The following is a 57,671-nucleotide window of genomic DNA, read 5'->3' on the forward strand; positions in this document are numbered from 1 at the left end:
CTCCATCACCTAATGTAACAGAACCCGCCAGACCACTGCTACCTGCCATGATACAAAAACGTCCCAGTATACAATTGTGTCCGATCTGCACTAAATTATCAATCTTACAACCATCCCCTAATACTGTGGAACTAAACTTCCCACGGTCTACACAAGAATTAGCACCTATTTCAACTCCATTACCAATAATAACATTTCCGATATGAGGGATTTTTATAAGTCCCCGACCATCTTCACTAGGTATATATCCAAAACCATCTGCCCCGATACTTACATTATTATGGAAAATACAATCGGTACCAATTTCAGTACGCTCTCTAATTACCGTTCCAGACCAAATAACTGTACCAGCACCTATTATCGAATCATCAAAAACTGTTACATTGGGATAAAGCACGACACCATCTCCTAAAACAGCATTTTTACCAATATAACAACCAGCACCTATCTTACTCCCCGCACCCATAACTGCAGATTCATGAATCACTGCTGTCGGATGAACATCAACATCGAAAACTGGATCTTTAAGACGAAAAATGTCTAATAATTTAGACATTGCTATATCCGCATTCTTTACCATTATAAATGCACGATCAGGACCCGGTTCAATATCTAAGTTATCATTCACAATAGCAACACAAGCATTAGACATCTCCCATAAACGTGCATACTTTACGCTTCTAACAAAGGTAATTTGGTCACTTTTTGCGTTCTTTAATTCATCTAATCCAGTTATTATTTGGTTGATATTCCCTTTTAATTCCCCTTGTAGAATAGTATTAATTTCTTCTATTGTAAATGATATCATTATTTTTTTATTAATTGATTATTACATTTTATGATCTATCATTTTTGAAAAATTCACAAAGTCGTTATAAACAATAATGTTATAAAAAATAATGAAGTATTAAAAAACAATACGAAAAAGTCAATTTAGTTAATTTATTAACAACTCAGGTTTTAAAACCTAAAAAAAACTTTAATCAATCACTCTTTAGAAAAGAGAGTAACCATATAATATTTAATTATTTCGTTTTTATATCGAACAAAAAAAACCTCAATTCAAAAGAAATGAGGTTTTAATATATTGGTTATACAAAGCGTCTTATATTACATTTCCAGCGCTTTCTTTATATTATTATCCATTAATAATTCTTCAGGATTTTCTAATGCTTCCTTAACAGCTACCAAAAATCCAACAGATTCTTTACCATCAATAATTCTATGATCGTAAGACAATGCCACATACATAATCGGCGCTACAACTATTTGTCCATCTCTTACAATTGGTCTTTCTACAATATTATGCATTCCTAAAATAGCACTCTGCGGTGGATTTATAATTGGAGTAGATAACATACTTCCAAAAACTCCTCCATTAGTAATTGTAAAAGTTCCTCCTGTCATCTCATCTACCGTTATCTGACCTTCACGAGCTCTAATCGCCAATCTTTTAACCTCAGACTCAACTCCTCTAAAACTTAAATTTTCAGCATTTCTAATTACTGGAACCATCAATCCTTTTGGCCCAGAAACAGCAATACTGATATCTTGGAAATCATAAGAAATCATTTCTTTACCTTCGATCATCGAATTAACCGCTGGGTACATTTTTAGTGCTCTTACACAAGCTAACGTAAAAAATGACATGAATCCAAGACCAACTCCATGCTTACCTTTAAATGTTTCTTTATATTGTTTTCTTAAATCAAATATCGGTTGCATATCTACTTCGTTAAAAGTAGTCAACATAGCAGTTTCATTCTTTACAGAAACTAATCTCTCCGCTACCTTACGACGTAGCATTGATAATTTTTTACGCGATTCTCCTCTACTTCCTGGTCCAGGAGTTCCCATTGATGGTTTTGCATCAACTGCGTCCGCTTTGGTAATACGCCCATCACGTCCTGTTCCTTTTACTTGAGAAGCGTCAATTCCTTTCTCCGCTAATACCTTTTTAGCAGCTGGCGAAGCAGTTCCGGTAGCATATGTTTCTGTTTTAGCTGGAGCTTCTTTTTTTGCAGGCGCTGGTGACTCTTCCTTTTTTTCCTCCGTTTTTGAAGTTTCTTTAGGTGCAGAAGAACCTCCTTCTGGTTTAGCCGCATCTGTATCAATAAGACATACAACTTCACCAACAGCTACAGCGTCTCCTTCTTCTGCTTTTAGTGTAATAATACCACTAGCTTCTGCAGGAAGCTCTAATGTTGCTTTATCGCTATCTACCTCTGCTATTGCTTGATCTTTTTCTACATAATCACCATCTTCTACAAGCCATTGAGCTATTTCTACTTCTGTAATGGATTCTCCCGGAGAAGGGACTTTCATTTCTAAAGCCATAATTCTAAGTTTATACTTTATATCGCTTTCGCGAAAATATTTCGATTTATAGTTACTTTACTATTTTCTTTTTCTTCTTTGATTGTTCTTTGTTTTATCAAAAACAAAATCAATTACTTCTTGATGTCTTCTTTTAGATCTCGTGGCACTACCTGCTGCAGGTGCTCCATAAGGCCTTCTACTTGCAAATCTAAATGAAGCTGCATCATCATAATGCATTAAAATATGACTTAACGCACCCATATTACGCGGTTCTTCTTGAGCCCAAACAATATCTGTAGCCTTATATTTTTTAATTAGTGTGTCCATTTCCTTTGCTGGAAGTGGAAATAACTGTTCTAGTCTCACCAAAGCAACATCATTTCTACCCAATTTTTCTTTTTCTTCTAATAAGTCATAATAAAACTTACCAGTACAGAAAACCAATGTTTTAGTATCTTTTGCCTTAGCTACTGGGTCATCAATTACAGTCTGGAAACTTCCATTAGCAAACTCTTCTACTGAAGAAACTACTTTAGGATGACGTAATAAACTTTTTGGAGTAAAAATAATTAAAGGTTTTCGATATGTAGCTTTCATTTGTCTTCTTAACAAATGAAACATATTAGCTGGTGTAGTAACATCAGCTACAAACATATTATCTTTAGCACATAATTGAAGGTAACGTTCCATTCTCGCAGAAGAATGTTCTGCTCCTTGACCTTCATATCCATGTGGCAATAACATTACTAATCCATTCTGAAGCTTCCATTTATCCTCTGCAGAAGAAATGTACTGATCAATCATAATCTGAGCTCCATTACTAAAATCTCCAAATTGAGCCTCCCAAATTGCTAAAGTTTTTGGACTAGCCATAGCGTATCCGTAATCAAACCCAACAACTCCATATTCTGAAAGTAAAGAATTATAGATATAAAAGTCTCCTTGTTCTCCTTTTAGGTTATTCAATAGCAATACTTCCTCTTCACTATCCTCAACCTTTACAACAGCATGTCTGTGAGAAAAAGTTCCTCTCTCGACATCTTGTCCACTCATTCTAACATCATATCCTTCTTTAAGTAGTGATCCATATGCTAGTAATTCTCCCATAGCCCAATCCAACTGATCTTTCTCAAAAAACATTTTATGTCGTTGATCAATTAAACGCTCTATTTTACGAAGGAATTTCTTATCCGACGGTAATTTAGTAATAACCTCAGCAATCTCAGTTAGTGCTTCTTTAGAATATGTGGTATCCACAACTTCCATCATCTCATCTTCTTGAACTCTCGTAAATCCAGCCCACTCGTCTTGCATAAAAGGAGTGATTACTGTCTTTTCTTGTTTTCGAGAATCTTCTAACTCTTCTTCCAGAGATGCTTTATATTCTTTTTCAAGACCTGAAACATGATCCTGACTTATAATTCCTTCAGAAATTAATTTCGCTGCATAAATATCTCTAGGATTTTTATGTTTAGCTATTGCTTTATACAACTTAGGTTGCGTAAAACGTGGCTCATCACCTTCGTTATGACCGTATTTTCTATACCCTAGTAAATCTATAAATACATCACGCCCAAAATTCATTCTAAAATCAAGTGCAAAGTTTGTTGCGTGCACAACAGCTTCTGCATCATCAGCATTTACATGAAGTACAGGAGACAAGGTTACTTTACCAACATCTGTACAATAAGTAGATGAACGAGCATCTAAATAATTCGTAGTAAAACCTATTTGGTTGTTTACTACAATATGAATAGTTCCACCTGTCTTATATCCATCTAATTGTGCCATTTGGACAATTTCATACACCAAACCTTGTCCAGCTATAGCGGCATCTCCATGAACAACAATTGGTAAAACCTGTGATATATTATCTTTATAATACTTGTCCTGTTTAGCTCTAGTAATTCCCTCTACTACCGCTCCCACAGTTTCTAGGTGAGATGGATTAGGAGCAATATTCATATTAATAGCCTTTCCAGAATCTGTTTTTCGTTTAGAAGTCCATCCTAAATGGTACTTCACATCACCATCAAATACAGCTTCTTCATAATCTTTACCATCAAACTCACTAAATATATCTTTTGGACTTTTTCCAAAAATATTGGTTAGTGTGCTAAGACGACCACGATGTGCCATACCCATAACAAACTCCTTTACTCCCATATCTGCTGCTTTTTCTACTAAAGCATCTAATGCTGGGATTAAAGATTCTCCTCCTTCTAGGGAAAAACGTTTTTGTCCTACGTATTTGGTATGTAAAAAGCTTTCAAATGATACTGCTTGATTCAGTTTCTTAAGAATGTGCTTTTTCTGATCGGTAGAAAATTTAGTCCTATTGGTATTAAAATTTACACGATCCTGTATCCATTGTCTTTCTTCAGGATTTCGAATATACATATATTCGATACCTATGGCATCACAATATATTTGTTCTAAATGAACAATTATATTACTTAGTGTATTAGGTCCAACTCCAATAATCTCTCCAGCATTGAAAACCGTATTTAAATCGCCTTGACTTAAACCAAAATTCTCTAGAGCAAGAGAAGGGTGATACTTTCGTCGTTCTCTTACCGGATTTGTTTTGGTAAACAAATGACCTCTAGTTCTGTATGCATCTATAAGACGCACAACCTGAAATTCTTTTTGAAGATTTTCGGGAACAGCTACAGTAGTATCTCCCGATTCTTTTTCTATGTAAATTGTTTCCCCAGAGTCATCTGCACTTTCTAGTCCAAAATCAAATCCTTGAAAAAATGCTCTCCAACTAGGTTCTACACTATCTGGGTTTTGCAAATATTGATCGTATAAATCTGCAAAAAATGCGGTATTAGCCGCATTCAAAAATGAATATTTATCCATATGTAAGTATTCAACCGTCTTTTTATTATAAAACATCACAAAAATACAATAATTACAGTATATTGAGTATCGAATTATATATATTTATTGTAACATTTTTTTACCATTTTAACAATGAAAGTGTTTCTTATTCATAAAATCAAAATCATACTCTTAGTATCCTCAATGTTATTTTCCTTACAACAATGTTATTCTCAGGAAGACAATTTTTGGTCTAGAGTAAGAATTGGGGGTAATATAGGAATTGGATTTACAAACGACACTTTTAATGGAATCTTAGCTCCTTCTGCTATTTATGACTTTAACAATCAGTTTAGTATGGGATTTGGACTTAATTTTGGATACACCGATTCACGTAATTTTACAGCTACAAATTATGGTGCTAGTCTTATTACTCTTTATAACCCTTTTCCTTCATTACAGTTATCTGCAGAGTTCGAACAAATGGGAGTAAGTAGAAGTTTTGAAATCGAAGGTCAAGATATCAATGATGATTATTGGTATCCTGCTTTATTTATTGGAGCTGGTTATAGAATAGGTTTTGTTAGTGTCGGTTTACGATATGATGTATTATATGACGATAATAAAAGTATTTATGCTAGTGCTTATGCTCCTTTCGTGAGAGTATTTTTCTAAGAATCACAATACTACAGAGAAAAACACGTTTTTTATCTAGAAAAAAATGCCGGTTATCTAATATATAGCGGAAGCTCTATAGTTTTCCTGTATTTTTTCTACTTTTAATATCAATTACGATTAAAACCCCAAAATAAAATGAAAAACTATTTATTAATGCTATCCATTGCGATAGCAGTATCCTCGTGTTCTAGCAACAAAAAAACAGTAACTACAAAATTTGACCCCAACAATAATCCTTATTATGTAAAAAAAGAAAAAAAGGGATTAAGTGAGGTAAACGACCCTGAAATCCAAGGAAAAATCAATACGATTATCGAGGAACATCTTGGGATTTCGATATCTTCTATTGCTATTTCACCCATAACTCTAACTAATTCTGGATATCACTGGAAATTTATGAATGTAAGAAACGGTAAAAGTTTTATAGGATCTACTGACCTTAAATTTGAGTCTGTTAAAATAACAAAGAACAAGAAGAAACCGAATACTCAAGTATCTGATTTTTAAAAGATATTATTGTATTCTACCAGATATAAAAAATACATCGACGTTTTCTATTAGAATAGTTTTCTAGTTTCTTTTCTGCTTTTCTAAGAATCCTGTATTTGTATCGAACATCTTCTATGTCTTCTATGCAGGCACTTTTTTCAAGTGGAAGAGCATCAAAATATTTCTGATCCCAGTCAGCAAGTATTTTGCCATGCTTTCTTTCGAAACATTCTGCATTTTCTTTATTTTCGAAATACATTCTTTGTTCTGTAACTTCAATTACTTTTTCTGCACTTGCAGAAGAAACACCTTGACTACTTTCTTTATAAACAGTATTCATATATATTATTTCCGAAATCGAAGTCTTCAACTTTAATTTATCTCTATCTAGAAAATAATTCTCTAAAAAAACATCATTACCAAAACCTTGTTTATAAATATGAGTCATTAACCTTAATTTATCATTCAAATAATAAAGCTCGATTCTTCCTGATAAATCCTCTGAACATTCATAATATTTTGTTCTATTCTTTATTAAAGTATCCTTTGCAATAATTCTTTTTAAAAAAATTTCATAAGAATCATTAACCTCATTAAAACTCTCCTGTCCATATGAAGTACTCAGAAAAAACAATAACAATACAGGTATAAATATTTTCATAACAATAACTACTTATTTACAATTACACTAGATATTCATTATTTTTTTCTTAATAATTGTTTTTAATCGAAAAAATCAACAAATCATCCAATATTACACTTTAGTTTAATGTTTAAAGCATAATTTTATTATGTTAAACCAGTAATTTTAAATTATTAAACAAACTCATTATGAAAACAAAATTACTCATTGCTCTTTTAGGGTTTTCTATTATTAGTTGCTCTAGTTCTAAAGAAACATTAAAAGAAACAGATGCTATAACATCCACTCCAGAAAAAGTTCTTAAAAACGAAGCTAGCATAAATTCTGCGTCCAAAGAAATTAACCGTAAAATTAATAGTATAATTCAGAATTATCTAGGCGTACCTATTTCTTCTATAGCAAGATCCGATGTAAAAGAAACCGAACAAGGATATCAATGGAAATTTATGAATGTAAAAACGGGAGAAAACTTTATCGCTAATACCGATTTTAATTTTAACTCAATAAAAATCACAAAAAACAAAAGAAGTTAATATCGTAGTAACCTACAACTACTCTATTAATATTAATACGCAATTTTTTTGTCTCAACTAAGCGGAACCTGATTTAATTGTAAATCAGGTTTTTTTTATACATTTCTGTTCATTAATTGTTCTCCAAAAATTTGTAAAATTTTCTTTTTATCCTGTGAAATCGATAAATTATTTAAGACCTCAAAAGCTTTTTCTGTATATCTCTCAATTTCTATTCTTGTTTTTTCTTTTGCTCCAGTAGTTTCAAAAATACTTTTCACAGTTTGTATTTTCTCCGATGGATCTTCTGGGTTTAAAGAAAAAAGTCCTTCTAACTGCTTTTTTACACTATTATCTGCATTCTCCATTGCTTTAAGATACAAAAACGTCTTTTTGTTTTCGATAATATCCCCACCAACTTGTTTTCCAAAGGTAGCAGGATCACCAAAAGCGTCTAAGTAATCATCTTGTAATTGAAAAGCCAAACCAAGCAATCTCCCAAAATCATAAATCGCAGATTTACAAGTACTAGAAGCATCCGCTATAATTGCGCCCATTTGCATAGCTGCCGCAACCAGTACAGCAGTTTTATACTCAATCATTTTTAGATATTCTGGAATTGTAACGTCATCTCTTGTTTCAAAATCAATGTCGTACTGCTGCCCTTCGCATACCTCAATTGCAGTTTTAGTAAACAATTGTGCTAACTGCTTAAAAGTATCTCCTTCATAATTTTCAAAAAGCTGGTAAGCATTAATCAACATAGCATCTCCAGAAAGAATCCCCGTATTAATATCCCATTTTTCATGGACAGTTTCTTTTCCTCTTCTTAAAGGTGCATCATCCATAATATCATCATGAACCAAAGAAAAATTATGGAAAACCTCAATAGCCAAAGCTGCATCAAGAGCTTTTTCGTAGGACCCACCAAAAATTTCGGAAGTCATCAGCACCAAAACTGGTCTTAATCTTTTTCCTCCAAGCGTAAGAATATATGAAATAGGCTCATAAAGGTTTTTGGGTTCCTTTTGTATAGTATTCTCTGATAAATAATCTAAAAAATATCTTTGATAATCTGAAATGCTGTTCACTACTATTTTTTGCGCTAAGGTAAAATAAAAATTAAAAATCTGTTTAGTTAAAAACCTTATCTCTTCCCTAAATAAATATGCCCTATTTTCTTGAAACTAAAAGTCTTCAGATATCGATAAATCCCTGATAGTAATACTATAAAATTAACACAAGACAATATGAATGATAAAAAAAACACTTTTAAAACCTTTGCCCACCTCTTAATAATAACAATATTCAATACTTATGAAAGCACAAAATCTAATAACAACTTTAGAGCATATATAAGATCACCTAAAAACTATATAACAAACATCATTTTGTATCATATTGAATCTGAAGTAATATTCCACAATTAATAAGAAAAGTTGTCCTAATTGGATAACCTTTTTCGTCATAGATTACGCAAACGTATTAAACAACTCAACTCCTATAAATGACGGTTCAAGTTATTTCATTGTTAAAAAATTGTGAAACTTAGGAAACTTTTAATGTTTTTAAAGTTTCCTCATGTACATTTGCACAAAATAATTTAAACCCCAGATGAAGGAAAAAATAATTGAGAAAGCAAATGACATGTTCTTGAGCTTTGGTTTTAAGAGCGTTACTATGGACGACTTAGCTTCAGAATTAGGGATTTCTAAGAAGACGATCTATGCGCATTTTCAAAATAAAACAAAATTAGTTGAGGCAACTACCGATCATTTATTTTGTACAATTAGTGATGGTATAGATTCAATTTTAGAAGAAAACAAAGAACCGATAGAAGAATTATATGCAATTAAGGCTTTTGTCATGTATCATTTGAAAGATGAAAAAACCTCTCCTCAATACCAACTTCAGAAATACTATCCCAGAATTCATAGTAGTCTCAAAGTAAGACAATTCGAAACTATGCAAGAATGCGTGATCGAAAACCTAGAACGAGGTATAATAACAGGAGTTTTTAGAGAAAACATAGATATAGAAATTATTTCAAGATTATATTTTATGGGAATGACAGGAATAAAGGACCAAGAAATGTTTCCTCTCCAACAATTTCCAGTATCAAAATTAATGACAGATTATTTAGAATATCACGTACGTGGTATCGCCACAGAAAAAGGATTAAAAATTTTAGACAACCTATTAAAACAACCATAAATTATGAGAAACAACCTTTGGTCGATATGTTTCTTTAGCTTATTTACGACATTTTCTTTTGCGCAGGAAACTCCTGTTTCTTCCCAATATTCATTTACATTAGATGAAGCAATTGAATTTGCATTAGAAAATAGTTATCAGTCTATCAATGCTAGACGAGATGTAGCTAAAGCTTTAAAGCAAAAATGGGAAACCACAGCAACCGGTTTACCACAAATTAATGCTGCGATTGATTATCAAAATCAATTAAAGCAACCTGTTTCTTTACTGCCAGCATCAGCTTTTGACAGTAGAGAAAGTACTATTAATACTGTTGAAGAATTCTTTGACTTAACCGCTAATGGTTCTCCTGACCCACTTGATGGTTTTATACCAGTAGTTTTTGGAACTAAACAACAATTAGCAGCAAGTGCTACATTATCGCAATTACTTTTTGACGGATCTTATCTTGTTGGTTTAGAAGCTGCTAAAAGTTTTTTGCAGTTTACTAATGATTCTCAAGAAAAAACTCAACTTAATGTTCGAGAGAGTGTTATTAATGCCTATGGTAGTGTTTTAGTATCTCAGGAAAGTGTTAAAATACTTCAGAATAACAAAGCTGCATTAGAAAAAAACTATGAAGAAAGAAAAAAGATTTTCGAAAATGGGTTAGCAGAGGAAGAGGACGTAGAGCAGTTACAAATCACACTACTGCAAATTACCAATCAATTAAATAATGCAGAACGATTATCAAAAATTGCTTTACAAATGTTTAATCTGACCATTGGGATAGATGTAGATTCTAACACTGTTTTATCTGAAAATCTTGATAATTTAACTATTAAAAATACCGATACATCTGTTGGACTAAAACCTTTTATGATTGAAAATAATGTTGACTACAGACTAGGATATTTATTAACTGAACAAAGAAGACTGGAATTGAAATTAGAAAAAAGTAGAGCTTTACCAACATTATCAGCTTTTGTCAACTATGGTACCCAAGCCAATAGTGATTCTTTCACGTTTCTAGAAAATGATCAACGATGGTTTCAGTCTTCTATTCTAGGAGTAAGCTTAAATATTCCAATCTTTAGTTCTTTAGGACGAAGTGCTAAAACACAAAGAGCAAGAATTGCTTTTGAACAAGCAAACACATCTTTTATTGAACAGCAACAACAAATCCAACTTCAGTACAATTCGACGGTAAGTGATTATCAACTATCGTTGGAAACTTATGAAACCTCTAAACAAAACCTTTCGTTAGCAGAAAGAATAGAAAACAAAAACCAAATAAAATATACAGAAGGATTGGCTTCAAGTTTTGAATTAAGGCAAGCACAACTACAATTATACAGCGTACAACAAGAACTATTGCAAGCTATGCTCACCATTATAAACAACAAGGCCAAACTAGAAACAATACTTAATACACCAAATAACTAAACATACTCATGAAAAAATTAGTATTCATATTCTCCATGTTACTTATTCTTGCTTCTTGCGGACAAAAAGATGGCAAGTCTATTGAAAAAGTTATAGAAAAAGGAGATCTAACCGCGATCAGAGCAAAACGAAGTGAAATCGTAGCAGAACAACAAGCTATAGCTGATAAGCTAAAGCAATTGGATGAAGCTATTTCGTCTCTTGACAGTATCAAAAAACTTCCTTTGGTAACGACAATTACAGCTAAAGACACATTATTTAATCACTATTTAGAGCTTCAAGGAAGTGTCGAAACCAAAAAGAATATCGTTTTATATCCCGAAGCTGCTGGAACACTTGTTCGAGTTATGGTAAAAGAAGGACAACGAGTTTCCAAAGGTCAGATTTTAGCTAGGATAGATGATGGAGGGCTAAGCCAACAAGTTGCTCAAATGGAAGTTCAAGCAGAATTAGCTAAAACAACTTATGAGCGTCAGAAAAAACTATGGGAACAAAAAATTGGTTCTGAAATTCAGTTCCTGCAAGCTAAAACAAATTACGAGTCTTCAAAAAATGGTGTAGACCAAATGAAACGTCAATTAGCAAAAGCAACGGTGACAGCTCCATTCTCAGGGATAGTAGATGATGTTATGGCGGAGCAAGGAAGTGTTGTTGCTCCAGGACAGACGGAATTGATACGTATTGTAAATCTAAATGATATGTATATAGAGGTAGAAGTTCCTGAAAGTTATATTTCGAGTATTGTAAAAGGGAAAGAAACTAAAGTCTATTTTCCAGTTTTAGGAAAAACAATCGATACTAAAATTCGTCAAGTAGGTAACTACATCAACCCAAATAACCGCTCTTTTACGGTTGAAATATCAGTACCTAATAAAGATGGGGTTATTAAACCTAATCTTACTGCTAAGGTAAAAATCAACGATTACACAAGCGAAAAAGCAATCTTAATTCCTCAAAGTATTATTTCAGAAAATTCTGAAGGAGACCAGTACGCTTATATAACGGCTGGAAAAGACGCTAAAAATATAGCAGAAGCTAAACGTACGATTGTAAAAACAGGGAGAACCCAAGGAGATTATATCGAAATTCTTGATGGAATCACTAATGGAGATGATATTATAAGTGAAGGTGCAAGAAGTGTTAAAGATGGTCAGAAAGTAGAAATCATAAACTAAAGTCTTATGGAAGTAAATAAGAAAAAAGTAGATAAAGAATTTAAATTATCGTCCTGGGCAATAGACAACCCAACTACTATCTATGTAATGATGGCGATTTTCTTCATTCTTGGGTTATCAGCATATTTCTCTATGCCCAGAGAAAATTTCCCAGAAATAAATGAAACCAAAATTTATATCAGTGTTCCATATCCAGGAAATACCTCGGAAGATATAGAAAGATTAATTATAGATCCTCTAGAAGATAAATTAAAGAATCTTGGTGGAGTTGTAGAAATAGTATCTACATCACAAGAGGATTATGGTATTATTACCGTAGAGTTTGAAGAAAAATTTACTGTTGCAGAGGCCAAACAAAAAGTTAAGGACGAAGTAGACTCAGAAAAATCAAATGAAGACTGGCCTACATTTAACGGAGCTAAAGTAGAGCCTAATGTTTTTGATTTGAGTATCTCTGAAGAAACTCCAATTATGAACATCAATATTACTGGAGATTATCCAGTTGACAAACTCAAGTTGTTTGGAGAATATCTCGAGGATGAAATTGAAGATCTAAAAGAGATCAAAGGTGTAGATATTAGAGGTGCACAGGAAAAAGAAGTAGAAGTAGCGGTTGATATCTATAAAATGATGGCTGCAAAAGTAAGTTTTGACGATGTTCTGAATACCATTAGAAATGGTAACATTACCATGTCTGCTGGAAATATGATTACCAGTGGACAACGAAGAACTATCAGAATCCTTGGTGAGATAGATGAACCCTCTGAACTGGATAATTTTGTTGTTAAATCTCAAGATGGAGCAGTATACCTTAGAGATATTGCAAAAGTTACTTTTAAAGAAGAAGACAAAACTACGTATGCTAGAGAGTTTGGTGATAATGTAGTAATGCTAGAAGTTAAAAAACGTTCTGGGAAGAACATGGTAGAAGCTGCTGATCAAATTAAAGTGATCGTTGCAGATGCAGAAGAAAATGTTTTCCCGACGGATTTAAATATTAGTATTGCTAATGATCAATCTACTAAAACCATTAATCAAGTGGATGATCTTGTAAACAATATCATCTTTGGAATTATTCTGGTTGTGGGTGTATTAATGTTTTTCTTAGGGTTTAGAAATGCCTTGTTTGTTGGATTTGCAATACCCATGTCAATGTTTATATCCTTTATGATTTTATCATTATTAGGATATACTATGAATACCATGATTCTTTTTGCATTAATTATGGGATTAGGAATGCTAGTAGATAACGGTATTGTGGTTGTAGAAAATGTATACCGTTTGATGGAAGAAGAAGGCATGTCTAGAATTGAAGCTGCAAAAAAAGGAATTGGAGAGATTGCATTTCCTATTATTGTTTCGACTCTGACAACCGTTGCTGCTTTTGTGCCTCTTGGTATGTGGCCAGGTGTAATGGGTCAGTTTATGATTTATTTCCCAATTACTCTATCCGTTGTATTAGGATCATCCCTTTTTGTAGCAATCTTTTTTAACTCCATGTTAGTTTCTAGATTCATGGACATTGGAGAAAAAGAATTAACCGTAAAACAATTGATACGTCTAAGTTTAATTCTTGGTGGATTTGGAATATTTATAATGATTGTTGGTGGTCCAGCTAGAGGTCTTGGTACTTTAATGATATTTACCGCGATCATGTTCTGGATCTACAAGTACCTTTTAAAAAGAATGGCTACTTTTTTCCAAACAAGGATTTTGACTTGGTTAGAAAACACTTATCAACGCTTTCTTTCGTTTGCGTTAAGAGGATGGAGAACCTATGCATTTGTTATTGGAACATTCCTACTATTGTTTGTAGTATTTGGAGCATTTGGTGCATCCGTTGGAAGTCAGCGAACTAAAGTAGAATTCTTTCCAGATAATACCCCAAATCAAATCATTGTATATATAGAATATCCACAAGGAACGGATATAGAAAAAACGAATAAAATCACTAAGGAAATTGAGAATCGTGTATATGCCATCATAAATGATCAGGAATATATAGAAGGCGAAGATCATAACTTTTTGGTAGAGGCCGCCGTATCGCAAGTAGGTGAAGGTGCTGGAAATCCTCAAACAGATGGCGGTAGCAGTGCAGAAATGCCACATCGTGGTAAGATCATTGCCGCTATGAGAGAGTTTAAATTCAGAAAAGGAAAAGATTCTGAAGAATTACGATTCAAAGTACAAAAAGCATTAAAAGGAATTTATCCTGGTGTTGCTATTTCTGTAGAAAAAGATGCTGTAGGTCCACCAGCTGGATATCCTATAAACATCGAAATCGAAGGAAAGGATTATGATGAATTGATTACTATCGCGGAACGTATGCGAAACTTCATCAATGAAAAAAATATTCCTGGTATCGAAGAGTTAAAAATAGACGTAAACAAAGGAAAACCTGCAATGCAAGTAGCGGTTGATCGCCAAAAAGCTGGAGAACTTGGAGTAGCAGCAGGTCAGGTAGGAAATCAATTACGTCGTTCTATTTTTGGTGAAAAAGCAGGTGTCTACAAAAAAGAAGGAGAAGATTATGATATCTATGTTCGTTTTGATAAAAATGATCGCTATAACACCAGCGCTTTATTTAATCAAAATATTACGTTTAGAGATCAGGCAACCGGTAGACTTAAAGAGATTCCTGTTTCTGCAGTGGCCTCTAAAAAGAACACTTCTTCTTTTAGTGCGATCAAGCATCGTGATACCAAAAGAGTAGTAACTGTATATTCTGGATTACAACCTGGTTATACAGATGCTGGAGCTATTGTAGCACAAATAGAAACGGAAATGGCGAGTTTTAAAAGGAAACCAAGCAGTGTTAAAATCAACTATACGGGTCAGATCGAAGAGCAAAATAAGCAAATGGAGTTTTTAATGGGAGCCTTTTTTGCTGGATTAGGACTTATTATGTTAATACTTATTTTCCAATTTAGCTCTATCTCTAAACCAACCATTATTATGATTGCTATCTTCTTAAGTTTTATAGGAGTTTTTGGAGGAATTCTAATCACTGGGGCAGCATTCGTAATTATGATGACCATGATGGGAATCATATCTCTAGCAGGGATTGTAGTAAATAATGGGGTGGTACTTCTTGATTATACACAATTATTGATTGATCGTAAGAAAGTAGAACTCAATATTCCGGAAAATGAACATCTTGCTAATGATGAAGTAATGAAACTAATCGTAAAGGGAGGAAGAGCACGTCTTAGACCTGTAATTCTTACTGCAATTACTACGGTATTAGGTCTGATTCCTTTAGCGGTTGGATTTAATATTGATTTCTTCTCATTATTTGCCAATTTTGACCCTAAGATTTATATCGGTGGAGATAATGTTATTTTCTGGGGACCTCTTGCTTGGGCAGTAATTTATGGATTAATTATAGCTACCTTCCTTACTCTAATTATAGTACCTTGTTTGTTCTTTATGGTACACAAGGTAAAGGTTTGGTTTAGTAAAAAAAGAGATGCTAAAACAATAATTACTGAAGAACCAGATCTTGAAGATGATGAGGGTGGTGAAATTCCAATACCATCTACAACATAAATAAAAACTTAATTTTAAATAAAAAACGCTGCAAATATGCAGTGTTTTTTATTTAAAATTAATACATAATTATCAAAAGATATTGTGAACATTTATAGTCAATATTTTTTACCATATATTACCACTATATTAGACATTACCTATCTATCGGTAGGGTTCAATATCTTTTTAAACCCAGAATCTAAGAATCTTCAGATTATTAAAACAGAACACAATTAAAATGGCTGTCGTTTGATAATCTTTTATAATCGTGATATTATTCACATCGACCGCCGTCAATAATACGCCAATTACTTTCATTGACTAAAATGGCTTTTGCAGCAGCAGCTTCATCAGAACAAAAAGTGGCTGGAAAAGAATCAAAAAAGACATTATTTTGCCGTGTTTGATTAGCAAAACTAATAAGTAATTTGTCATAATTTTCTGTTGACAAAGCACTATTTTCAAACATAATAGCTGCGTTAGAAACGTTAGAAATATTCCAATTACTTATATCAGGGTTTGCAGATTCTGCATTAAAAAACGCACCTCTTAGACTGGTTACATTACCTATTTCCCAATCGCTAACATCAGGGTTGACAATAAGAGCATTCGCAAATATCCCTTCCATATTAGTAACGCTTGACAAATCAGGAATATCAGTAGCCAGAATTTTAAGATTTTCACAGGATGCAAATGCACTTTCCATAGAAAGCCATATCCCTGTTCCCCATTGATCCACAGAGATAATATTATTAGCTTCATCTCCTTCAACACCTCCTCCAAAATTTATTGCAGGAAAAGTCCCAGTTATACGTATAGTACGTTCCACATTGGTATCAAAAATACGGGTGACATTTCCTGTTATTCCAGATTCATCTACAATACCATCGTTGTTCCAATCCACATTGTAATTATAGGTGAATTCTGGATTTGTAGGAATGGTAATTTCATTGGCAAACCAGGTTGTTATAAATTCTATTCCTGTAGCTGTTCCTAAACTGATTGTAACTATTACCGTAAATTCTTGAGTACTTCCGTCTTCTGCAACTACGGTATAAGTCACCGGGTTTGTAAAATCTTGCGCAACTCCATCAGCAGGAACTACACGTAACCCAGTATGCTCAATATCCGGAGTTAAAGCTGTAATATCTGTTCCTGAATCTAACTCAAAAGTAATCGTATTAGTATCGATAGTACCTTGTTGCCCATTAATACTAAACAAAGTAATATCATTAAGATTGTTTAGTATCTGACCGTCATCATCTTTAGCGCAGGATATACATAGTAAGAATAGACAAATGTAAAGAGATAATGTTTTCATTTTATGTGTTTATAATTAATTGATGCCCCAAATAAACCTTGATAAGAATATTAAAGCAAAATAAAATGTATGAAAAGGAAAAAATAAGGTTAAAAGGGAAATAAAAACCTCTTAAATAAGCCCTTCAATTGTCTTTTCAGTATCATCTCTTTTACGCCTCCCCCTATTTTATTTGGCGCATTAATTAAATAACTAAAAATCTATTTACTATAACTGTTTAGATCTATCTTTAAAACTAACATAACAAAAAACGCCGCTAATTGCGGCGTTTCTAATTTCAAAATAATATAAAATGATTATTGATTTTCTGACAACGGTATTGGTAAAACATTAAATACTTGATCTCCTGCTCTATCAATAGGTAACGTATTAGACAATCCATATCTTCTTAAATCAAACATTCTATGATTCTCTGCCCATAAAGAATAACGTCTTTGATTTAAAAGTTCCGTTGTTAGATCTCCTGATGTTTGAGCACCAGCATAATCTACTAAACCGGCTGCATTACGAATTACATTCAATGCATCCTCTGCATCTTGTAAATTATTAGCCAATATACTTGCTTCTGCATATAACAATATCAATTCTTCATTTCTAAGAATGTCAATTGGTGTTACATTCGATGCATATAATCTCGTTTCATTTGTTCCATTGAGTCCATCCTGAGCACTTGGCATTGGTCTAACCGCTGCTTTAGATGCTACTCGTGTATCACCTGCTTCAGCATCATTTATCCAACTATCGTGAACAATAATCTGATCCGCATTATTTGGTTCCTCAGCGGATGTGGAAGGTGAACGAAAAACACCATTAGGTAGATCTCCAGCTCCTAATCCAAAAACATATTTAGGCCCATTGGTTAAACTTCCCATAAGATCAAAATAAGAGTTTGATAGTTCTGAAAGAGCACCAGTTCCATCTCCTGCATATACTGCAGCAAGGGCGGCTACCCCTCTATTAAATAAAATGAATTCATCAATAGTGATTTGACTATTATCATCACGTACATCATCTCCCATCTCACCCGATGTATCTATTAAATTACCAAAACCTGAAATAGGGAATAAGAATTGATCTAAAGAAGTAAATCCACTTAAATCATTTTCAGCTTCGTCTAACAAGTTTCTAATTTCTACAAGTGCGGCATCAAATTCTAAAAAAGGACCAGGATTATCCGGATCTGCTACATCAATTCTTGCCGTACCATAGGATTTCAAAATCTGAATAAGCTCATATGCAATATAAGTTTTAGCAAAACCTCGATATCCATTTTTATCCATTTCCTCTATAACCTGTGTGTTATCCAATGCTTCTAATAAGACATTTGCATTTTTGATACATCTATAACTTCCAACAAACTGAGCGGTACTATAAAAAGAATTATCATCCAATTGAATTCCATTTTTCCCTAATAAATCACCCGTATTTCTAGGATCTGCATCAAATAAATATAGCTCTCTTGCTAACGTACCACTAGTCGTTGTTTCTATACCAAGACCTTCTCTCGAACTAGCTTGAACTCCAATTATTAATTCATTAAGTTGTCGTAAAGAAGCATTAGATTCTACACCTTCAAGACTTGGCCCATTAGGATCTATATCCTCATCAAAAGAACACGATGCTGCTACCAAAACCAGTAAAACAAGCATCATATGATATTTCGTTTTCATTATTAATCTATTTTTCATTATCGCTTATTTTAAAAATTAACATTTAAATGGAAGTAAAATTGTTGCGAACTAGGGAAAGGAGTTACCTCTATACCACTAGATAAACCTGCTCCTCCATTTACAGAAACTTCAGGATCATAACTACTATAATTAGTAATTGTAAATAAGTTTCTACCTGACACTCCTAGTTTTATACCTTCCACTACTTCTCCAAAAAGTCCTTCTATAATATTTGAAGGGAATCTATAATAAATCGATGCTTCTCTTAGTCTTACATATCCCGCATCTTCTATAAAACGTTCAGCATTGGCAGCTGTTCCCAATCTAGCTTGTCCTTCTGGAGTTTCTAAATCCGGCGAGGTCTGTCCCAAATCGGTAAGAAATCTAGATAAATTTAGGTTTTCTCCACCTTCTTTCCATTGTAATAAAAATGAAACATCTATTTGTTTGAATAATGTAAACTGGTTATTAAATGCCATCTGGAAGTCTGGCTCCACATTTCCCACTTGTTTTAAACTTGCTTCTAATGGACCATCTCCATCTGGATCTATATTACCAACAATCTGTGTTACAGGCTGTCCTTCTTCAATAAAAAAGGTACCTAAACCAGTTCCAAAACCAGCACCAGGTTGTGCAAATGCAGGAACGTCTAAACGGGTAACTTCGGATCGATTAAAGTAAAACTGAATTCCAGTATTCCAAAAGAAATTATCACTTCTATAAACATCTCCTCTTACCGCTAATTCTAAACCTTGATTTACCAAATCTGCTAAATTTGTTGTTTCAGTAGTAAAACCAGATGAAGCTGGTACATTTCTAGATAATATCAAATCGCTAACTTTTCTATTATAATAAGAAGCTTCAAAAGAAATTCTACTATCCAATAGTCCTAGATCTAAACCTACCTCAAATTCGGCTGAAGTTTCAGGTTCTATATCTCTATCACCTCGAAATTCAACACTCAAGCCTCCATTACCTCCAATATTACTTGGCTCTAATCTTGTATATATTGAACCAAAAGCTGCAGAAGATCCTGTTTCTCCATAAGCACTTCTTATTTTTAATTGATTAATTGCTTCAATATTCCAAAAATCGAAGTTTGCTACATTTACAGCAAGAGAAGCTTTAGGAAAACCATAGAACTTGTTTTGATCTCCGTTTAATGTAGACTTATCAAAACGGTATCCTAACGTAGCTATAATTTGATCCTTATAATTACCTTCGACTTGAGCAAAATAACCAAAATCTTTCTGATTTGATCTTTCTTGTTCAATAACCTGATTTACAGATTGATCAACACTAGTCTGTCCTCCAAATAAATTAGACCCTCTACTATTTACTAAATTTGCTTGTTGTTCTAAATAACTAACTCCTCCTTGTGTGGTAAGATTAAAATCCCCTTCTAATGCGGTATGATCCCACACGGCCAGTGCTAATAGGTTAAACTGAGTAAAATTATTCCTTCCTTCTGCAACAAAACCTTCTTGATTCCCCACCTGAGCCTGATGTGTTTCAGGAACATATACGTAAGTCTCATTTGCTAAATAATCAACTCCTCCATTCACTACAAATTTTACTCTATCATTTTCTTTAGTTAGTAATTTAGTGGTGAATTTGACCCCTTGAATAAATCTATTATTAGAATCTTCATTTTTCGCTTGATCTCTAACAAAAATTGGATTTCCAGGATAATTTGGATTGTTAGGGTAATTACCATCTGCATCTGGAAATAAATTATTCCAAGGTCTAGTAAATGCTAAAGTATAACCAAAACTTAATCCCCCTTCATTTTCATTTCCTGTAAAACTTCTACTAGAATTACTTCTTACATAGTTAGAGGATAAAGAAACATCGAAAATGTCCGAGATTTTATGATCTATATTACTTCGAATGGAAAATCTATCAAAACCTGTCCTTTGGATAATCCCTTCTTCATCACGGTAAGAACCACCTATATAAAACCGAGTCTTATCATTACCTCCGCTAGCACTTAATTTTGTTTCTGAGATAAAACCTACATTTCCATAGATTTCATCTTCATAATCAATTAATCCACCGTTCTGAATAGCATTGTTAAAAGCAGCAACTTCTGCTTCTGCCGCAGCTCTTGATCTTGCTTCAGCCTCTGGATCATCTGGATTAGGTGTGAAAAATGCATCAAATACACTTGTAGCCGTCCAAGGGCGCAATCCTAGTCTATTTTGTATAACATTGATCCCTGTATCCTGACTAAATCTAATTTTAGTTTTTCCACCTTTTCCTTTTTTAGTAGTAATAATTACTACCCCAGCATTTGCTCTCGTTCCATAAATTGCCGCAGCAGAAGCCCCTTTTAATATTTCAATATTTTCTATATCATTGGGATCTATATCCGCCAGTCGGTTTCCAGCATTCTCTTCATTCTCTCTATTAGCTCCCGATGCAAAACGAAGCCCCGAAGGTACCTCTACATTATTAATATATACTCCATCTACTATAAATAGTGGTTGATTATTTCCATTAATCGATGATATACCTCTTAATCTTAATGCAGTGCCTCCTCCTGGCGCTCCAGACGAAGCGGTAATATTAACACCTGTTACCTTACCATATAATGCACCGTCTACAGTTGTTTGTCCAGTATTACCAACTAACTCTTCAGAAGATACAGTAGAAACAGCATTAGCAAGATTAGCTCTTTTTATAGATGAACCTAATCCAGTAACCACCACTTCTTCTAGTGACTCAGTAGATTCGCTAATTTGAATTGTGATATTATCTGCTTTAGAAACATCTACCATTTTAGTCGAAAAACCAAGAGCAAATACTCTTAATCGTGCCGGTAATGAACCTACGGTAATTGAAAAATTACCATCAATATCACTGGCAGTACCATTATTCGTACCATTCTCTACGATATTTACGAATGGTGCTCCTTCACCGGTACTTTCAATAACTACTTTTCCGGTAATAGTTTCCTGAGCAAAAAGCATGACAGGAAAGAAAAACAAGAATAGCAAAAGCCCCTTGCTAGTTTGTGTTTGTTTTTTCATAATGATTTGTTTATAAGTTTGGTTAAATCTATTAAAACATTCTTATAAAAAAAAGTTAAAACTAACATATGTTAGTTTAGAAAACAATGATTATCAATAAGTTATAAGTAAAAACCGTAAATATTATACAGTAAATACGTAGTCCTTTTTTAAGATAAACTATTAATAATTATACTATTCATTTTCAGAGAAACTCAATTACAATTAATATTAAACTTCTTATTTTTGCAGCCTTAACAAACAACTATGTATAGAAGTCATTCTTGTGGTGAATTACGCACCTCCGATATCAATAAAGAAGTAACCTTATCTGGATGGGTCCAAAAAGTAAGAGACAAAGGATTCATGATATGGGTAGACCTAAGAGATCGTTATGGAATAACGCAACTAATCTTTGATGAAGAACGCACTCCTTCGGATGTTATGGAGCATGCAAAAACTCTTGGGAGAGAATTTGTAATACAAGTCAAAGGAACTGTAATAGAAAGGGAATCTAAAAATCCAAATATCCCTACTGGTGATATCGAGATTTTAGTGCAAGAATTGCAAATTTTAAATGAAGCATTAGTTCCACCTTTTACTATTGAAGATGAAACTGATGGAGGTGAAGATATCAGAATGAAGTATCGATATCTTGATATAAGAAGAAACCCTGTAAAAAATAGCCTGATGTTTCGTCATCAAGTTGCTATGAAAGTTCGTAACTATTTATCAGAAGATGGTTTTATAGAGGTAGAAACGCCTTATTTGATAAAATCAACCCCAGAAGGAGCTAGAGATTTTGTTGTTCCATCTCGTATGAATGAAGGTCAGTTTTATGCTTTACCTCAATCTCCACAGACTTTTAAGCAACTATTGATGGTTGGAGGAATGGATAAATATTTTCAGATTGTAAAATGTTTTAGAGATGAAGATTTAAGAGCGGATAGACAACCAGAGTTTACTCAGATTGACTGCGAAATGGCATTTGTTGAACAAGAGGATATTCTAACTATTTTTGAAGGACTTACTCGTCATTTAATTAAAGACATTAAAGGTCAGGACATTACTGATTTTCCAAGAATGACTTATGACGAAGCCATGAGAACGTATGGTAATGATAAGCCAGATATCCGTTTTGGAATGAAATTCGGAGAACTAAACGAGGTAGCTCAACATAAAGAATTCAAAGTTTTTAATGATGCCGAATTAGTAGTTGCAATTGCTGTTCCCGGAGGAGCTTCTTATACTAGAAAAGAAATTGACAAACTAATAGATTGGGTAAAACGTCCACAAGTAGGAGCACTAGGAATGGTGTATGTAAAATGTAATGAAGATGGAAGTTACAAATCATCCGTGGATAAATTTTATGACCAATCTGATTTATCCAAGTGGGCAGAAACTACTGGTGCAAAACCTGGAGATCTTATTTGTGTACTATCAGGGCAAGCAACTAAAGTAAGAGGACAGTTAAGTGCATTAAGAATGGAACTGGCAGAAAGATTAGGATTAAGAAATCCTGAGGAATTTGCTCCATTATGGGTAGTTGATTTCCCTCTTTTAGAATGGGATGAAGATACAGAACGATATCATGCAATGCATCACCCCTTTACATCTCCAAAACCAGAAGACATACCTCTTTTAGATACTAAACCAGGTGATGTTAGAGCAAATGCTTATGATCTGGTATTAAATGGTAACGAAATTGGTGGTGGATCTATTCGTATTCATGATAAAGAAACGCAAGCATTAATGTTTGACCATCTAGGTTTTACTCCCGAAGAAGCAAAAGAACAATTTGGTTTCTTAATGGATGCCTTTCAATATGGAGCTCCTCCGCACGGAGGAATAGCTTTTGGATTTGATAGATTGGTAGCGATACTTGGAGGTCAGGAAACCATTAGAGATTTTATTGCTTTCCCCAAAAACAATAGTGGTCGAGACGTAATGATAGACGCTCCTGCTAATATTGATCAAGAACAACTCAAGGAATTAAACATAAAACTAGATTTATAAAATAAAACATCCCGCCGAAAGCGGGATTTTTTATTACCTTTAATCTAAACCTTGAATATCCATAGATGCCAGCTAAAAAAAAGACGCTACTACATAGGTTTTTGATTTGGCGATATCGTCATATCTCCAATAAAAACTTTGTTCTTATTTTAAGTGTCTTTGTTGGTTTTTGTGCCGGTCTCATTTCTCTTTTACTTAAGAACATTACACACCTAATACAGGTAGTTTTGGAAAGTGATATTATCTCATGGCAAACATCTTTTTATTTTATTATTCCAATGATTGGGCTCCTGATCGTTTACATTATTACAAAATTCATAGTCAAAAAGAGTGTAAAATCTGCTATTCCAATGATTTTATATTCTCTTTCTAAAAAAGATGGAAAAATAAAGCCATTAAGTGGTTATTTACCACTCCTTCTATCTCCAATTACTGTAGGTTTTGGTGGTTCTGTAGGATTACTTGGCCCCGCTGTTGGGTCTGGTTCTACATTAAGTTCTAATCTTAGCTCACTATTTAAGTTAGACACCAAAACGCGTTTTTTATTAATTGGCTGTGCTGCTGCAGGAGCGATTTCCGCTGTTTTTAAATCTCCTCTTGCTGGGTTAGTGTTTGCCGTAGAAGTATTTAGTCTTGACCTTACCTTAACTTCATTATTACCATTATTATTTGCTTCCGTTTCATCGATTATTACTTCTTATTTCTTTTTAGGAGATGAAGTATTGTTCAGTTTTGATGTTCTAGAAAAATTTGATATTTACGATACTCCTTTTTACATTATTCTCGGAATTGGAACAGCAGTTGCTTCTATTTATTTTACTAAAATGTACTTCGGAATTCTTCATTTTTTTGATCGTTTTCCCAAAAAAATTCATCGTTTACTTATTGGTGGTTTTGCTATTGGTATTATGCTATATTTTATTCCACCACTTTACGGAGAAGGATTAAGTTTTATTAATGATCTTTTAAATGGAAATCACCTTGCAGCTATAGGAAATACTCCTTTTGATACCATGACAGACAACATCTGGATGATCATTGCTTTGCTTACAGGTATAACAATTTTTAAAGCAATTGCGATGACGGCAACATTTGGTGCTGGTGGTTCTGGAGGGATTATAATCCCCACTATGGTAATGGGCAGTGCATTAGGCAATGTAGTCTCCAAAATAATCAATAATCTCGGTATTGGCATTCAAGTATCTGAAGCCAATTTTACTTTATTAGGAATGGCTGGCCTTATAGCCGGTGTATTACACGCTCCTCTTACTTCTATTTTTCTTATAGCTGAAATTACTTCTAGTTATGAATTATTTGTACCATTAATGATTACAACAGCTATATCATTCATTATTTCAAAAAATAGTATCGAGCATAATATTTATACAAGAGAGCTTGCAGAACAAGGATTATTACTTACACACGACAAAGATCAAACCGTTCTTACGCTAATGAAATTAGATGATTGTATCGAAACTAACTTCATTCCTGTTAATCCTGAACATACTTTAAAACATCTACTCAGCGAAGCTGTTGCTAAATCCAATAGAAATTTATTTCCTGTTGTTGATGAATCTAATACTTTATTAGGGATTGTAAAATTAGATAACATCAGGGATATTATGTTTGATATTTCTCTGTACCATAAAACTACCGTTGCTATGTTGATGACCCAACTAGAAACTATGATTGTTTATGAAGAGGACGATGCAAAAACTGCAATGCGGAAATTTCAAGACACTGGGGCTTGGAATCTTCCTGTAGTCAAAAACGGAAGGTATTATGGTTTTATTTCCAAATCAAAATTATTAACCGCTTATCGAAGAAAACTTATTAATTTCACTAGATAAATACCTTTTCAAAGAATTTAGATAATAAAATAAATCCCACTAAGAATTTATCTTAGTGGGATTTAAACATCAAAAAAAGAGATGTTATTTTTTGATTAATTGAACAATTTCATTTCGTCCATCCAAAATTATTTTTATCAAATACATTCCTTGAACCAGGTTAGGTGTTTCTATACTAATAATATTCTCTCGAACCTCTACTCCATCATTACTCATTACCTTTTTTCCTAGAATATTATATATTTCTACTTGCACATCTTTTAATCTTACATTAGTCATTGGAAAAGAAATTTTTACAGAGTTTGTAAAAGGATTTGGCCAAACTTTTGCAAAAGCTAGATTTGGTAAATCAATCGTATCTACTCCTAAAGTTTGAGAAATAGGTTCGCCAATTAATACTAATCCAAAACTTGTTCCAAAACTAACGGTGCCATTAGTAACTGTTCCTAACGATCCAGAAAAGTAATCTTGTAATTCTGTTCCGTCTTCCCACATACCAAATACATCCAAAACTCCAGTAAAGTCATTATCATTACCCGTGTAGACAAGAGCTTTATCTTGAAAGCCATTTTTATCATATTCTCTCTTAAAAGTATAAGGAGTGTCTTGTAGTTTTGTATGTTTTCCTGCTCCTACAGAAATATGTTCTCTTCTAAACTTACCTATTTTCTGATAATGTGTTAATGTTAGCGAAGCAACAGAATTCGGATTAGTAAGTTCATCAAAATTCATATTAGAGCGTAATGTAGCATCTCCTGTAGCACCACCACCTGGAGTAAGTGTTCTAGAAGTTTCATCTCCATAATATATCTGTGCCGGCCCTGGTGTTAATAATAATTTGGTACCAGCTTCAAAAGTCTTTTGTCTATTCCTATCAAACACTTCTTCAGTATCATGATTGGTTAAAAAATTCATTGCACTTTTTCCTTCTCCTAATTGATTTTGTAATAAATTATCATATCTACTAAAAATACTTTCCAAACCTTCATCCGCATTAAACCTAAACTCAAAGTTAATTAAGTTTGCAAACCCATTGTTATAATAATCTACATTAAAACCATCTCCTGTAAAGTTTCTTCCCATTGTGGGAGCATTATAATTAAAGACTTCCCCAGTCATCCAAAAATCAAGATCGTCTAACTTTTTGCTAGAGTTGTTAGTTTTCCATTCTCTTAAGGCAATGATACCTTCTGCCTCCAACTCTTTCCATACAGCTTCTTCTACGTGTTTTACAGTATCTACTCTAAAACCATCTACTCCATATTTTCTAACATAGTCAGTGAGCCATTTAATAATATAACTTCTTGGAGATCTAGACTTACCTGTTCTATTAAAAAAATCATTCAGTTCATTTTCTTCTCGTTCTCTTCTCCCTTCTTGATTCCATTTCTCCAATAACCAATTTGGCAAGCTTACATTATCATTAGAATCAGTTCTAATGTCTGGTAAGTTATCGACTAGCTCACAAGGTATTGTACCATTAGGGCCTTGAAAATTACAATCAGGATCTCTTCGCACCCATTCGTCCGGCCATGATTGATTTTGATCTGTACTTGTGTCAGGGCCAACATGATTCAATACAACATCTAACAACACTCTAATTCCATGCTCGTGCGCAGTATCTACAAAAGTTCCAAAAAGAGCGTTGGTTCCTAAGTTTGCATCTATATTGGTCCAGTCTTTTGCCCAATATCCATGAAAACCGTATCCGGCTCCTGGAACAGATCCATAAATATTTTCAATTGGCGGTGTAATCCATAGAGCGTTTACGCCAAGGTCATCAAAATATCCTTCTTCTATTTTATTAATTAAGCCTAATAAGTCTCCTCCTTCGTAATTTCTTAGTGGCGGTCCATCTTGTGGTCGATTATAAGAAATATCATTAGAAGGATCCCCATTTTCAAAACGATCCGTAAGAACAAAATATACTGTTGCGTTTTCCCATACAAATGGTAAATCCCTTTCTGATTGTGCATAACTAGCGCTGTAGAAATACAGCATTATAGTTACTGCAATTAGTAAACTCTTTTTCATTGTGTGATTTTTTAAGTTTTGTTTGTGTTTGATATACGTATAAGTTTAATTTGTTAAGGTTTAAAAGCTTTTAGAGCGCATTTAAACCTTAGATCTTAGAAAACGTATGTTTTATAAAACTATTAGATGATTTTTTTACGAAAACCTTTGATTGTTAATAAATTGTACTTAAATCACTAAAAAAATAACTCTTAGATGAAATATGTTATTAGAATATTATTCATTGCAGTAGTCGCTCTAGTCGCTATTGGTTATTATCATAAAAACTCTGGAGATCATCTTACAGGAGACAAATGGGTTGGTCTCGGAATCTTAGGCGCTTCCTTTATTTTAATGCCTTTATTCATATATCACAGATGGAAAGATAAAAAGGTTAAAGATTATATGTTGACCGAAGAAAATCTTCAAAAAATGAGAGATCATGGTAAAGAGGAAAAAACTGACAAAAACTAAAATTATGCAAATATTTACATTTTAATAACAAATATTTTTGTATTAAAAGTTACCTTTATGTTTCATAATATTATCTTATTACAATGGAAGGAACAGTAAAATTTTTCAATGAATCTAAAGGTTACGGGTTCATTACCAACGATGAAACAGGAAAAGACATCTTTGTACACGCTTCTGGATTAAATGGTGAAGCACTTAACGAAGGTGACAAAGTAGAGTATGAAGAAGAAGAAGGAAGAAAAGGAATTATTGCAGCTCAAGTTCGCGTAATTCACGGTTAAGATAAAAACCTCTAAGTTTCATAGGCGCTATCATAGCGCCTTTTTTATTCCTTTATAGTATACTTTTCCTTAAATATCTTTACTTGTTTTATTAAAAATTCTAAAATTTTTAAATCATCATTTGTTTTAAGAACAGTTTTTAAATTTTTCTCTTCATTTAAAAAATCTAAAAAATTATAAAATTCTGTTTCAGGTATTTCCAATTCTTTTATAAAAAACTCTTCTTTATAAAAATCTGTTATTTGGGTTTTAGATTCAATATGTTTCGATTTATTTTTAAAGGCTCCTGATATTAAATTAATTAATATTCCTATATCAATTGACACTGAAGCTTGACTACTTCCTTGTCCTAAAGCGATATTTTTTACTGGTGATTGGGCATCATCTTGCCAGATAATCCTCATTTCCTTGATCTGAGCTGCATTCCATAATGGTAATCTATCCTCATACGTTGGTATTTCTTGGATGTCCTTTTGTATATCCCCAGATAAAATATACTCTGATATTCTTACTTCATCTAATTCATTAACCTCTGGTTCTAAGAAAACCGTAAAATCATCCGATTGCAAATCTTCTTTAGTCATTACAAGCTTTTTTAATTGAAATTGTATTGATGAAAACACAACTTGATCTCCCGGTTCTGCCTTTATTTTAAAATATCCTAATGAATTACTTATCGTACCTATCTCTTTGGTAAGATTGACAATATTAACTGCTTCTAATTCTAATGTTTTTACAACAATTCTTCCTTCTAACCACAAATTGTTCTGGCCAAAACTTAATAAAGAGATAAAAAAAAAGAGGTGGAAAATATTTTTTTGCATTTGTTTCTTCAAATAGTGTAATACATTTTCAGTTTTTCTCTTTTCGTAGATTTTTAGTATTAAAATCTTTACTTTGATTAATTAGGTACTCTAATATCCTTAACTCATCTCTTGTTTTTAGTACCGCTTTTGTTTCTACTTTTTGATTTAGATGATCTATAAAATTATACACTTCAACTTCAGGTATTTTTAATTCCTCAATTAAAAAAGCTCCATTATAAAAATCAGAAATCTCAGGAATACGTATTTGTTTAGATTTTTTAGGCCTCTTTTTCTTAAAAAGACTAGCAATCATCCTACCTGTAGCTATAAAATTAAAAGCGGTAGCATTTTTTCTATGATCAATAGTTGTATTTCTAATAGTTGCAGCACCTTTTTCATGTACAAAAGGAGTAGTATCCAATAGTTTTGCATTAAACATTGGTAATTTATCCTCAATTGTTTCAATTTTCTTTATATCCTCTTTGGCTTCTCCTGTAAGATTGTATTGAGAAATAGTAACCTCATCTAATTCATTTACTTTAATCTCTAATTGTATCGCTAGATTCGCTTTTTTTAGATCTTGTTTAGTAACTATATGTGATTTCTGATAATGTTGTACAGATGAAAAAACAATAGTATCTCCTTTTTTAGCTTTTATTTCAAAAAAACCAACTTTATCATTTATTGTTCCAACTGATTGGGTAATATTGATAATATTTACCGACTTCTGATGAATAGTATCTATAATTATTTTACCTCTTAAAATTGTATCATCTTGAGAAAAGCCAATAAAGCTCACCAAAGAAGTAATAAGGTATAATTCTTTTCTCATTTTGATTGATTCTTATAGAAGAGACTGGTATCTATAAAAACAGTTGCAAGTATTGTTTAAACGCTATAATATTAAAACAGATTAGACAGCTTATCCGTTTTATGAATTTTTAATCTTGCTATAGTTTTAAGAAAAGCTAGTGCTGTAATAAAAGCATCCCCTGACGCTGTATGTCTATCACTTTTGGAGATTTTAAGATCGTCACATAATTCATCTAAACTATAATGAAGATGCTTTCTTTGGGTATGATATACAATATGTTTAGTTTTTCGGAAAAGTACTCCAGTATCCAAAAACCTATTCTTTAATGTTCCTAATCCGTGCCGCTTTAAAGTACTATTTATCATTTTTCTATCAAAATCAGCGTGATGTGCAATTAATATAGCGTTTCCTATATATTTTATAAATTGCTCAATTGCTTTATATTCTAATATAGTATCAAAATTATTATTCTTTCGAATCCCGTGAATCTCTACAGTATCAGAATTAAAAATCTCTTGTTGCAAATACACCTCTAATTGATCGGCGACATCAATTGCGGTGTTATTAATAGCAACACATCCGATAGATAAAATTCTATCATCTTTATAATCAAAACCAGTAGTTTCTGTATCAAATGCTACAAACCTAACCTCATTAATAGTTTTTTTCTGAAACCGATTTTCAAAAAGTGAAAGATAATTATTCCAGAAATCTGGAAGCTCTTTGTTTCTATTTAGAGACCATAAACTCATCTACTACATTAATGTTTTTAGCTGAAAACGTACTCTTAATACCTCTTGAATATCTCGTATGGGCTTAAAACATCTTTTAAGCTTTAGTTTATCACTTTTACTCAATGTATTTAATTTAATAAATCTCCCAGAGTCTTTATGAATTAACCCTTGACGAGTTCTAAACTTCAGTAACACTCTAAAGGCTTTTGCACAACTCTCGAAAAGTTCCTTATTATTTGGCTCTAGTGTTGCTAATTTTTCATATCGAAGTAATGTATTATTAACTCCTTTTAAATTATGATATAGTGATAAAATTCTTGCTCCATCAATCAATACCATCATAGCTCTTGTTTTGATATCAAAAGTATCTTTATGTTCTCCATTTTGTTCAACCAAAAACTGCTTAAAAAAACCTAAAGGCGATGGTTTTTGTAATGCACTAACTCCCAACAATCCTAAAAACCTTTTACTTTTATTAACTCCATCAAAAACCACATCAGATAGCCGATTTACCATATTAGAATCTCCATATACCAACTGAAAATCAAAGAATATTGAGGACAATAAAGTACTTTGTTCCGTTGGAGTTGTCATCCAATCTCTAAACTGCATCTCCCATTCCATAGCAGACATACACCATCTTGGGTTGCTTGCCATCATTTCTGCTGGGCAATATTCAAAACCAATTGTGTGTAAACTTTTAGTAATTATTCGAGATAATTCTAAAAAGTAGCCTTGTGTAGATTCATATATCTCTTCGTTGACATCTTCAAATACAATGGCATTATCTTGATCAGTTAACAACAACTGTTCTCTTCTTCCTTGACTACCTAAAACTAAAAAACTAAACTTTACAGGTGGTTTTTCTGGCATTTCTTTTAATGACAATTCGATTGCTCGAATTACCAATGCATCGTTAACTTCTGAAATAAGATTTAAGATATGTAGCGTTGGAATGTCTTGCTCTAAATACGTTTTTAATAATCTTTCTAATTGCTTTCTAATATATCTAAGTCGTTGTATCTTTTTAGCTCTCTTAATCTCCTTAATCAATACCGAAGGATTATTCCCAAAAGACACTAATAAATCGTGATCAGAAAAAACGCCAACTAGTTTTGAACTTCGAGTTCCATCCTTTGTGATACAAAGATGACTGATATTATTTTTGATTAACGCAATTTGTGCTTCGGCTACAGTCAATTTTTTAGCATATGTTTTAACTGGAGTATTCATGATCTCTGTAACCATTGCCGTAGCCGGGAACAAACCAGTAGCTACTTTTGCTCTAAGATCACTATCAGTTACGATACCTATAGGGTATTTATTTTCATCCGTCACGACTACTGCATCCACTTTACGTTTGTTCATTTCCAAAGCAATATCCTTTACAATAGTAGATGAATTACAGGTCAAAGGTTTTTTGCGATAAGAAATCGTTCGCAAAGTAGAAAGGTCATTTGCAGTATCAATGGATATCGTATTATCTATTCTTTTTCCCTTTTCTGTCTCCGTATAATAGTTTCTTGCGTGGGTTGCAAATGTTTCTAGCAAAAACGTATTTACATCATTATTCCGATCAATGAAAAGTTTAAAAACTGATGATGGAATTGCATATACTATAGACTCTTCATTCGCTAAAGAAGCCATTCTGTAATTCTTTTTAATGATCATAATGCGAAGCCCAAAAAGGTCTCCAGTGTCACATATATCAACTAAATCATTTTCATTTCCAACATTTCTATATAATCCAATTGCTCCCTCTCTTACTATATAAAATTCATCGTGGCACTTTTCATCTTGATTAAATATATATTCTCCCTTTTCTAAATACAATACTCTAATCTGACCAGAAATCATCAATAATTCTTCCTTTCTTAACATACTGAAAGGTGGAAACTGTTTCAAAAAATCCTGAATTCGTTCTGCAATTGTATTTTTCATGAAGATATTATTCGTATCAATTTAAATTACGTTTTTCAATAAAAAAGCGTTTAAGTATTTCACTACATTCTTCTTCTAATACACCTCCTGTCATTTTTGTTTTAGGATGTAATTTTGTCCCCATGTTTATACACCCTCGTTGTTCATCCCTTGCTCCATACACTATTTTACCTATCTGACTCCAAAACAAGGCACCAGCACACATTTGACAAGGTTCTATTGTCACATACAATGTGCATTCTTTTAAATACTTTCCACCTAAAAAATTCGCAGCAGCGGTAATAGCTTGCATTTCAGCATGAGCGGTTACATCATTCAATAGCTCCGTTAAGTTATGTGCTCTAGCAATAATTCTATCAGAAACTACTATCACAGCTCCTATAGGTATTTCTCCTTTTTCATAGGCTACTTCGGCTTCCTGAAGTGCCTTTCTCATAAAATGTGAGTCGTCGTATGGATCAAACATAAACTTATTTTAATTTAAAGTAAAACTAATAAATATAATCCTTCTTATTTTCAATGTATTCAGCTTTATAAGAAACTGTCTTAATTAATTTTACGGGATCTCATTAGAATTACCGATTGGAGACTGTTACAGCTCATTTCAAAATAGTACTTTTACTGAATGAAAGACACACTACTTTCACATATTAATTATCCAGAAGATCTTCGTAAACTATCAACTAATCAATTACCAGATTTAGCGAAAGAGTTACGAAACTTTGTGATTAACATTGTAGCCAGTAAAGAAGGGCATTTAGGCGCTAGTTTAGGTGTTATAGAACTTACGATTGCTTTACATTACATTTTTGATACTCCAAATGATTTATTAGTCTGGGATGTTGGACATCAAGCATATCCTCATAAGATACTTACAGGAAGGAAAAGTTTATTTCATACCAATCGACAATTAAACGGTATTAGTGGATTTCCTAAACGAAGTGAAAGTGAATATGATACTTTTGGTGTTGGACATTCTTCTACTTCTATTTCTGCTACTTTGGGAATGGCTATTGCCTCAAAACTGAAAGGCAATAGTGTCAAACAACATATTGCGGTAATTGGAGATGCTTCTATCGCCAGTGGAATGGCTTTTGAAGGGTTAAATCATGCTGGAGTAACAGATGCCAATATGCTAATTATTTTAAACGATAATTCAATTGGAATTGATCCAAGTGTAGGAGCTTTGAAAGAATACTTAACCAAAGCTAGAGTTGGTTACAAACCTAAAACCGATAATATTATCGAAGCCTTGAATTTTAAATACTTTGGCCCAATAGATGGACATGATTTACCAACTTTATTAAAAACACTCGAAAAATTAAAGACTATAAAAGGTCCAAAACTCTTACACATTATAACTACTAAGGGAAAAGGGCTTAAACAAGCAGAAGAAAACCAGGTTACTTATCATGCACCCGGAAAATTTGATGCGCATACGGGAGAATTAATTCCTAAAAAAGATATTCAACAACCTCCTAAATTTCAAGATGTATTTGGGTATACTATTCTAGAACTGGCTAGAAAAAACGAAAAGATTATTGGGATAACACCCGCAATGCCAACCGGTAGTTCTTTAAAATATATGATGCAAGAAATGCCAGATAGAGCATTTGATGTTGGTATTGCCGAACAACATGCAATCACGTTAGCTGCTGGAATGGCAACTCAAGGATTAATACCTTTCTGTACCATCTATTCTACATTTTTACAGCGTGCTTATGATCAATTAATCCATGATGTAGCACTACAGAATCTACCTGTAATTTTCTGTATTGATCGCGCTGGGTTAGTTGGAGCAGATGGTGCAACACACCACGGTGTTTTTGATATTGCATATCTGAACTGTATTCCTAATATGATTATAGCAGCACCGGCGAATGAAATTGAGTTAAGAAACCTTATTTATACGAGTACATTAGGATTAAAAAATCCAATAGCAATTAGATATCCTAGAGGTAGAGGAAAAATAATAGATTGGAAAGTTCCTATGACAGAAATTTCAATAGGAAAAGGAAAGTGTTTAAGAAATGAAATTTCGAAAATAGCTATCATATCGACAGGAACAATAGCGAATAACATTATAGATGCGTTAAAACACATCGACAAAACAATAAGTCACTACCATTTTTGCTTTATAAAACCTTTAGATTCTGAATTATTAAAAGAAATACTACAAAAACATACTACTGTTATAACGGCAGAAGATGGTGTTATCAAAGGAGGTTTTGGAAGTACTATTATAGATTTTGCGAATCATCATAATTTTCAAAATAGGGTAATCACCCTTGGAGTACCGGATCACTTTATACATCAAGGAACTACAGAAGAATTACAAGAAATTTGTGGTATTTCTGTAGAAAAAATAAGAGAGACTATTATCAATCTGAATTAAACTATTGTATTACGATCTTAGTAGCGAATCTATCTCCTTCACCAGTTACTATTTGTAATATATAAATTCCTGTACCTAAATTTGGTGCGTTAATACTGTAGGAATTATTAAGAAGAATATCTTGCTCAAAAACCACTCTTCCATCAATATCAAAAATCCTTACATTACTCTCTCCATAACCCTTGGATACATTAATAACAAAATTGCCACTTGACGGGTTTGGCGTGATTCTGAAAATATTTTCGTCAAAATCTTCTACACTAAGAAAACAAGAAACTTCTGAAGAAGGTGGAATATCGAATGCTTCAATTTGATCAGTTCTACTAAGCGAATCACCTTGAGTAGCACTCCAACCTAAACCTCTTCTTGCAAAAACTTCCCAGATTAAACATACATTGGCTCCAGAATTTGCCATTTCATCTGCCATAAGAATAGCATCTCGACCATCGACAAAACCAGGATTACAGGATTGAAGTTTTAATCCATCTACAATCAACTGCATCGCCAGATTATTTCCACCTGTACCATTATATAAATCTGGATCAAACCCATCTCTCTCGATCAATGCCCACGTAAGATCCCAAATCATGGATGCCCAAATAGATCCAACTCCGTGGGGTGCCGAAAAATTATTTACATCATTTGTATCCTCATACGTTACTGGATTAATCGTCATATTTGTACTATAAGGAAAAGGCCTAATACCTCCTCCAGTAGTTGGTTGACCCACAGCATAGGTTCCTATTCCTCTACTATCTTCTGCTGCATCTCCAGATTCGATAGTCATCATCAATGCAAACCAATCTGACCATCCTTCACCCATCTGTTCCGTAGCTTGTGTACAGTTTCCATCTGGATCAAATTGAACACAGGAAGTTAAACAACCAGAGTTATTAGCTCCACCTGTTAAACGGTTAGAAATACCGTGTCCGTATTCGTGAACAACAATACCATTATCAAAACTACTATCCTCTGCAAAAAAGTTTCTTCCAACATCAGAAAGTGTAACATTTATTGTATTAGAAGCCATTTCTGTAATCAAAGCTTCTCCATCATCTCTTCCGATCATAACTGCAGGAATAGTAATGCTACCATCATCTCCTCCCATAGCTATTGGGTCTCCTCCTACATTATTTACAACTAAAACCGCAACAGCTCCTGCTACTTGACATCTAGCCACTTTATCATCAAAATTGCAACTTCCTCTTCGTACAACCGCAATCCTTCCGTTAAGTGAAGATGCGTTTATAATATCAGAACAAATATCATTAGCATCTACAGACGAATCATCGTCAATAGCAAGTACTAAATTCGCTGTAACTCCGCTAGGAAACTCAGGCGCATCAACATGACCCGGATTAAACGAATTATCGACGGTAACATAAGACCCTGATAACGTCCCTCCGTTAACCACGAAAGTGTTTACCGCTGGATCAGGTGTTGGGTTCCATAAAAACATTTGCATTCTTGGATTTAAACCATCTGGTGGTGTTCCAAAATTTGCATTATTAAATCCAGATCCATCTTGGGCATCTGCAAACACCTCATCACTGCCAGATCCTCCTTTTCCATAATTATTAAACTGAAAATTTCCTGCTGTTTCGTCAAAACCATATTGATACCAAACATCGTGTGCAACATTATTAGCGTAAAAAAGATTTGTAATTGATGCTTCTTCAAAATTTTCAACTAACGCATCTTCATCAAAAGGAAAATCAAATATCAAGTTTGCACCACCCTCTGCAAGATTTCCAATACCGTTATTAGCATTTACATCTTCTGAGGCTATTACATTATTTCCTCTTGTTGTTGTAAACTCAGCTCCATCTACTCCATTAGTATCGTGCCAACCAAAAGGGGACGCTGTAGCTTCTGCAGGATTTGTAACAAGGACTCTATTTCCATGATTTGGACTCTCTATAGCAGGTATAGGATATACATTATAACTTCCTTCCATCAAAAGATTATATTCTTGCTTTAGCCCAAAAATATTCTCAGAAACATGACTTCTATGTCTATTATAATTTTCATTATGTTCAAAAGAACATTCTGTTATCCAGTCTGTTTTATCCAACACCTCTCCCGTGGTAGCATCTACTCTAATGCTATACCAATGTTCTCCGCTGATCATAAATATACTCACATCCCAAGAGAGTATTAATTCATCATTTTTAAAAACATACATAGACCGAACAGGTATTTCCTCTTGAGAAATATTTTCATCTTTATAAACAAAACTACCTTTCTTATTATTAATACTTTTTAGGTTAATTGAAGTGTTAATTCCTATATTAGAAGCAACTTGTCGTACCGCATCAGGTGGCAAAATACTGGGAGTTATTGTGTTTATCTTTTTAGAAAGATTATTATATAACTTCCCATTGAACACATGTACTTTTCCATTTTTAATAACAAAACTTCCAATGGCATTATAAATCGGAATTTCCTTGTATTCCTGAATAACATAAACATTCGTAGCCTTTAAGCTTTTAGAAAACGATTCTCTCTGAATCCGAAGTTCAGAAACATCTTCTGAAGACATACCTTCTTCTATCAAATAATCTTTAATAAGCTGAAGATTCGATGATTGTCCGTAAATTGTAAACGAACTGAAAAATAATACAGAAAATAAAATACTATAGTAGAATCTCTTCATCCTTATAATTATTTGAAATAGAATTATATTTTTAATTCATTATGCTGCCTAAAAGTAAGGAAAAAACAAATTCTAAATGTTAAAAGTCAAATTTATAGCTCTTTGACCTTTTAAAATTTCAACAAGTAACTTCTATCTTGGAGCCTCTCGAGATAGTTCCTGATATTAATAAATCTACAAGCTAATCCGTACAAATTATTACTCTTTAATAAGTTTTAAAATTTCGTCGCAACATTTTTTATTAATTTATGCGCTACTTAATAAAATGAAATATTAATTGAACATAAAGTAGGTTTATTCTAAACTTGCAACCCTTTAATCTTCTGAAATTTTAATAGTGCATTCCCATCAGTTAGACTTGCTACATAATTACTTATACTAATTAATCTAGTATATAGGTCATCATTGGTATAGTCGAAATTATTTCCTTCAGCTTTTAGAATTAATTTATCATAATTAGAAGCTTTTTGATTCATAAAATGATCTGTTGCCACACAATATCTATCTAAAAGAGTAGCAAGAATCTCGTATCCTGCAATTTCTTTCTCTACTACTTCCTGACTTTGATATATCTTATCGATACTAATCTTTATAATATCATCGATTTGAGCCTGATATTTACTTTTATCAATAAGTGCCTCATCAAAATCTCCTTTTAATATTTCTTCTTCATTTTCTAGAAAAATAGTAGCCGCTTCTTGGATCAAGGTGTTAATTGCTAATGCTCTTAAATAACTTAAGCGATCAGCTGTAGTCGTAAGACTATTATATTTTGATGTATTGATTGTATCCTTTACTAACTTGATAAGATATTCTAACGCATACTCTTCTTGTATCAATCCTAAATTAATACCATCTTCAAAATCAATAATGGTATAACAAATATCATCAGCTGCTTCTACTAAAAAAGTTAATGGATGACGGCTATAGGTGATTTCATCTCCTATTTTTTGAGAAAATAACCCCATTTCTTCTGCTACTTCTTTAAAAAAGATTGTTTCGTTTTGAAAATAGCCAAATTTCTTATGTGCAATATGCGAGGTTGGTTTTTTAGGTAAAGACTCTTTAGGATATTTCATAAAGGCGCCTAACGTAGCATAGGATAGTCGTAAACCTCCTTCTATACCTTGTCTAGATTCTGTTAAAATCTTAAAACCATTTGCATTTCCTTCAAAATCTATAAGATCTTGATATTGTTTTGGAGTCAAATATTCTTTATACATTTTACCTTTTCCGGTAGCAAAATATTCTCCTATTGCTTTTTCTCCAGAATGTCCAAACGGAGGATTCCCGATATCATGAGATAGAGAAGCAGCCGCCACAATAGCTCCAAAATCATTAAATTGATATCCGTGAATGGTAGAAAGATGCGGATGTTTTTCTAAAATCTTTTTCCCTACTACTCTACCTAAAGAACGTCCTACAACAGAAACCTCTAAACTATGTGTTAATCGAGTATGTACAAAACTTGTTTTGGATAAGGGAATTACTTGTGTTTTATCCTGTAAACTTCTAAACGCAGAAGAAAATATAATTCTATCATAATCCACCTCAAAACCTAATCGAGTTTCGTCTTGTTCTTTACGTAATCTTTTATTCGTATCTCCCTGTCTTTTTAAGGATAGGAGCTGTTCCCAGTTCATCATACAATCAGAATTCTAACAATGTGCTATTGTAATAATAATAGTCCAAATATAACACTATGAAGTTATGTATGAAATGAATTATCATCCCTATCCATAAAGTATTGTATTTATATCTTAAATAACCTAACAAAAGCCCGAATGGAAAAATCCATAATAATGATATTATAGAAAAATGAATCAACGCGAAAATAAAGGATGTAAGAATTATAGTAACTTTGGTACTGGTTATTTGATTTAATTGATTGTACAAAAAGCCTCTAAACCCTAACTCTTCAAAAACTGGTGGAAAGATCGCAACAAAAAGAATCGCCCAAAACATAGGATTAGGATAATCAATACACCCTAAATAGTAGTTATATGATTCATCAGATAACTGAACGTTAATAAATTCTACTGCATAATACACCACAAAACCACTGGCAATAGGCACTAACAAATATCCTAAAAAAGCTAAGGGTTGAATTTTGGGAAACCTATATAATTTTATAATATTCTTAAAATCGAAAAAAGTAAAACCAATCATTAATAGTGCAAAAATACTTTCGATTGCAATCTCTTGAACTAAAGAACTATCATCTTGATAAACAAAATAATTAATCACAAGAAAAAGAAGCATCACTATATAAAAAGCAATTACTAAATTAAGATGCTGGCTTTTTTCATTTTGTGCTATTTTTTTTATTGAAACTCCACAATTTGGACAAAAGTTCCTCGCATTATCCAAAGATGTATTACACGTTTTACAAATCATATTATTTAACTTACTTCTTGGAGTATTGAGAAGCCGAATATACCCCCTTTGCTAAAAAAGCGATTATAACAATTTTGAATATAATACCTTTAAAAATTGTAGTAGGTTCTGCAATAGTTATGATTGCCAAAATGGTTAGATAAAGTAATAATCCCGATAAAATTGCAGCAAAAGGTTTCTTTTGTGACCAATATGCGAGCATCAAATATATAGCTGCTATTACCATTTGTGCTATTAACTCTCCTGTATCTTGAGTTCTAAAAAAATAAATCAAACCAACAACAAAGCTAATTCCAGCCATCCAGTACAATGTTTTTCTAGCCGAATTAATCCTTTTGTGATCATCTATTATTTGATTTTTCTTCATTGCCTTTCTAGCATGATAAACAGCTTTTTCTTTTTCATCACCATTTTCTGGAAAACCACATTCTGTGCAAAATTTAGATTCTAAATTGATTTCGGTATTACATTGTGAACATAATAATGGTTGTTGGATAGCTATTTCTTCCATAATCGTAAGTTATATAAATCTAAGGGTATTAATTACAAGATACTTTTTAATTTTATATATAAATTAAAGAAGCTCTTCTCTTACGTAAGTGTCATTATCAATGGATTTGTTACTGCGCTATTTTAGAAATAAAAATTACAATTAAACAAAAAAGGGAAGCTTCTATACAGAAAACTTCCCTTTTGCCCTATTTAAATGGTCTTAATTAAGACCCACACATTAAACAATCATCTCCTTCAGCTTCTTTTGATTGCGCTATTAACGCTTTCAATTCTTCTGGAGTTAAAGAAGTACCTTCTGCAGAAACCTGTACAGCTTCTGGCTGCTCTTCTGTTTTAGAAGCTGATTGCGCTTCCATTACCTGAGCCGCTGCCACTGCTACTTGCTCCGCTTGCGGTTGTTCTTTCTTTTCAGTCTTAAGCGTAAACTTAATTGCATCTACTGCAGATTTTGTTCTCAGGTAATACATACCTGTTTTTAATCCACTCTTCCAAGCATAGAAATGCATTGAAGTAAGTTTTGCCATCGTAGCACCTTCCATAAATAAGTTTAGTGACTGCGATTGATCAATAAAATATCCTCTATGACGAGACATATCTATAATATCCTTCATACTTAACTCCCAAACTGTTTTATACAATTCTTTAAGGTCTTGAGGAATGATATCTATATTCTGGATAGATCCATTGGCACGCATAATAGCATCCTTAAGATCATCGCTCCATAAATTTAATTTTACTAAATCTTCTAATAAATGTTTATTTACTACAATAAATTCACCAGATAACACACGTCTTGTATAGATATTACTTGTGTAAGGCTCAAACGCTTCGTTATTTCCTAAAATCTGAGAAGTTGATGCTGTTGGCATTGGAGCAACTAATAATGAGTTACGAACTCCATTCTCCAGCACTTCTTTTCTAAGACTAGCCCAATCCCAACGTCCACTTAATTCTTCATCTTTAATTCCCCATAAATTATGTTGGAATTCTCCTTTAGATATTGGTGATCCTTCATAAGATTGGTACGGACCATCAGCAGTAGCTTCTTCCATAGAGGCTGTTACTGCAGCAAAATATAAAGTTTCAAAAATTTCTTGATTCAATTTCTTTGCCTCGTCACTAGTAAAAGGCATACGTAACTGAATAAAAGCATCAGCAAGTCCTTGTACACCTAATCCAATAGGACGATGACGCATATTAGAATTCTCAGCTTCTTTTACAGGATAATAATTACGATCTATTACTTTATTTAAGTTTTTTGTTACTCGTTTTGTAATTCTAAAAAGCTCTTCGTGATCAAATGCTCCATTTTTCACAAACATTGGTAACGCAATAGATGCCAAATTACATACTGCTACCTCATCAGGACTAGTGTACTCCATAATTTCTGTACACAAGTTAGAAGAACGAATAGTTCCCAAATTCTGTTGATTAGATTTACGATTTGCCGCATCTTTATACAACATATATGGAGTTCCAGTTTCAATCTGAGATTCTAGAATTTTCTCCCAAAGCTCACGAGCTTTTATAGTTCTACGCCCTTTTCCTTCTGCTTCGAAACGTAAATATTCTTTTTCGAATTCATCACTATGAATATCAAATAATCCTGGACATTCATTAGGACACATTAATGTCCATTCTGCATCTTCTTGTACACGTTTCATAAATAGATCCGGAATCCACATTGCATAGAATAAATCACGAGCACGCATTTCTTCTTTACCATGGTTTTTCTTAAGATCTAAGAAATCAAATATATCTGCATGCCATGGTTCTACATAAATAGCAAAAGAACCTTTACGCTTTCCTCCACCTTGGTCTACATAACGCGCGGTATCATTAAATACACGTAACATAGGAACTATACCATTCGATGTCCCATTAGTACCTGCAATATAAGATCCTGTAGCTCTAACATTATGTATAGACAATCCAATTCCTCCAGCAGATTGTGAAATCTTCGCTGTTTGTTTCAACGTATCATAGATTCCATCAATACTATCATCTTTTGTTGCCAATAAGAAACAAGATGACATTTGTGGTTTTGGAGTCCCGGAATTAAATAACGTAGGTGTAGCGTGTGTAAAGTATTTTTTAGACATTAATTCATAGGTCTCAATTGCTGCATCTAAATCATTTAGATGAATTCCAATTGAAACTCTCATTAACATATGTTGTGGACGTTCTGCAATCTGACCATTAATTTTTAATAAGTAAGAACGCTCTAATGTTTTAAAACCAAAATAATCGTAACCAAAATCTCTATTGTAGATAATTGTAGAGTCTAACTTCTCTTTATTCGCCATGATCACTTCATATACCTCATCAGAGATCAGTGGTGCTTTTTTCTCAGTTCTTGGATTTACATATTCATATAAATCCGTAACAACTTCAGAAAATGTCTTCTTTGTATTTTTATGTAAATTAGAAACAGATATACGTGCAGCCAACTTAGCGTAGTCTGGATGTGCTATTGTCATCGTTGCAGCAATCTCTGCAGCAAGGTTATCCAGTTCACTAGTAGTTACCCCATCATACAAGCCTTCTATCACTCGCATCGCTACCTTTACCGGATCAACAAGAGCGTTTAATCCATAACACAACTTCCTTACCCTTGCGGTAATTTTGTCAAACATAATTGGCTCCTTGTGACCGTCTCTTTTTACTACATACATACGTTTTTGGTTTTTATAAAATTCTTCTTCCGAAGAACTATGATATTAATTTGTGTTTATATTCCTCTATTTACAGAAAACCTATAATTATAAATGATCTCCCCCGAAATCAGATACTAAAAAGAAGCCTCTGTATTATGACAATCAGAGTATTTCTACTAGTAAAATACAATTATTTTGACTTTCGCCTTTTTTGTTATTTTGGAAAGCTTTTAGAAAGCTTTATCAGACTGAGCTAGTTTTAATTCAAATAGTACAACTATTTCTGACTAGCTCAGAATGAATATATTATTATCTTGAAATGATTACTAAGGATTAGAAATCAGCATCAAAACTTATCTTATTTTCTTCTGTATCTTTATTAAGAACTCCTGCCTTCTGATATTCTGACACTCGTTTTTCAAAGAAATTTGTTTTTCCTTGTAATGAAATCATATCCATAAAATCGAATGGATTTGCAGTTCCATATTCTTTTTCACATTCTAATTCGGACAGTAATCTATCAGTAACAAACTCTAAATATTGAGTCATCAGGTTTGCATTCATACCAATTAAACTTACAGGAAGAGATTCTGTAACAAACTCTCTTTCTATATTAAGAGCATCTACAATAATTTCTCTAATTCTATCTTTCGGCACTTTATTAACTAAATGTTTATTGTGTAAGTGTACTGCAAAATCACAATGTACTCCTTCGTCTCTAGAAATTAATTCATTAGAAAAAGTAAGACCTGGCATTAAACCACGTTTCTTTAACCAAAAAATAGAACAAAATGCTCCAGAGAAGAAAATACCTTCTACCGCTGCAAAAGCTATTAATCGCTCAGCAAAAGAATCCGACTCGATCCATTTTAATGCCCAATCCGCTTTTTTCTTAATTGCAGGAAAATTATCTATTGCTTTAAATAAAATATCTTTCTCCTTTTCATCCTTTACATATGTATCGATTAGTAACGAATATGTTTCTGAATGAATATTCTCCATCATGATCTGAAAACCATAAAAGAATTTTGCTTCACTATATTGAACTTCATTTACGAAATTCTCTGCTAAATTTTCATTTACAATTCCATCAGAAGCGGCAAAAAATGCTAAAATATGTTTAATAAAATATCTCTCGTCATTTGTCAACTTGGTTGCCCAATCTGTAATGTCCTGATGTAAGTCAATTTCTTCAGCTGTCCAGAAACTAGCTTCTGATTTTTTATACCAATCCCAAATATCATGATGTTTGATAGGAAAAATAACAAATCTGTCTTTATTTTCTTGTAAAATTGGCTCTACTGCATTCATCTTTTTTTCTTTAAGCTAGTTCTATGTTTTTTTGTTTCCGCTACGGACTAACAAAGATCAAAAAATGCTCTAGAAGTTTCACAAAAAATTAGGAAACGTTTTCAACAAAGTTTTCAACACGAAGGGAATTAACCTATAAAAATCAACAATTCACATATTTTACTTAAAAAATTGATAGTCAAATACTTAAGTATTAAAAAAAAGATATAAACATCGTTGTTAGTAACCTCAAAAACCACTTATTTTTCACCTGTTACCAAGGTTTTTTTATACTAAAAAAACAAAACCAAAAAACAAGCAATTTTACGGCAAAACCACATCTTAATAATTGTAAATAAAAATCACTTTTTATTGATTAAAACAATAAAAAAAGAAAAATCATATGTGAATAACACATATGATTTTTCTAAAACAGCATTTTATTATTTTATTTCTTCTATGGCCAAGAAAAAGTTTCTCCAGTAGTATGATTTGTATATGTACCTGTCCCATCAGATAACCAAACAAAACTTTCAGTCAATACTCCTGACTCAAATGCTTTTATAGATCCGGATTGATCCGCTTCATTGTATACAAGCTCTATCCCACTATTACTCTGATCTTTTATGCTAAAGTTTACAATGCTTCCTGTTTTACTAAACGTCATTAATACGTAGTCTCCTCCTTCTCCATTGAATCTTACATCATAGAAATTACCATCTTTACTTATTTTACCTTCATAGAAAGTTCTACGAACACCAGATTCCTCTATATCGTATGTAAAATAATCATAAGTAGCATCCGATGTTACCGTGTAATACAATGTAACTCCACCATAACTCCAAACCCAAGTACGCGTATTTCTTCCATTTTTCCCTATAACACTTTGTTGTTCTGCATCACCTGGAATTGAAAGAAAAACAGATGAATATGCCAATGCCTGTACTTGTAAAGCCGCCAATGTAAATACTGCATTAGAAGCATATGTATTCTGTTGAGCATATTGTTCCATATCATCAGGTGCTTCAATATTTTCAATAGATTCTTGATACTGTTCTATACGACCCTGAATATTTTCTAATTGATCTTCATTTTCAATAATTACTCCATCATCCTCACTGCTGCAAGACTGAAACATTATTGCAATTGCCATCATCACTATTACACTTATACTTTTAAATTTTGTTTTCATTATTTTTTCTTTTAATTGTTAGATAATTTACTTCTTAGTATTCATCGAACCACTTAGGTAAACATTTCGAATACTATTTTTTTAAAAAAATTAAAGCTTTTTAAATTCTACCCTTCTATTTTTGGCTTTAGCTTCGAGTGTATTTTCTTTAGAAATAGGATCACTTTCTCCTTTACCATTGGTTTCTAACCTAGATCCATCAATCCCAAATTTATCTACAAGAACATTTTTTACAGAAACAGCTCTTTTTTTAGATAGTTTTTGATTAAAAACCTCATCTCCATCTTTATCTGTATGACCCGTTATTGACACTTTGATAGTAGGATTGTCTGAAAGGATCTTTGCAATTTTTTTAATTGTACCATATGATGCAGATTTTACAGATGCTTTTCCTGTGTCAAACGTAATTCCGTAAGTGACCAATTTCCCTTCTGTAATTAATTTATTACGCATATCAGGTTTCCCTACTGCATATCTTATATTACCAACATAATAGAATGTGTTCTCTGGTTTTGTTTGAGAAAAGAATTTTACGTTTTTAAGCACCGTAGTTTTCTCAAATGCTCTTGGAATATCAAACACTTTTTTCTCATCAATATATATTCTCATGCGTTGCTTTTGTTTCCAAATAGAAATGTGCATTTTTTCTCCTCTACTATTATTCTTTTTATCTAACTGAGCTATCTGTTTATCTGAACTCAAGTTTAACTTACTATCAGAACAATATTTATGTACATCTACTTTGCCTCCATAACTGTTACCTCCTCGAATCGAAAAAACAAAACCATTTTTACCAGGAGTATGATCTTGTAATTCATACCCAGGATTTCCTACATCAGAAAACACCACCATTAAATCCCGTTGATATGCATATTCCGACACATCGTAATCAAACACTACATCATATTCTAATGTAAAATTCTCAGGAAACTCTTCTATAAATTCAGGAACATAAGATCCCTTTCCTGCGCCTATTTGTATAAAACGTCCTTCTGTATTATTTAACGTTACAACCTCTGCTGAGTTCGAAGAATTCCAGCGTGCTGGCAAATCTCCTATTTCATCTTGGCTAAAATCTTCAAATGCTATTACGTTTTCACCAGCTACAAAATCAAACTTGGAATATGCTGCAAAAGAAGGTTTGGTATCTGTTTCACTTATTTCATGTTCTACTTCATTTTCAGAAGAAATAATAGCACCCTCTTTCTTTTTACTTTTTTTATTTTTTTTCTTCTTTTTAGGTTTTCCATCAACAGTATCATCTATTGTTTTACTTGTTTTTTTGGATACTTTTTCTTCTGTCTTCTTTAAAACAGTTTTTTCTGCCGCCCTTTCTGCAGTTTTTGCTACTTTTTTCCAAAACTGTGCTTCTATATTCTGAGGTATACACATCATAAAAAACAACACTGCTATTCCTATTATTTGTTTTGTAGTTTTCATAATACTAATTGTTTGGTTTTATCTCTTTGTGTGCGTTTTAGAAAAAAGGTTAACTTTATCTTCGGAAAATAAGATGAACCTATTACCCTATTGTCAGGTCACAAAGTATGAAGGAAGAACTCTTAACGTTAAAAAAAGGACATAATCAAGCCTTAGAAAAAATATACACAGAGTATCGCAACGCTTTTTTGCAGTTTGCAAAAAAATATGATCTAGATCATGATTCTCTTGTAGATATATATCAAGAAGCTTTTATAGCCTTACGCGAACATGCTATTAATGGTAAACTAGACACTATTAAAAGTTCTATTAAGACCTATTTGTTTAGCATTGGAAAATATATGATCTATGATCAACTCAAAAAACAGAAAAAAAACGGTTTCTTATGAAAATAGCGTAGATTATAAAGAAACATCTGATGTTCAAGAGGTTTTTGAGGAGCCTCAATTAACTCCACAACAAGAATTATTACGGCAACATTTCAAAAATTTAGGAAAACGTTGTCAAGAAATGTTAACCTTATTCTATTATCGGGGACTAACCATTGACGAGATTACTGAAAGCTTAGGCTATGAGAACAAAAATGTAGTAAAAAGCCAGAAATCCCGTTGTTTAAAATCCCTAAAAGAATCAATTAAAACCCCCGCATAAATGGAACGAGAAGAGTTAATAGACAAGTATTTACAATCAGAACTGACTCCTGCGGAAAAAGATCAGTTCGACAATCTTTTAGAAAACGACACTACTTTTAGAAAAGATGTTGAGTTTCTTAAAGATCTTAATCTAGTTGCTGGTGTTGAAGACAGAGATGGATTAAGAAATAGCCTAGCAGGTTTTGAAGCTAAAATTGAAGCTAAGGAAACCAAAGTAATACCGTTATTTAATTATAAAAAATTATTGGTAGCCGCATCTATATTATTGGCAATTGCTATTGGTGGCATTACATTTCTAAAACCTTTTGGTGTGGATACCGATCAATTGTATGCAGAAAATTTTGAACCCTATAAAAATGTAGTTACTCCTATTGTTCGTGGAGATGAAGCTACCAATGAAGAGACTATTGCATTTACCTCATATGAAAGTAAAAACTATGAATTAGCTGCAGAGCAATTTGGAAATCTATTTAAAACAACAAAAAGTGCTTACTTCTTATTATACCAAGCAAATTCATTGTTGGCGTCTAATAAAACTCAGGAGGCAATTCCATTATTAGAGCAACACATTTCTTTAGGAGATCAATTATCTGAAAGAGGAAAGTGGTATTTATCATTAGCTTATCTAAAAGAGAATAGAAAAAAAGAAGCTATTAGTTTATTAGAAGAAATGTCTAAAACTGGAAGTTTTAAGAAAAGTGATGTCGACAAACTTTTAAGTCAATTAAAATAAGTCTACACGATCTATTTTTTTATTTTTCTTACTGCTACTATAAAAATGGGAATACCAAGCAATAACAACCACCAAAGGTATGAGGTCTTTTTTTTGAGCGGAGTTGTATCCCCAGAAATCATAAATCCAGACCAATAATACGGATGTTTTAATAGTTCATCATCCGCAGTTTTAAGATAGGTTAACTTAGCTTCTCTTAGTGCTTGATCCTTTGATAACGATTTATTCAAGTTTTTATAAAACTCCTGCATCAACTCTGATGTGGTTTGGTCATTGATCTTCCATAATGTAGTAACCAAAGATTTAGCACCTGCATAACTAAAACCTCTCGCCAAACTAAGCATACCTTCTCCTTTTTGAAGTTTTCCTAAACCAGTTTGACAAGCGCTTAATGCCACTAAATCCGAATTAATACTATAACCATACAAATCTTTAACATACAATAAACTAGTATCTCCTTTATCATCTGGAGCAAACGCTAAATAAGAATAGTCTGGATATTCATCATTGGTGGCAGCATGTGTAGCAAAATGAAGCATATTATATGTCTGAGAATCTTCAGAAAATGATGTTAACGATGCATTATCACCTGTAATAGCTTTTCCATCAAAGAATTTTGTTATTTGATCCACTTCATCTTTATTATATAGTAGCGGTCCAAAATTTGGTCTATTTTGTGAAATATTTTTATCAGCTATATCAAAACTTGGAGCATAAGCCAACAACCTATTTTTATCGCTCTTTATTTTATTTTGTTGCTCTCTAAGTAATGTTGAAGAATTGGTGTAAGAGATTTGATACTCTTGGATTAAATAATTAGCTACATCCTTTGATACGGATAAAGCCTCAAACGGCAAATAATTCAAAACTCCATCAGGAATAATTATAAGCTCCTTAGCATCTATCTCTTCTAAAGCTCTTCTTATAATCTGATTATAAATTGAATTTCCTGTTTTATAAATCTCGGATACATCTTTAATATTAACCTTTGATAATAGAGAATAAAAATGCGTAATCCTATCCTGATATTCAGAGGCTAAAGGTATTTTATATATATTTTTCTTATTCTTTTCTATTGTAATCAAATACAAATCTGTGTTTGTAGAAAAATAACTTAATAGTGCTTTGTTTTTTATTAACTGGTTGGCAGTTTCTTCTAAACTCACTACATCCGCATTATACTTTAAATCATAATATTTAGGATATTTTTGTTCTATATCAGAAATGAAATTATAATACTTATTTTTAAGCTGGAATAGGGAATCAAAAACTACCATATTAGATTTTTGATTAAAGAATTTTTTCTCTAAATGAATAATATTTGCTCTGAACTGTTGCTCTTTATCCACAATATCTTCCGGAACTCCACCATAAGAACTAGCTTGTGTACTTCTCGCTGCTTCTAACAGCAATACACTTTTACTTTTTTCAAAGAAATAAAAAGCATTATCAATATATGTAGGCTCTTTAGTAGCCTGATAAAGATCATATGCAACGGCCACCATACTATGAAAAGCTGGATACATCTCCGATATCAGAAACTGCTTATCCACTTTACTTTCAAACTCAGGTTTTAATAAATCTAGTGTTTTGATAATTTCCTGAGAAGTGGAAAAGGCTATCTTAAGATCTTCAATTTTATTACTTTTTTGATACGATAATTGTAGTGCTTCTAACTTTTCTTTCAACACTTTTACCAGCTCTAGTTTAGACAGTACTTTTTTAGGATCAGGATTATTTTTGATATCCTTATCGTTAAAGTTTGGTGCTATCTGCATCAAAGATTCTTGATAAAATGCTAATGCTCTATTCGGATTATCCTTAGCTACATATAGTTGCCCTAATTTAGAAAAAGCCTCTGCTATATCTTGATGTTTTTCATTCTGTCTATAAGATTTTGTTTTTATTAGATATGATTGGTAAAAAGCTTCAGCCTCATCAAATTGCTTATTTTCTAAATAAACATCACCATACAGCATATCAGCAGATCTTTTAAAAGGATCATTTTCAGAATAGTACACTTCGCTTTCTTTAAGCACATCTATTGCTTTTGTTATACTATCCTGTAATAAATAATTCCTTGATAAGCGCTGATACGTAGAAAGAATGTTATTCTTAAATCTTGGGTTTTCCTTTTGTGAAATGTAAACCGGTAGTACTTCATTTAATAGCTCATTTGCACTTAAATAATCACTTTCATTTTCATAAACTCTAGCCAATCTCATTCTAGTATTAAGAATATGTCTACTCCAATTTATTTCAGGATATGCTTCGGTAATTGATAAGGTTTTATTATGATATTCCTTTGATAAACTATATTTTCCGGTTTTTTCATACACAGCTGCTATAAAAGAATATGCAGAATAGAGTTCATTTAATTCATTCATTAAATCATCTCCGTTAGACTTTGAACCAGTTAAATCATTAACTAGTTTATTAAAATACCTTAAAGCTGTCTGGTAATTATTAATTTTATAAAAGTATTGTCCCTTTTCTAATAAAAATCTTCTTTGATAAATTGCTCCATACTCTAGGGTATCAACCGACTCTTCATCTTTTAACACCTCTTCAAAAGTTTTTAAATTCTGATTTAATTTTTTTAAATCAAAATGGTATCCATTTGCTTGGACTAAGTAAGTTAACGTATTTAACTTACCATCTAGATAATTACTTTCATCAGCAACTTTATAACTTTCTGATAAATATACATAAGCACTATCTTTATTTGCGTACAAAAAAGTGCCTCCTTTATTTAAGAAATACTCATAATCTGCTAATTGTTCTTCTGTTTGAGAATAACATGATAATCCAGTAAAAATGGCTGCTAAAACAAGAATATATTTCATAAAAAAAGCTCTCAAGTGATTGAGAGCTAATTTAATTATTATTTATGAAGGTAACTAAAGGTTAATACTCCCTTCTATAGAATAGGTAGTTATATCACCAATTGGTTCAAAAAACTTAGAAATTTGAATTGTTACGTTCCCTTGGAAATCTATAGGTTCATTTAAAGAAATAACTTGTAAACCTGTATCTTCAAAATCTGTAAGATTACCAAATTCTGCTATTACTTCTTGATTTTCTGTAAAAACAGTCACAGAGAATCCATCAGCATTACCTGCTAATAAAATTTGTTGTAATCTACTAAACTCTACATCCGTAAAACACGTGCAAGGAAGTGGTGGTGGTGGAACTGGAGGAAGTCTAGGCACTCTAGGTCTCACAGCAAGATCTCCAACTATTCCTTCAATTTGCTCATTCAGAAAATTGATCTGCTCTGTATTAGCCTCTCTTCTTCCTTCTAATTCTTCTAACTGTCCCTGTAAATCCTGATTATCAGGATCATTAACTAGCTCTTCTTCAATTGACACAATATCTTCGGCAATTAAGTCATCTTGTCTACTTAAATACAATACATGAAGATCTTGCTCTAAGAATGTTCCTGTTTCTTCTGCATCCGGAACAACGATGTCATCTACTATATCATCATCACTGCATCCAAAAGGAACAACAGCGAGCATAAATAGTCCGATACATACTTGAATTGTTTTCATAAAATTATTGTTTTGGTTTTAATGTTAGTATTCCTTTTCCCTAATAGGTAAACATTAATAACAATAAAAATAAGAAAAATTATTTTCTAAGATCCTCTGCTACTTTTTCTAGCTCCATATACCAATCCTCTCCAAACTTACGTATCAATGCTTGTTTTACAAATTTGTACACAGGTACCTGAAGTTCTTTTCCCAGTGTACATGCATCATCACATATTTCCCATTTGTGATAATTAACAGCAGAAAACTCTGTGTAATCTTGCACTCTAACTGGATATAAATGACAAGATATCGGTTTTTTCCAATCAACTTCTCCTTGATTATAAGCTTCTTCTATTGCACATAATGCTGTTCCTTTTTTGTCAAAAATAACATAAGCACAATCAGCTCCTTCAATTAGAGGAGTCTCTAATTCTCCTTGTTCCGTTTTTATAAAAGTTCCTTGTTTTTCAACTGCTTCAATACCTTCTTTTCTTAAATAAGGTTTAATGATAGGATAAATTTCTTCTAATTTTTGGGTTTCCCATTCTTCTAATGGCGCTCCCGCTTCGCCATCAATACAACAAGCACCTTTACAAGCAGAAAGATTGCACACAAAATCTTTTTCGATGATTTCTTCTGAAACGATGGTTTTGCCTAACTGAAACATATTGCGAAGATAGTTTTTATGAGAGATAAATTTTACTGATTATTTATCTTTTTATGCTACTTTTATACTGCTAAGTCTACGTACTTTGGCACTAACCATAAAAAATCAACTAAAATGAACTTTGACTTAAAAGAGATATTGACTGCTAGTATGATACTTTTTGCGGTAATTGATATCGTAGGAAGTATTCCTATTATTATTGACCTTCGTAAAAAAGTAGGTCACATACAAAGTGAAAAAGCATCTCTAGTAGCAGCAGTTTTAATGATATTATTTTTATTTGTTGGTAAAGAGATTCTAAATCTTATTGGGATTGATGTTAATTCTTTTGCCGTGGCAGGTGCTTTTATCATATTCTTTTTAGCATTAGAAATGATTTTAGGAATTCAGTTATATAAAGATGATGAACCTGAAACTGCGGCAGTCGTGCCTTTAGCATTTCCACTTATTGCCGGAGCCGGAACTATGACTTCTATACTATCTCTTAGAGCAGAGTACCAACCTATAAACATAGTAATCGCTATCGTTGTCAATATTATTTTTGTATATATTGTATTAAAGGCTTCTGGAAGAATAGAAAAAGTACTAGGTAAACAAGGAATTAATGTTATTAGAAAAATATTTGGTGTAATTTTGCTTGCAATTGCAGTAAAGTTATTTGCAACTAATATAAAAGGACTATTTTAAATGAAGTACTTTATTTACGCCTTAATCGTGATAGCCATTTCTTTGATTATTTATAATGCTACAGTTTTAGATTTTAGCAATATTCTGCAAGGAGATAGCAAAACAGCATTAATCAGTATTCTAGGTTCGGCATGTGTAGTTGTATTGCTTACGATACTTTTGGTTTCGAGAGCTATACAGCAAAAACACAAAAATGGATAGAATTTTTTAAGCTATAAATGTTACAAGAAAACAAGCAATGATTACTGGTGGTAATGAAATTACCGCCAGAATCATAAAAAGATTATGTAGTTTTCTAAAAATCAATGCTTTCTTTAATGACTTCTTTAGTTTCATATCTTCTGTACTCTCGATATGTTCTCTAATTAAATCACCTGATACGTAAGAAGAATCTACCAAAATCTCATTATCCAAAAATAATGATGCACTATTATCCAACAACCGAAACCCTACTGCCACAATAAAGAAAAAAAGTGGAGAACAAAGCGCAATTGCTAATAAGTATTCTTTTAATTCAGGCATATTTGGGGTCTAGATAAGATTTTAACGTCTTTTTCTGTTTTTAAAAATATCATTTAAATGTTAATATCACCAGAAAAACTCCAGATATTAATGAAAACATTATAAATAGTTGGTGTAATTTTCTTAACACTAAAGCTTTCTTCAGTGATTTCTTAAACCTAATATCTGATGTACTTTTTATATGTCTTTTTAGCAATGAAGTGGCTGGATAAGATGATTGTACAAAAATCCCATGACTTAATAAAATAGCTGCACTATTATTGATCAATGTAATTACAGCTGCTACTAAGAAAAAACAGAAACAAGAAATTGCTAAAAAACCAGGTAATGATTCCATTTCTATATTGGATTTAAGGTTTTAATCAGAAATAGATAAAACTTTTTGAATCATTTTATCATCTTCATTAATGATTTTTTCAAATTCACTAGTCCCAAATAGTTGTTGGGCCATAATAGCTTTTAAATATTTCTTTAATTGTTCTCGATAATTTTTTAGATTAATATCTATTCCATTTTTTCTTGTATACACAAGAAATCCATCTGCAAAATCATCGTCTATTTTTATTTCTTCTTTGAATTGCTCTTCCGTCAATTCATTATAAAATGCTCTCTTTTTGTCCAATTCTTCGAATATATACCCTCCCATTCTTCCTGATCTAAGCATATAATCCAAAGTTTCTCCTACTCTTGTAGTATCCTTGCTAACAAAAATATCAGGTATAATTCCGCCACCGCCATATACCGTTTTACCTCCTGGAGTCTTAAATTTCAAAGAATCTGCAACCTGTATACTATCTGCATTCTGTAATTCTCCGTTTTTATATCTTTCTAAATATTCATTAAAATACTCTTTATTACCATTTTCATACGGTTTCTGAATTGATCGCCCAGTAGGTGTGTAATATCTAGAAATTGTCAATCGAATTGCACTACCGTCTCCTAACGCCATTTCTCTTTGCACCAAACCTTTACCATAAGAACGTCGCCCTACAATAGTCCCTCTATCATTGTCTTGTATTGCACCAGCAAAAATCTCACTAGCAGAAGCAGAATTTTCATTAATTAACACGTAAACATTTCCTTTCTCAAAACTTCCATTACGTGTGGCGTAATTATTTTCAATCGCTCCTTTTTTATTCTTAGTAAACATAATCAATTCATCATCCTGCAAAAACTCATCAGCCATTTTTAATGCTGGAGCAATAAAACCTCCTCCATTATCTCTAAGATCTACAACTAAATTATCTGCCCCAAGATCTTGTAAAGAATCTAGTGCTTGTTTAAATTCTTTATAGGTTGTCTCTGCAAAACGGTTCACTTTTATATATCCTAACTTATCTTTTAACATATAACTAGCATCCACACTTCTCAATGGTACACGACCACGTTTTACCACTACATCAAATATACCAGTACCTTTTCTATAAACTTTTAATTGTACTTGACTATTTAGTTCTCCTTTTAATTTATCTGCCAATCCATCTCTTCGCAGACGTTCTCCATACAGCGTATCTTGATCCGCCATAAGGATTCTATCTCCAGCCAAAATTCCTGATCGCTCACTAGGGCCGCCTTTAATCGTATTAATAACAGAAATAGTATCTCTATATGGGTAGTAACTCACACCAATCCCAATAAAATCTCCTTGCATACTTTCTGTAATACCTTCTAACTCTTCTGGAGGAATATAAACTGAATGTGGGTCAAGGTTTTCGAGGATTCTATTTACTGTTACATCGACAATACTATCTGTATTGATTTCATCAACATATTCGTAATCGATATAATCTATAAGTCTATTTAGTTTTTCCTTTTTGGCATTGTAGGAAAATAGCTTAGCAGATGGATTGCTAAAATTGAGTTTACTTCCTAAAAAAACTCCCGCTCCCATCGCCAAACCAATAAATAATGGCAAGTATTTTTTTGAATAACCCATTAATCGTCTAAATCAGTAATCTTTTCTATTTCTACACCCGCTTTTTCTAAAAACAAAAGCCCAGAATTATCCTTATAGGCATTTTGATAAACAATTCTTTTTATTCCCGCCTGATGAATTAACTTACTACATTCTTTGCAAGGAGAAAGTGTAATATATAACGTAGCTCCTTTACAAGATTGTGTTGAAGAAGCAACTTTTAAAATTGCATTTGCTTCTGCATGTAACACATACCATTTCGTATATCCCTCTTCATCCTCACAAGGATTTTCGAAACCAGTTGGAGTTCCATTAAATCCATCAGAAATAATCATTCTATCCTTTACAATAACCGCACCAACTTTTTTTCTCTCACAATGAGATAACTTCCCCCATTCTCTTGCTATTCTAAGATAGGCCTTATCATATTTTAATTGCTTATTTTGGGGCATATATATAAATTGGATAGTACTTATTATTAATAAAGTACGAATATATTATGACTATGTGTCAAATACAACCCTAATTGATAATTAATTACCATATTTTACTTGAAATTATCATAGGGATTACCATCCCAATTACTATAGAAGAAACTACCAATATCCAATCGCGTTTAGAAAATCTAAAAATTGTTTGAACAAGGAAACTAATAATCAGAACTATTAGTACTACAATAATTTGAGAAACTTCAATACCAAGAGCAAATTCTAATATTGACAGAGCTTTATAATCACTAGCACTGCTAATCATATCAAAATAACTTGAAAAACCTAGTCCATGAATAAGCCCAAAAAATGCAGTGGTTGCATATAACACACCTATTTTATCTTGTTTAGTTGTATTCTTTGCTGTAAACACATTAAATAAAGCGGTTATTAATATGGTAATCGGGATCAAAAATTCAACCAATTTTGAATTTACAGAAACTATATCATAAACAGCTAAAAATAAAGAAACGGTATGACCTAAAGTAAATAACGTAACTAAGGTTAATATTCTTTTCCAGTCATCAAAAGTATAAGCAATAATAAGAACTATAAAAAATAAGACATGATCATATGCTTGCCAATCTAAAACGTGAAAGAAACCTTCTTTAAAAAAGTATAAAAACTCTGACATAAATTTGTGTTTTGAGGTTGCGTAATGTACAATTAAAATGAAGAATGTAGAAGTTTTGTAGGAACTCTTATAAAAATTTTAGGATTATTAACCTTTTAAAGGGATTGAATCACCCTTTGTCGAATTTTTAGCATTCTTACATATTGTATTAAGCTATCAAAAGCATAAATCATTAATTTTAAGATTTACAAATCACTAATTTAAAAAACTTGTATATGGATATTCAAAAATGGTTAGATAAAGGTATTGAATTTATCGTTGATTTTGGACCAAAGGTAATAGGTGCTATTCTGATCTGGATCATAGGTTCCTGGGTCATAAAAAAACTAATGAAAGGTATTTCTAAAGTAATGGAGGTTAGACAATATGATGAAAGCCTTCAAAAATTCCTGACTAATCTTTTAGGTTGGATTCTAAAAATTATATTAATACTTGCTGTGCTTGGTACGGTTGGGGTAGAAACTACTTCTTTTGCAGCAATACTCGCCGCAGCTGGTTTAGCAGTTGGCTTAGCTTTACAAGGGTCTTTAGCAAATTTTGCGGGTGGTGTACT

General features: G+C 32.6%; 48 protein-coding genes (2 of these 48 running past the window's edge). 18 read left to right on the top strand and 30 right to left on the bottom strand.

Features of this window, described 5'->3' with window-relative positions; translation table 11 throughout:
* The 3 genes from lpxD to NMK29_RS18540 form a co-directional block, all read right to left on the bottom strand.
* Positions 1 to 808, bottom strand: the 5' portion of a protein-coding gene (gene lpxD, locus NMK29_RS18530) for a UDP-3-O-(3-hydroxymyristoyl)glucosamine N-acyltransferase (RefSeq protein ID WP_108803472.1). 182 nt of this gene lie to the left of the window's left edge; 808 of the gene's 990 nt are visible here — the first part of the coding sequence; the start codon lies at positions 806 to 808; the stop codon falls past the left edge of the window.
* Between the two features lie 302 nt (positions 809 to 1,110).
* On the bottom strand, positions 1,111 to 2,337 hold the full coding sequence (odhB, locus tag NMK29_RS18535) for a 2-oxoglutarate dehydrogenase complex dihydrolipoyllysine-residue succinyltransferase (protein WP_108803471.1): 1,227 nt from the start codon (positions 2,335 to 2,337) through the stop codon (positions 1,111 to 1,113).
* A 60-nt stretch (positions 2,338 to 2,397) separates the two neighbouring features.
* Positions 2,398 to 5,184 (bottom strand): 2-oxoglutarate dehydrogenase E1 component, encoded by a 2,787-nt coding sequence (locus NMK29_RS18540; protein WP_108803500.1) that lies wholly within the window; start codon positions 5,182 to 5,184, stop codon positions 2,398 to 2,400.
* A gap of 114 nt (positions 5,185 to 5,298) precedes the next feature.
* On the opposite strand from NMK29_RS18540, the gene NMK29_RS18545 reads away from it, so the two are divergent.
* Together NMK29_RS18545 and NMK29_RS18550 are read left to right on the top strand one after the other, a co-directional pair.
* Entirely contained in the window at positions 5,299 to 5,820 is a 522-nt protein-coding gene (locus NMK29_RS18545; RefSeq protein WP_234424268.1) for an alpha-ketoglutarate decarboxylase, read from the top strand.
* A 138-nt stretch (positions 5,821 to 5,958) separates the two neighbouring features.
* Positions 5,959 to 6,330: a hypothetical protein gene (locus NMK29_RS18550; protein WP_108803469.1), complete on the top strand. Its 372-nt coding sequence runs from the start codon at positions 5,959 to 5,961 to the stop codon at positions 6,328 to 6,330.
* A gap of 16 nt (positions 6,331 to 6,346) precedes the next feature.
* On the opposite strand, the gene NMK29_RS18555 is transcribed toward NMK29_RS18550, so the two are convergent.
* Positions 6,347 to 6,973, bottom strand: a complete 627-nt coding sequence (locus NMK29_RS18555; protein WP_108803468.1) for a hypothetical protein — start codon at positions 6,971 to 6,973, stop codon at positions 6,347 to 6,349.
* A gap of 170 nt (positions 6,974 to 7,143) precedes the next feature.
* Between NMK29_RS18555 and NMK29_RS18560 the strand changes: the two genes are divergently transcribed.
* Positions 7,144 to 7,488 (top strand): hypothetical protein, encoded by a 345-nt coding sequence (locus NMK29_RS18560; RefSeq protein ID WP_108803467.1) that lies wholly within the window; start codon positions 7,144 to 7,146, stop codon positions 7,486 to 7,488.
* Positions 7,489 to 7,583: 95 nt separating this feature from the next.
* On the opposite strand, the gene NMK29_RS18565 is transcribed toward NMK29_RS18560, so the two are convergent.
* Entirely contained in the window at positions 7,584 to 8,558 is a 975-nt protein-coding gene (locus tag NMK29_RS18565; RefSeq protein ID WP_108803466.1) for a polyprenyl synthetase family protein, read from the bottom strand.
* Positions 8,559 to 9,081: 523 nt separating this feature from the next.
* Between NMK29_RS18565 and NMK29_RS18570 the strand changes: the two genes are divergently transcribed.
* The 4 genes from NMK29_RS18570 to NMK29_RS18585 are packed head-to-tail and all read left to right on the top strand — an operon-like array spanning position 9,082 to position 15,830.
* The gene (locus NMK29_RS18570) at positions 9,082 to 9,681 is read left to right on the top strand and encodes a TetR/AcrR family transcriptional regulator (RefSeq protein ID WP_108803465.1); all 600 of its coding nucleotides are present in this window, start codon (positions 9,082 to 9,084) and stop codon (positions 9,679 to 9,681) included.
* Positions 9,682 to 9,684: 3 nt separating this feature from the next.
* On the top strand, positions 9,685 to 11,106 hold the full coding sequence (locus tag NMK29_RS18575) for a TolC family protein (protein WP_108803464.1): 1,422 nt from the start codon (positions 9,685 to 9,687) through the stop codon (positions 11,104 to 11,106).
* A gap of 8 nt (positions 11,107 to 11,114) precedes the next feature.
* Positions 11,115 to 12,281, top strand: coding sequence for an efflux RND transporter periplasmic adaptor subunit (locus NMK29_RS18580; protein WP_108803463.1), 1,167 nt, complete (start codon positions 11,115 to 11,117; stop codon positions 12,279 to 12,281).
* Between the two features lie 6 nt (positions 12,282 to 12,287).
* Positions 12,288 to 15,830, top strand: a complete 3,543-nt coding sequence (locus tag NMK29_RS18585; RefSeq protein ID WP_108803462.1) for an efflux RND transporter permease subunit — start codon at positions 12,288 to 12,290, stop codon at positions 15,828 to 15,830.
* A 256-nt stretch (positions 15,831 to 16,086) separates the two neighbouring features.
* On the opposite strand, the gene NMK29_RS18590 is transcribed toward NMK29_RS18585, so the two are convergent.
* The 3 genes from NMK29_RS18590 to NMK29_RS18600 all read right to left on the bottom strand — a co-directional run bounded on the left by NMK29_RS18590 (position 16,087) and on the right by NMK29_RS18600 (position 21,835).
* Positions 16,087 to 17,133, bottom strand: coding sequence for a BspA family leucine-rich repeat surface protein (locus NMK29_RS18590; protein ID WP_108803461.1), 1,047 nt, complete (start codon positions 17,131 to 17,133; stop codon positions 16,087 to 16,089).
* 296 nt (positions 17,134 to 17,429) lie between these two features.
* Entirely contained in the window at positions 17,430 to 18,821 is a 1,392-nt protein-coding gene (locus NMK29_RS18595) for a RagB/SusD family nutrient uptake outer membrane protein (protein ID WP_108803460.1), read from the bottom strand.
* 11 nt (positions 18,822 to 18,832) lie between these two features.
* The gene (locus NMK29_RS18600; protein WP_108803459.1) at positions 18,833 to 21,835 is read right to left on the bottom strand and encodes a SusC/RagA family TonB-linked outer membrane protein; all 3,003 of its coding nucleotides are present in this window, start codon (positions 21,833 to 21,835) and stop codon (positions 18,833 to 18,835) included.
* Positions 21,836 to 22,081: 246 nt separating this feature from the next.
* On the opposite strand from NMK29_RS18600, the gene aspS reads away from it, so the two are divergent.
* Both aspS and NMK29_RS18610 read left to right on the top strand, forming a co-directional pair.
* Positions 22,082 to 23,830, top strand: coding sequence for an aspartate--tRNA ligase (gene aspS / locus NMK29_RS18605; RefSeq protein WP_108803458.1), 1,749 nt, complete (start codon positions 22,082 to 22,084; stop codon positions 23,828 to 23,830).
* Positions 23,831 to 23,895: 65 nt separating this feature from the next.
* Positions 23,896 to 25,680, top strand: coding sequence for a chloride channel protein (locus NMK29_RS18610; RefSeq protein WP_027393934.1), 1,785 nt, complete (start codon positions 23,896 to 23,898; stop codon positions 25,678 to 25,680).
* An 84-nt stretch (positions 25,681 to 25,764) separates the two neighbouring features.
* Here the strand turns inward: NMK29_RS18610 and NMK29_RS18615 are convergent, their stop codons facing one another.
* A complete protein-coding gene (locus NMK29_RS18615; RefSeq protein WP_108803457.1) occupies positions 25,765 to 27,714 on the bottom strand; it encodes an alpha-amylase family glycosyl hydrolase in 1,950 nt (649 codons plus the stop codon).
* Positions 27,715 to 27,909: 195 nt separating this feature from the next.
* Between NMK29_RS18615 and NMK29_RS18620 the strand changes: the two genes are divergently transcribed.
* Both NMK29_RS18620 and NMK29_RS18625 read left to right on the top strand, forming a co-directional pair.
* Positions 27,910 to 28,167 carry a hypothetical protein gene (locus NMK29_RS18620; protein WP_027393935.1) on the top strand — a complete coding sequence of 86 codons (258 nt, stop codon included), beginning with the start codon at positions 27,910 to 27,912 and terminating at the stop codon, positions 28,165 to 28,167.
* Positions 28,168 to 28,250: 83 nt separating this feature from the next.
* Positions 28,251 to 28,448: a cold-shock protein gene (locus NMK29_RS18625; RefSeq protein ID WP_027393936.1), complete on the top strand. Its 198-nt coding sequence runs from the start codon at positions 28,251 to 28,253 to the stop codon at positions 28,446 to 28,448.
* Positions 28,449 to 28,492: 44 nt separating this feature from the next.
* Here NMK29_RS18625 and NMK29_RS18630 read toward each other — a convergent pair whose 3' ends face one another.
* The 5 genes from NMK29_RS18630 to NMK29_RS18650 all read right to left on the bottom strand — a co-directional run bounded on the left by NMK29_RS18630 (position 28,493) and on the right by NMK29_RS18650 (position 33,209).
* Positions 28,493 to 29,272: a hypothetical protein gene (locus tag NMK29_RS18630; protein WP_108803456.1), complete on the bottom strand. Its 780-nt coding sequence runs from the start codon at positions 29,270 to 29,272 to the stop codon at positions 28,493 to 28,495.
* Between the two features lie 28 nt (positions 29,273 to 29,300).
* Positions 29,301 to 30,086: a hypothetical protein gene (locus tag NMK29_RS18635; protein ID WP_108803455.1), complete on the bottom strand. Its 786-nt coding sequence runs from the start codon at positions 30,084 to 30,086 to the stop codon at positions 29,301 to 29,303.
* A gap of 71 nt (positions 30,087 to 30,157) precedes the next feature.
* Positions 30,158 to 30,820 carry a PolC-type DNA polymerase III gene (locus NMK29_RS18640; RefSeq protein WP_108803454.1) on the bottom strand — a complete coding sequence of 221 codons (663 nt, stop codon included), beginning with the start codon at positions 30,818 to 30,820 and terminating at the stop codon, positions 30,158 to 30,160.
* A gap of 3 nt (positions 30,821 to 30,823) precedes the next feature.
* Complete coding sequence (locus tag NMK29_RS18645) at positions 30,824 to 32,743, bottom strand: DUF294 nucleotidyltransferase-like domain-containing protein (protein ID WP_108803453.1); 1,920 nt, start codon at positions 32,741 to 32,743, stop codon at positions 30,824 to 30,826.
* Between the two features lie 16 nt (positions 32,744 to 32,759).
* Positions 32,760 to 33,209 carry a nucleoside deaminase gene (locus NMK29_RS18650; RefSeq protein ID WP_108803452.1) on the bottom strand — a complete coding sequence of 150 codons (450 nt, stop codon included), beginning with the start codon at positions 33,207 to 33,209 and terminating at the stop codon, positions 32,760 to 32,762.
* A gap of 159 nt (positions 33,210 to 33,368) precedes the next feature.
* Here NMK29_RS18650 and NMK29_RS18655 point away from each other — a divergent pair, with 159 nt between their 5' ends.
* The gene (locus NMK29_RS18655; RefSeq protein WP_108803451.1) at positions 33,369 to 35,138 is read left to right on the top strand and encodes a 1-deoxy-D-xylulose-5-phosphate synthase; all 1,770 of its coding nucleotides are present in this window, start codon (positions 33,369 to 33,371) and stop codon (positions 35,136 to 35,138) included.
* Between the two features lies 1 nt (position 35,139).
* Here the strand turns inward: NMK29_RS18655 and NMK29_RS18660 are convergent, their stop codons facing one another.
* From NMK29_RS18660 to NMK29_RS18695, 8 genes are all read right to left on the bottom strand, one after another.
* Positions 35,140 to 37,794, bottom strand: a complete 2,655-nt coding sequence (locus NMK29_RS18660; protein WP_108803450.1) for a T9SS-dependent M36 family metallopeptidase — start codon at positions 37,792 to 37,794, stop codon at positions 35,140 to 35,142.
* 299 nt (positions 37,795 to 38,093) lie between these two features.
* Complete coding sequence (gene dgt, locus NMK29_RS18665; protein ID WP_108803449.1) at positions 38,094 to 39,437, bottom strand: dGTP triphosphohydrolase; 1,344 nt, start codon at positions 39,435 to 39,437, stop codon at positions 38,094 to 38,096.
* 7 nt (positions 39,438 to 39,444) lie between these two features.
* Positions 39,445 to 40,191, bottom strand: coding sequence for a CPBP family intramembrane glutamic endopeptidase (locus tag NMK29_RS18670; protein ID WP_108803448.1), 747 nt, complete (start codon positions 40,189 to 40,191; stop codon positions 39,445 to 39,447).
* Positions 40,192 to 40,201: 10 nt separating this feature from the next.
* A complete protein-coding gene (locus NMK29_RS18675) occupies positions 40,202 to 40,702 on the bottom strand; it encodes a zinc ribbon domain-containing protein (protein ID WP_108803447.1) in 501 nt (166 codons plus the stop codon).
* 205 nt (positions 40,703 to 40,907) lie between these two features.
* Complete coding sequence (locus NMK29_RS18680) at positions 40,908 to 43,379, bottom strand: ribonucleoside-diphosphate reductase subunit alpha (protein ID WP_108803446.1); 2,472 nt, start codon at positions 43,377 to 43,379, stop codon at positions 40,908 to 40,910.
* 315 nt (positions 43,380 to 43,694) lie between these two features.
* On the bottom strand, positions 43,695 to 44,672 hold the full coding sequence (locus NMK29_RS18685; protein ID WP_027393949.1) for a ribonucleotide-diphosphate reductase subunit beta: 978 nt from the start codon (positions 44,670 to 44,672) through the stop codon (positions 43,695 to 43,697).
* A 436-nt stretch (positions 44,673 to 45,108) separates the two neighbouring features.
* Complete coding sequence (locus NMK29_RS18690; protein ID WP_159092219.1) at positions 45,109 to 45,843, bottom strand: hypothetical protein; 735 nt, start codon at positions 45,841 to 45,843, stop codon at positions 45,109 to 45,111.
* A 90-nt stretch (positions 45,844 to 45,933) separates the two neighbouring features.
* Complete coding sequence (locus tag NMK29_RS18695; protein ID WP_108803444.1) at positions 45,934 to 47,283, bottom strand: OmpA family protein; 1,350 nt, start codon at positions 47,281 to 47,283, stop codon at positions 45,934 to 45,936.
* A gap of 107 nt (positions 47,284 to 47,390) precedes the next feature.
* On the opposite strand from NMK29_RS18695, the gene NMK29_RS18700 reads away from it, so the two are divergent.
* The 3 genes from NMK29_RS18700 to NMK29_RS18710 are packed head-to-tail and all read left to right on the top strand — an operon-like array spanning position 47,391 to position 48,669.
* Positions 47,391 to 47,672, top strand: coding sequence for an RNA polymerase sigma factor (locus NMK29_RS18700; RefSeq protein WP_254097247.1), 282 nt, complete (start codon positions 47,391 to 47,393; stop codon positions 47,670 to 47,672).
* Positions 47,632 to 47,934 (top strand): RNA polymerase sigma factor, encoded by a 303-nt coding sequence (locus NMK29_RS18705; protein WP_254097249.1) that lies wholly within the window; start codon positions 47,632 to 47,634, stop codon positions 47,932 to 47,934. The genes NMK29_RS18700 and NMK29_RS18705 overlap by 41 nt, the downstream gene beginning before the upstream one ends.
* Positions 47,935 to 48,669 (top strand): hypothetical protein, encoded by a 735-nt coding sequence (locus tag NMK29_RS18710; protein WP_108803443.1) that lies wholly within the window; start codon positions 47,935 to 47,937, stop codon positions 48,667 to 48,669.
* An 11-nt stretch (positions 48,670 to 48,680) separates the two neighbouring features.
* Here the strand turns inward: NMK29_RS18710 and NMK29_RS18715 are convergent, their stop codons facing one another.
* From NMK29_RS18715 to NMK29_RS18725, 3 genes are all read right to left on the bottom strand, one after another.
* Positions 48,681 to 51,515: a CHAT domain-containing protein gene (locus NMK29_RS18715; RefSeq protein WP_108803442.1), complete on the bottom strand. Its 2,835-nt coding sequence runs from the start codon at positions 51,513 to 51,515 to the stop codon at positions 48,681 to 48,683.
* 54 nt (positions 51,516 to 51,569) lie between these two features.
* Positions 51,570 to 52,223: a hypothetical protein gene (locus tag NMK29_RS18720; protein WP_159092218.1), complete on the bottom strand. Its 654-nt coding sequence runs from the start codon at positions 52,221 to 52,223 to the stop codon at positions 51,570 to 51,572.
* Positions 52,224 to 52,302: 79 nt separating this feature from the next.
* Complete coding sequence (locus NMK29_RS18725) at positions 52,303 to 52,872, bottom strand: DUF3109 family protein (RefSeq protein ID WP_108803440.1); 570 nt, start codon at positions 52,870 to 52,872, stop codon at positions 52,303 to 52,305.
* Positions 52,873 to 52,986: 114 nt separating this feature from the next.
* Here NMK29_RS18725 and NMK29_RS18730 point away from each other — a divergent pair, with 114 nt between their 5' ends.
* A complete protein-coding gene (locus NMK29_RS18730; RefSeq protein ID WP_108803439.1) occupies positions 52,987 to 53,559 on the top strand; it encodes a MarC family protein in 573 nt (190 codons plus the stop codon).
* Positions 53,560 to 53,760 carry a hypothetical protein gene (locus NMK29_RS18735; RefSeq protein ID WP_027393957.1) on the top strand — a complete coding sequence of 67 codons (201 nt, stop codon included), beginning with the start codon at positions 53,560 to 53,562 and terminating at the stop codon, positions 53,758 to 53,760.
* Between the two features lie 6 nt (positions 53,761 to 53,766).
* Here the strand turns inward: NMK29_RS18735 and NMK29_RS18740 are convergent, their stop codons facing one another.
* The 5 genes from NMK29_RS18740 to NMK29_RS18760 all read right to left on the bottom strand — a co-directional run bounded on the left by NMK29_RS18740 (position 53,767) and on the right by NMK29_RS18760 (position 57,118).
* Positions 53,767 to 54,081 carry a hypothetical protein gene (locus NMK29_RS18740; protein WP_108803438.1) on the bottom strand — a complete coding sequence of 105 codons (315 nt, stop codon included), beginning with the start codon at positions 54,079 to 54,081 and terminating at the stop codon, positions 53,767 to 53,769.
* Between the two features lie 49 nt (positions 54,082 to 54,130).
* Positions 54,131 to 54,418 carry a hypothetical protein gene (locus NMK29_RS18745; RefSeq protein ID WP_027393959.1) on the bottom strand — a complete coding sequence of 96 codons (288 nt, stop codon included), beginning with the start codon at positions 54,416 to 54,418 and terminating at the stop codon, positions 54,131 to 54,133.
* A gap of 21 nt (positions 54,419 to 54,439) precedes the next feature.
* A complete protein-coding gene (locus tag NMK29_RS18750; protein WP_108803437.1) occupies positions 54,440 to 56,017 on the bottom strand; it encodes a S41 family peptidase in 1,578 nt (525 codons plus the stop codon).
* A complete protein-coding gene (locus tag NMK29_RS18755; protein WP_027393961.1) occupies positions 56,017 to 56,448 on the bottom strand; it encodes a dCMP deaminase family protein in 432 nt (143 codons plus the stop codon). Before NMK29_RS18755 ends, NMK29_RS18750 begins: the two co-directional genes overlap by 1 nt.
* An 85-nt stretch (positions 56,449 to 56,533) precedes the next feature.
* A complete protein-coding gene (locus tag NMK29_RS18760; protein ID WP_108803436.1) occupies positions 56,534 to 57,118 on the bottom strand; it encodes a HupE/UreJ family protein in 585 nt (194 codons plus the stop codon).
* Between the two features lie 215 nt (positions 57,119 to 57,333).
* Between NMK29_RS18760 and NMK29_RS18765 the strand changes: the two genes are divergently transcribed.
* Positions 57,334 to 57,671: the 5' end (the start) of a mechanosensitive ion channel family protein gene (locus NMK29_RS18765; protein WP_108803435.1), read on the top strand. 478 nt of this gene lie beyond the right edge of the window; 338 of the gene's 816 nt are visible here — the first part of the coding sequence; its start codon is at positions 57,334 to 57,336; its stop codon lies off the right edge, out of view.

It is taken from the genome of Aquimarina sp. Aq107 (assembly GCF_943733665.1).
In the GTDB taxonomy this organism is placed as follows: domain Bacteria; phylum Bacteroidota; class Bacteroidia; order Flavobacteriales; family Flavobacteriaceae; genus Aquimarina.

Excerpts from the sequence above, each read along its gene's own strand:
- odhB (WP_108803471.1), bottom strand. The coding sequence starts at position 2,337 with ATGGCTTTAGAAATGAAAGTCCCTTCTCCGGGAGAATCCATTACAGAA.
- NMK29_RS18540 (WP_108803500.1), bottom strand. The coding sequence starts at position 5,184 with ATGGATAAATATTCATTTTTGAATGCGGCTAATACCGCATTTTTTGCA.
- NMK29_RS18545 (WP_234424268.1), top strand. The coding sequence starts at position 5,299 with ATGAAAGTGTTTCTTATTCATAAAATCAAAATCATACTCTTAGTATCC.
- NMK29_RS18550 (WP_108803469.1), top strand. The coding sequence starts at position 5,959 with ATGAAAAACTATTTATTAATGCTATCCATTGCGATAGCAGTATCCTCG.
- NMK29_RS18555 (WP_108803468.1), bottom strand. The coding sequence starts at position 6,973 with ATGAAAATATTTATACCTGTATTGTTATTGTTTTTTCTGAGTACTTCA.
- NMK29_RS18560 (WP_108803467.1), top strand. The coding sequence starts at position 7,144 with ATGAAAACAAAATTACTCATTGCTCTTTTAGGGTTTTCTATTATTAGT.
- NMK29_RS18570 (WP_108803465.1), top strand. The coding sequence starts at position 9,082 with ATGAAGGAAAAAATAATTGAGAAAGCAAATGACATGTTCTTGAGCTTT.
- NMK29_RS18575 (WP_108803464.1), top strand. The coding sequence starts at position 9,685 with ATGAGAAACAACCTTTGGTCGATATGTTTCTTTAGCTTATTTACGACA.
- NMK29_RS18580 (WP_108803463.1), top strand. The coding sequence starts at position 11,115 with ATGAAAAAATTAGTATTCATATTCTCCATGTTACTTATTCTTGCTTCT.
- NMK29_RS18585 (WP_108803462.1), top strand. The coding sequence starts at position 12,288 with ATGGAAGTAAATAAGAAAAAAGTAGATAAAGAATTTAAATTATCGTCC.
- NMK29_RS18590 (WP_108803461.1), bottom strand. The coding sequence starts at position 17,133 with ATGAAAACATTATCTCTTTACATTTGTCTATTCTTACTATGTATATCC.
- NMK29_RS18595 (WP_108803460.1), bottom strand. The coding sequence starts at position 18,821 with ATGAAAAATAGATTAATAATGAAAACGAAATATCATATGATGCTTGTT.
- NMK29_RS18600 (WP_108803459.1), bottom strand. The coding sequence starts at position 21,835 with ATGAAAAAACAAACACAAACTAGCAAGGGGCTTTTGCTATTCTTGTTT.
- aspS (WP_108803458.1), top strand. The coding sequence starts at position 22,082 with ATGTATAGAAGTCATTCTTGTGGTGAATTACGCACCTCCGATATCAAT.
- NMK29_RS18610 (WP_027393934.1), top strand. The coding sequence starts at position 23,896 with ATGCCAGCTAAAAAAAAGACGCTACTACATAGGTTTTTGATTTGGCGA.
- NMK29_RS18615 (WP_108803457.1), bottom strand. The coding sequence starts at position 27,714 with ATGAAAAAGAGTTTACTAATTGCAGTAACTATAATGCTGTATTTCTAC.
- NMK29_RS18620 (WP_027393935.1), top strand. The coding sequence starts at position 27,910 with ATGAAATATGTTATTAGAATATTATTCATTGCAGTAGTCGCTCTAGTC.
- NMK29_RS18625 (WP_027393936.1), top strand. The coding sequence starts at position 28,251 with ATGGAAGGAACAGTAAAATTTTTCAATGAATCTAAAGGTTACGGGTTC.
- NMK29_RS18630 (WP_108803456.1), bottom strand. The coding sequence starts at position 29,272 with ATGCAAAAAAATATTTTCCACCTCTTTTTTTTTATCTCTTTATTAAGT.
- NMK29_RS18635 (WP_108803455.1), bottom strand. The coding sequence starts at position 30,086 with ATGAGAAAAGAATTATACCTTATTACTTCTTTGGTGAGCTTTATTGGC.
- NMK29_RS18640 (WP_108803454.1), bottom strand. The coding sequence starts at position 30,820 with ATGAGTTTATGGTCTCTAAATAGAAACAAAGAGCTTCCAGATTTCTGG.
- NMK29_RS18645 (WP_108803453.1), bottom strand. The coding sequence starts at position 32,743 with ATGAAAAATACAATTGCAGAACGAATTCAGGATTTTTTGAAACAGTTT.
- NMK29_RS18650 (WP_108803452.1), bottom strand. The coding sequence starts at position 33,209 with ATGTTTGATCCATACGACGACTCACATTTTATGAGAAAGGCACTTCAG.
- NMK29_RS18655 (WP_108803451.1), top strand. The coding sequence starts at position 33,369 with ATGAAAGACACACTACTTTCACATATTAATTATCCAGAAGATCTTCGT.
- NMK29_RS18660 (WP_108803450.1), bottom strand. The coding sequence starts at position 37,794 with ATGAAGAGATTCTACTATAGTATTTTATTTTCTGTATTATTTTTCAGT.
- dgt (WP_108803449.1), bottom strand. The coding sequence starts at position 39,437 with ATGAACTGGGAACAGCTCCTATCCTTAAAAAGACAGGGAGATACGAAT.
- NMK29_RS18670 (WP_108803448.1), bottom strand. The coding sequence starts at position 40,191 with ATGATTTGTAAAACGTGTAATACATCTTTGGATAATGCGAGGAACTTT.
- NMK29_RS18675 (WP_108803447.1), bottom strand. The coding sequence starts at position 40,702 with ATGGAAGAAATAGCTATCCAACAACCATTATTATGTTCACAATGTAAT.
- NMK29_RS18680 (WP_108803446.1), bottom strand. The coding sequence starts at position 43,379 with ATGTATGTAGTAAAAAGAGACGGTCACAAGGAGCCAATTATGTTTGAC.
- NMK29_RS18685 (WP_027393949.1), bottom strand. The coding sequence starts at position 44,672 with ATGAATGCAGTAGAGCCAATTTTACAAGAAAATAAAGACAGATTTGTT.
- NMK29_RS18690 (WP_159092219.1), bottom strand. The coding sequence starts at position 45,843 with ATGAAAACAAAATTTAAAAGTATAAGTGTAATAGTGATGATGGCAATT.
- NMK29_RS18695 (WP_108803444.1), bottom strand. The coding sequence starts at position 47,283 with ATGAAAACTACAAAACAAATAATAGGAATAGCAGTGTTGTTTTTTATG.
- NMK29_RS18700 (WP_254097247.1), top strand. The coding sequence starts at position 47,391 with ATGAAGGAAGAACTCTTAACGTTAAAAAAAGGACATAATCAAGCCTTA.
- NMK29_RS18705 (WP_254097249.1), top strand. The coding sequence starts at position 47,632 with ATGATCAACTCAAAAAACAGAAAAAAAACGGTTTCTTATGAAAATAGC.
- NMK29_RS18710 (WP_108803443.1), top strand. The coding sequence starts at position 47,935 with ATGGAACGAGAAGAGTTAATAGACAAGTATTTACAATCAGAACTGACT.
- NMK29_RS18715 (WP_108803442.1), bottom strand. The coding sequence starts at position 51,515 with ATGAAATATATTCTTGTTTTAGCAGCCATTTTTACTGGATTATCATGT.
- NMK29_RS18720 (WP_159092218.1), bottom strand. The coding sequence starts at position 52,223 with ATGAAAACAATTCAAGTATGTATCGGACTATTTATGCTCGCTGTTGTT.
- NMK29_RS18725 (WP_108803440.1), bottom strand. The coding sequence starts at position 52,872 with ATGTTTCAGTTAGGCAAAACCATCGTTTCAGAAGAAATCATCGAAAAA.
- NMK29_RS18730 (WP_108803439.1), top strand. The coding sequence starts at position 52,987 with ATGAACTTTGACTTAAAAGAGATATTGACTGCTAGTATGATACTTTTT.
- NMK29_RS18735 (WP_027393957.1), top strand. The coding sequence starts at position 53,560 with ATGAAGTACTTTATTTACGCCTTAATCGTGATAGCCATTTCTTTGATT.
- NMK29_RS18740 (WP_108803438.1), bottom strand. The coding sequence starts at position 54,081 with ATGCCTGAATTAAAAGAATACTTATTAGCAATTGCGCTTTGTTCTCCA.
- NMK29_RS18745 (WP_027393959.1), bottom strand. The coding sequence starts at position 54,418 with ATGGAATCATTACCTGGTTTTTTAGCAATTTCTTGTTTCTGTTTTTTC.
- NMK29_RS18750 (WP_108803437.1), bottom strand. The coding sequence starts at position 56,017 with ATGGGTTATTCAAAAAAATACTTGCCATTATTTATTGGTTTGGCGATG.
- NMK29_RS18755 (WP_027393961.1), bottom strand. The coding sequence starts at position 56,448 with ATGCCCCAAAATAAGCAATTAAAATATGATAAGGCCTATCTTAGAATA.
- NMK29_RS18760 (WP_108803436.1), bottom strand. The coding sequence starts at position 57,118 with ATGTCAGAGTTTTTATACTTTTTTAAAGAAGGTTTCTTTCACGTTTTA.